Source organism: Undibacterium hunanense (assembly GCF_014284335.1).
GTDB classification, from domain to species: domain Bacteria; phylum Pseudomonadota; class Gammaproteobacteria; order Burkholderiales; family Burkholderiaceae_D; genus Undibacterium; species Undibacterium hunanense.
In genome coordinates this window covers 1-57,671 of the sequence record NZ_JACOGF010000018.1, presented here as the reverse complement: position 1 = coordinate 57,671, position 57,671 = coordinate 1, and the positions used below count along the sequence as shown (strand labels likewise).

Annotated in this window: 51 protein-coding genes and 1 riboswitch (1 of these 52 running past the window's edge); of the genes, 28 read left to right on the top strand and 23 right to left on the bottom strand. The window is 52.2% G+C overall.

Going from position 1 to position 57,671, the window contains the following annotated elements:
* From pilQ to H8L32_RS24695, 9 genes are all read left to right on the top strand, one after another.
* Positions 1–499 carry the 3' end of a type IV pilus secretin PilQ gene (gene pilQ / locus H8L32_RS24735; protein WP_186950452.1) on the top strand. The gene continues 1,613 nt to the left of window position 1, outside the view, so the window shows 499 of its 2,112 coding nt (coding positions 1,614–2,112); the start codon falls outside the window, past its left edge; its stop codon occupies positions 497–499.
* A 60-nt stretch (positions 500–559) separates the two neighbouring features.
* Positions 560–2,935 (top strand): beta strand repeat-containing protein, encoded by a 2,376-nt coding sequence (locus H8L32_RS24730; RefSeq protein WP_186950450.1) that lies wholly within the window; start codon positions 560–562, stop codon positions 2,933–2,935.
* A gap of 53 nt (positions 2,936–2,988) precedes the next feature.
* Positions 2,989–4,641: a bifunctional shikimate kinase/3-dehydroquinate synthase AroKB gene (gene aroKB / locus H8L32_RS24725; RefSeq protein ID WP_329605226.1), complete on the top strand. Its 1,653-nt coding sequence runs from the start codon at positions 2,989–2,991 to the stop codon at positions 4,639–4,641.
* Positions 4,642–4,646: 5 nt separating this feature from the next.
* On the top strand, positions 4,647–5,798 hold the full coding sequence (locus H8L32_RS24720; RefSeq protein ID WP_186950448.1) for a deoxyguanosinetriphosphate triphosphohydrolase: 1,152 nt from the start codon (positions 4,647–4,649) through the stop codon (positions 5,796–5,798).
* Positions 5,799–5,844: 46 nt separating this feature from the next.
* Positions 5,845–6,546: a DUF4197 domain-containing protein gene (locus H8L32_RS24715; protein WP_186950446.1), complete on the top strand. Its 702-nt coding sequence runs from the start codon at positions 5,845–5,847 to the stop codon at positions 6,544–6,546.
* 366 nt (positions 6,547–6,912) lie between these two features.
* Positions 6,913–8,070, top strand: coding sequence for an ABC transporter substrate-binding protein (locus H8L32_RS24710; RefSeq protein ID WP_186950445.1), 1,158 nt, complete (start codon positions 6,913–6,915; stop codon positions 8,068–8,070).
* A gap of 133 nt (positions 8,071–8,203) precedes the next feature.
* Positions 8,204–9,094 (top strand): branched-chain amino acid ABC transporter permease, encoded by an 891-nt coding sequence (locus tag H8L32_RS24705; protein ID WP_186950443.1) that lies wholly within the window; start codon positions 8,204–8,206, stop codon positions 9,092–9,094.
* A gap of 9 nt (positions 9,095–9,103) precedes the next feature.
* Positions 9,104–11,053, top strand: a complete 1,950-nt coding sequence (locus H8L32_RS24700; protein WP_186950441.1) for a branched-chain amino acid ABC transporter ATP-binding protein/permease — start codon at positions 9,104–9,106, stop codon at positions 11,051–11,053.
* Positions 11,054–11,063: 10 nt separating this feature from the next.
* Positions 11,064–11,792, top strand: coding sequence for an ABC transporter ATP-binding protein (locus tag H8L32_RS24695; RefSeq protein ID WP_186950439.1), 729 nt, complete (start codon positions 11,064–11,066; stop codon positions 11,790–11,792).
* A gap of 583 nt (positions 11,793–12,375) precedes the next feature.
* On the opposite strand, the gene H8L32_RS24690 is transcribed toward H8L32_RS24695, so the two are convergent.
* The 8 genes from H8L32_RS24690 to H8L32_RS24655 form a co-directional block, all read right to left on the bottom strand.
* Complete coding sequence (locus tag H8L32_RS24690) at positions 12,376–13,470, bottom strand: enoyl-CoA hydratase/isomerase family protein (protein ID WP_186950437.1); 1,095 nt, start codon at positions 13,468–13,470, stop codon at positions 12,376–12,378.
* 835 nt (positions 13,471–14,305) lie between these two features.
* Entirely contained in the window at positions 14,306–14,653 is a 348-nt protein-coding gene (hpf, locus tag H8L32_RS24685) for a ribosome hibernation-promoting factor, HPF/YfiA family (protein WP_186950434.1), read from the bottom strand.
* 109 nt (positions 14,654–14,762) lie between these two features.
* Positions 14,763–16,250 (bottom strand): RNA polymerase factor sigma-54, encoded by a 1,488-nt coding sequence (locus H8L32_RS24680; RefSeq protein ID WP_186950432.1) that lies wholly within the window; start codon positions 16,248–16,250, stop codon positions 14,763–14,765.
* Between the two features lie 11 nt (positions 16,251–16,261).
* Positions 16,262–17,014: an LPS export ABC transporter ATP-binding protein gene (gene lptB / locus H8L32_RS24675; RefSeq protein WP_186950430.1), complete on the bottom strand. Its 753-nt coding sequence runs from the start codon at positions 17,012–17,014 to the stop codon at positions 16,262–16,264.
* Positions 17,015–17,566, bottom strand: coding sequence for a lipopolysaccharide transport periplasmic protein LptA (lptA, locus tag H8L32_RS24670; protein WP_186950428.1), 552 nt, complete (start codon positions 17,564–17,566; stop codon positions 17,015–17,017).
* 27 nt (positions 17,567–17,593) lie between these two features.
* A complete protein-coding gene (gene lptC / locus H8L32_RS24665) occupies positions 17,594–18,244 on the bottom strand; it encodes an LPS export ABC transporter periplasmic protein LptC (RefSeq protein WP_186950426.1) in 651 nt (216 codons plus the stop codon).
* Positions 18,241–18,777 (bottom strand): KdsC family phosphatase, encoded by a 537-nt coding sequence (locus H8L32_RS24660; protein ID WP_186950424.1) that lies wholly within the window; start codon positions 18,775–18,777, stop codon positions 18,241–18,243. Before H8L32_RS24660 ends, lptC begins: the two co-directional genes overlap by 4 nt.
* Positions 18,777–19,817 carry a KpsF/GutQ family sugar-phosphate isomerase gene (locus H8L32_RS24655; RefSeq protein ID WP_186950422.1) on the bottom strand — a complete coding sequence of 347 codons (1,041 nt, stop codon included), beginning with the start codon at positions 19,815–19,817 and terminating at the stop codon, positions 18,777–18,779. The genes H8L32_RS24660 and H8L32_RS24655 overlap by 1 nt, the downstream gene beginning before the upstream one ends.
* Before the next feature lie 113 nt (positions 19,818–19,930).
* Here H8L32_RS24655 and H8L32_RS24650 point away from each other — a divergent pair, with 113 nt between their 5' ends.
* The 6 genes from H8L32_RS24650 (at position 19,931) to metF (ending at position 25,879) form a co-directional block, all read left to right on the top strand.
* A complete protein-coding gene (locus H8L32_RS24650) occupies positions 19,931–21,913 on the top strand; it encodes a monovalent cation:proton antiporter family protein (protein ID WP_186950420.1) in 1,983 nt (660 codons plus the stop codon).
* A gap of 32 nt (positions 21,914–21,945) precedes the next feature.
* A complete protein-coding gene (locus H8L32_RS24645; RefSeq protein WP_186950417.1) occupies positions 21,946–22,488 on the top strand; it encodes an adenine phosphoribosyltransferase in 543 nt (180 codons plus the stop codon).
* Positions 22,489–22,527: 39 nt separating this feature from the next.
* Positions 22,528–22,989 carry a GNAT family N-acetyltransferase gene (locus tag H8L32_RS24640; protein WP_186950415.1) on the top strand — a complete coding sequence of 154 codons (462 nt, stop codon included), beginning with the start codon at positions 22,528–22,530 and terminating at the stop codon, positions 22,987–22,989.
* A gap of 87 nt (positions 22,990–23,076) precedes the next feature.
* Positions 23,077–23,151: riboswitch (S-adenosyl-L-homocysteine riboswitch) on the top strand.
* 25 nt (positions 23,152–23,176) lie between these two features.
* Complete coding sequence (gene ahcY / locus H8L32_RS24635) at positions 23,177–24,604, top strand: adenosylhomocysteinase (protein ID WP_186950413.1); 1,428 nt, start codon at positions 23,177–23,179, stop codon at positions 24,602–24,604.
* 104 nt (positions 24,605–24,708) lie between these two features.
* Positions 24,709–25,065 carry a phage holin family protein gene (locus tag H8L32_RS24630; RefSeq protein ID WP_186950410.1) on the top strand — a complete coding sequence of 119 codons (357 nt, stop codon included), beginning with the start codon at positions 24,709–24,711 and terminating at the stop codon, positions 25,063–25,065.
* Positions 25,052–25,879, top strand: coding sequence for a methylenetetrahydrofolate reductase [NAD(P)H] (gene metF / locus H8L32_RS24625; protein WP_186950408.1), 828 nt, complete (start codon positions 25,052–25,054; stop codon positions 25,877–25,879). Before H8L32_RS24630 ends, metF begins: the two co-directional genes overlap by 14 nt.
* Positions 25,880–25,988: 109 nt before the next feature.
* Here the strand turns inward: metF and H8L32_RS24620 are convergent, their stop codons facing one another.
* Positions 25,989–26,897 (bottom strand): AEC family transporter, encoded by a 909-nt coding sequence (locus H8L32_RS24620; protein ID WP_186950527.1) that lies wholly within the window; start codon positions 26,895–26,897, stop codon positions 25,989–25,991.
* A gap of 242 nt (positions 26,898–27,139) precedes the next feature.
* Between H8L32_RS24620 and H8L32_RS24615 the strand changes: the two genes are divergently transcribed.
* Complete coding sequence (locus H8L32_RS24615; protein ID WP_230412405.1) at positions 27,140–27,922, top strand: oxygen-binding di-iron domain-containing protein; 783 nt, start codon at positions 27,140–27,142, stop codon at positions 27,920–27,922.
* A gap of 5 nt (positions 27,923–27,927) precedes the next feature.
* On the opposite strand, the gene H8L32_RS24610 is transcribed toward H8L32_RS24615, so the two are convergent.
* Positions 27,928–28,407: an Lrp/AsnC family transcriptional regulator gene (locus H8L32_RS24610; RefSeq protein ID WP_186950406.1), complete on the bottom strand. Its 480-nt coding sequence runs from the start codon at positions 28,405–28,407 to the stop codon at positions 27,928–27,930.
* 232 nt (positions 28,408–28,639) lie between these two features.
* Here H8L32_RS24610 and metC point away from each other — a divergent pair, with 232 nt between their 5' ends.
* Positions 28,640–29,866, top strand: coding sequence for a cystathionine beta-lyase (gene metC / locus H8L32_RS24605; protein WP_186950404.1), 1,227 nt, complete (start codon positions 28,640–28,642; stop codon positions 29,864–29,866).
* A 53-nt stretch (positions 29,867–29,919) separates the two neighbouring features.
* On the opposite strand, the gene H8L32_RS24600 is transcribed toward metC, so the two are convergent.
* The 4 genes from H8L32_RS24600 to H8L32_RS24585 all read right to left on the bottom strand — a co-directional run bounded on the left by H8L32_RS24600 (position 29,920) and on the right by H8L32_RS24585 (position 36,598).
* Positions 29,920–30,426 (bottom strand): GIY-YIG nuclease family protein, encoded by a 507-nt coding sequence (locus H8L32_RS24600; protein ID WP_186950402.1) that lies wholly within the window; start codon positions 30,424–30,426, stop codon positions 29,920–29,922.
* Positions 30,427–30,814: 388 nt separating this feature from the next.
* Positions 30,815–33,082 carry a penicillin-binding protein 1A gene (locus tag H8L32_RS24595; RefSeq protein WP_186950400.1) on the bottom strand — a complete coding sequence of 756 codons (2,268 nt, stop codon included), beginning with the start codon at positions 33,080–33,082 and terminating at the stop codon, positions 30,815–30,817.
* An 8-nt stretch (positions 33,083–33,090) separates the two neighbouring features.
* Positions 33,091–34,899 carry an ABC transporter ATP-binding protein gene (locus H8L32_RS24590; protein ID WP_408058963.1) on the bottom strand — a complete coding sequence of 603 codons (1,809 nt, stop codon included), beginning with the start codon at positions 34,897–34,899 and terminating at the stop codon, positions 33,091–33,093.
* Positions 34,847–36,598, bottom strand: coding sequence for an ABC transporter ATP-binding protein (locus tag H8L32_RS24585; RefSeq protein WP_186950399.1), 1,752 nt, complete (start codon positions 36,596–36,598; stop codon positions 34,847–34,849). The genes H8L32_RS24590 and H8L32_RS24585 overlap by 53 nt, the downstream gene beginning before the upstream one ends.
* Before the next feature lie 356 nt (positions 36,599–36,954).
* Between H8L32_RS24585 and H8L32_RS24580 the strand changes: the two genes are divergently transcribed.
* Positions 36,955–37,845 carry an amino acid ABC transporter substrate-binding protein gene (locus H8L32_RS24580; protein ID WP_186950398.1) on the top strand — a complete coding sequence of 297 codons (891 nt, stop codon included), beginning with the start codon at positions 36,955–36,957 and terminating at the stop codon, positions 37,843–37,845.
* Positions 37,846–38,067: 222 nt separating this feature from the next.
* Here the strand turns inward: H8L32_RS24580 and H8L32_RS24575 are convergent, their stop codons facing one another.
* The 3 genes from H8L32_RS24575 to H8L32_RS24565 form a co-directional block, all read right to left on the bottom strand.
* Complete coding sequence (locus H8L32_RS24575) at positions 38,068–40,179, bottom strand: prolyl oligopeptidase family serine peptidase (protein ID WP_230412404.1); 2,112 nt, start codon at positions 40,177–40,179, stop codon at positions 38,068–38,070.
* A gap of 228 nt (positions 40,180–40,407) precedes the next feature.
* A complete protein-coding gene (locus H8L32_RS24570; RefSeq protein WP_186950397.1) occupies positions 40,408–41,181 on the bottom strand; it encodes an anti-sigma factor family protein in 774 nt (257 codons plus the stop codon).
* Positions 41,171–41,746 (bottom strand): sigma-70 family RNA polymerase sigma factor, encoded by a 576-nt coding sequence (locus H8L32_RS24565; RefSeq protein ID WP_186950395.1) that lies wholly within the window; start codon positions 41,744–41,746, stop codon positions 41,171–41,173. Before H8L32_RS24565 ends, H8L32_RS24570 begins: the two co-directional genes overlap by 11 nt.
* 160 nt (positions 41,747–41,906) lie before the next feature.
* Between H8L32_RS24565 and H8L32_RS24560 the strand changes: the two genes are divergently transcribed.
* From H8L32_RS24560 to H8L32_RS24550, 3 genes are all read left to right on the top strand, one after another.
* Positions 41,907–42,290, top strand: a complete 384-nt coding sequence (locus H8L32_RS24560; RefSeq protein ID WP_186950393.1) for a c-type cytochrome — start codon at positions 41,907–41,909, stop codon at positions 42,288–42,290.
* 75 nt (positions 42,291–42,365) lie between these two features.
* On the top strand, positions 42,366–43,238 hold the full coding sequence (locus H8L32_RS24555) for a metallophosphoesterase family protein (protein ID WP_186950391.1): 873 nt from the start codon (positions 42,366–42,368) through the stop codon (positions 43,236–43,238).
* Positions 43,239–43,240: 2 nt separating this feature from the next.
* A complete protein-coding gene (locus H8L32_RS24550; RefSeq protein ID WP_186950389.1) occupies positions 43,241–43,624 on the top strand; it encodes a cupredoxin domain-containing protein in 384 nt (127 codons plus the stop codon).
* 85 nt (positions 43,625–43,709) lie between these two features.
* Here H8L32_RS24550 and H8L32_RS24545 read toward each other — a convergent pair whose 3' ends face one another.
* A complete protein-coding gene (locus tag H8L32_RS24545) occupies positions 43,710–45,779 on the bottom strand; it encodes a sensor histidine kinase (protein WP_186950387.1) in 2,070 nt (689 codons plus the stop codon).
* Position 45,780: 1 nt separating this feature from the next.
* A complete protein-coding gene (locus H8L32_RS24540) occupies positions 45,781–46,515 on the bottom strand; it encodes a response regulator transcription factor (RefSeq protein ID WP_186950385.1) in 735 nt (244 codons plus the stop codon).
* Between the two features lie 256 nt (positions 46,516–46,771).
* On the opposite strand from H8L32_RS24540, the gene H8L32_RS24535 reads away from it, so the two are divergent.
* The 3 genes from H8L32_RS24535 to H8L32_RS24525 all read left to right on the top strand — a co-directional run bounded on the left by H8L32_RS24535 (position 46,772) and on the right by H8L32_RS24525 (position 50,123).
* Positions 46,772–48,070 (top strand): SPFH domain-containing protein, encoded by a 1,299-nt coding sequence (locus H8L32_RS24535; RefSeq protein WP_186950383.1) that lies wholly within the window; start codon positions 46,772–46,774, stop codon positions 48,068–48,070.
* Complete coding sequence (locus tag H8L32_RS24530; protein WP_186950519.1) at positions 48,067–49,485, top strand: hypothetical protein; 1,419 nt, start codon at positions 48,067–48,069, stop codon at positions 49,483–49,485. The genes H8L32_RS24535 and H8L32_RS24530 overlap by 4 nt, the downstream gene beginning before the upstream one ends.
* A 125-nt stretch (positions 49,486–49,610) precedes the next feature.
* Positions 49,611–50,123 (top strand): hypothetical protein, encoded by a 513-nt coding sequence (locus tag H8L32_RS24525; RefSeq protein ID WP_186950381.1) that lies wholly within the window; start codon positions 49,611–49,613, stop codon positions 50,121–50,123.
* 146 nt (positions 50,124–50,269) lie between these two features.
* On the opposite strand, the gene H8L32_RS24520 is transcribed toward H8L32_RS24525, so the two are convergent.
* Entirely contained in the window at positions 50,270–51,184 is a 915-nt protein-coding gene (locus H8L32_RS24520) for a M14 family zinc carboxypeptidase (RefSeq protein WP_230412403.1), read from the bottom strand.
* Positions 51,185–51,240: 56 nt separating this feature from the next.
* Complete coding sequence (gene metK / locus H8L32_RS24515) at positions 51,241–52,422, bottom strand: methionine adenosyltransferase (RefSeq protein WP_186950379.1); 1,182 nt, start codon at positions 52,420–52,422, stop codon at positions 51,241–51,243.
* 251 nt (positions 52,423–52,673) lie between these two features.
* Here metK and H8L32_RS24510 point away from each other — a divergent pair, with 251 nt between their 5' ends.
* Together H8L32_RS24510 and H8L32_RS24505 are read left to right on the top strand one after the other, a co-directional pair.
* On the top strand, positions 52,674–53,534 hold the full coding sequence (locus H8L32_RS24510; RefSeq protein ID WP_186950377.1) for a lysophospholipid acyltransferase family protein: 861 nt from the start codon (positions 52,674–52,676) through the stop codon (positions 53,532–53,534).
* Complete coding sequence (locus H8L32_RS24505) at positions 53,531–54,394, top strand: LpxL/LpxP family acyltransferase (protein WP_186950375.1); 864 nt, start codon at positions 53,531–53,533, stop codon at positions 54,392–54,394. Before H8L32_RS24510 ends, H8L32_RS24505 begins: the two co-directional genes overlap by 4 nt.
* Here the strand turns inward: H8L32_RS24505 and H8L32_RS24500 are convergent.
* The gene (locus tag H8L32_RS24500; RefSeq protein ID WP_186950373.1) at positions 54,388–55,284 is read right to left on the bottom strand and encodes a LysR substrate-binding domain-containing protein; all 897 of its coding nucleotides are present in this window, start codon (positions 55,282–55,284) and stop codon (positions 54,388–54,390) included. The genes H8L32_RS24505 and H8L32_RS24500 overlap by 7 nt on opposite strands.
* A 123-nt stretch (positions 55,285–55,407) precedes the next feature.
* On the opposite strand from H8L32_RS24500, the gene H8L32_RS24495 reads away from it, so the two are divergent.
* Positions 55,408–56,028 carry a LysE family translocator gene (locus H8L32_RS24495; protein WP_186950371.1) on the top strand — a complete coding sequence of 207 codons (621 nt, stop codon included), beginning with the start codon at positions 55,408–55,410 and terminating at the stop codon, positions 56,026–56,028.
* 365 nt (positions 56,029–56,393) lie between these two features.
* Positions 56,394–57,215: a DUF2087 domain-containing protein gene (locus tag H8L32_RS24490; RefSeq protein ID WP_186950369.1), complete on the top strand. Its 822-nt coding sequence runs from the start codon at positions 56,394–56,396 to the stop codon at positions 57,213–57,215.
* A gap of 216 nt (positions 57,216–57,431) precedes the next feature.
* On the opposite strand, the gene H8L32_RS27610 is transcribed toward H8L32_RS24490, so the two are convergent.
* A partial coding sequence (locus tag H8L32_RS27610) for a hypothetical protein (RefSeq protein ID WP_222619480.1) occupies positions 57,432–57,671 on the bottom strand: 240 nt, incomplete at its 5' end.

Below are 57,671 nucleotides of genomic sequence, written 5' to 3'. Positions count from 1 at the left end.
ATTGTCGGCGCTGGAAGCAGATGGCAAAGGCAAGATCATCTCCAGCCCAAGGGTAGTGACAGCTGATCAACTCAAGGCATCGATAGAGCAAGGTACAGAATTGCCTTATCAGATCGCCACATCCAGCGGTGCAACCGCGATTGTGTTCCGTACCGCCAGCCTGAGGCTGGAAGTGACGCCACAAATCACGCCGGACGGCAACGTGATTCTGGATGTCAACGTGCATAAAGATAGCGTCGGTATTGAAACCAGAGCTGGTTTCGCTATCGACAAGAAAGAAGTAAAAACGATGGTTTTGGTGGAAAACGGAGGCACTGTTGTACTTGGTGGTATATTCCAGCAGAACGAACGTGATAGTGTTACAAAAGTACCATTCTTTGGCGATCTCCCTTTGTTCGGGAATTTGTTCAAAACAACCGGGCGTACTAACGATAAAACAGAATTGCTGATATTCATTACGCCAAAAATTATTGCTGAAAAATTTAATAACAAGCAATAATTGCTAATGTGTACAGTTGCTAGTACCAATTTTACGAATTTGTTTAACTATAGGTGTTTCATGATGAAGTTTATTCGCGAAGTGTTCGCATTATTACTGCTGGTCGGCCTGACGGCTTGTGGTGGTGGCGGTGGCTCACCAGGTAATACAAACGGAGTCGCCTTGTTTACGACTGCGCCTGGTGCCTTGACGATCGCGCCGGGTGAAACGCGTACCTATAGCATAGGCGGTGGCGTTCCTTCTTACACGGCAACAAGTAATTCTGCAGCAGCCATTGTGACGGTCAACGGTAGCACCCTGACCATCAAAGGTGGTAATGGTGGCAAGGCCACGATCGCCGTCAAAGATGGTGCCGGCATTTCGGTCAGCATTGACGTGACGATAGGTAGCGGTGTGGATCTGTTCACTTCAGCACCTAGCACAGGCATTGTTGTCGGTGTTGGTGAAAATTCCACCACCTATACTATTGGTGGTGGCAGTCTGGTGTACACCGTTACCAGTAACAACCTGTCGATTGCGACTGTTACAGCAAACAATAATACTTTTGTCGTGACAGGTGTATCAGGCGGCCGGACTACGGTGTCCGTCAAGGATAGTGTTGGTGGCGTTGTTGAACTTCCTGTCGTAGTCGGCTCTTCCGATCCGTTGTTCACTACTGCAGCAAGTGCTATTAACGTAGGTGTTGGTGCCGCAGCGACCTATAAGGTTGGTGGTGGTAATGGACCTTACTCTGTGGGTAGTAGCAATAATGCGGTGGGTACGGCTTCTATCTCCGGAACAACCTTGACTATTACAGGCGCTTCGGTTGGTACGACTACGGTGGTGGTAAGGGATGCATCTACAGGAACGGTCAGCATTACGGTTACTGTAGGTTCGACAGCTGCTCTGTTCACTTCTGCTCCGACAAATCTGACCGTTGGCATCGGTACCACGAGCCCGACTTTCTCTATCGGTGGTGGTAGTCAGATTTACTCTGCCACGAGTGGTAACACGCAGATTGCAACGGTCGGTATCAATGGCAATAAATTTGTTGTCACTGGCGTAAGTCCAGGCAGTACTGTTGTTACAGTCAAGGATAGCCTGGGTATAACAGTGAATATCAATGTGACCATTGGCTCCGGTGCAACTTTTTATTCGACCGCACCAAGTGCAGTGAACATCGCAGTGGGTGGCAGTAACACCTATGTACTTGGCGGGGGAAGCGTGCCGTACACCGCAACGAGTAGCAATACAAGCGTGGTTACTACATCTGTCTCAGGTTCGAATTTGGTGATTAACGGCATTATTCCTGGCAATGCGAATGTTATTTTGCGCGAAGCAGGTGGTAGCAACCCGATCACCATTGCCGTTACAGTTGGTAGTGGCACAGTCAATAGTTTGTTCACAACAGCGCCTGCAGCCGTGACTATTGCAGTGGCTGCTTCTCCGACTTATCAAATTGGTGGTGGTACTGGGCCGTACTCTGCAACCAGCAGTAACGCAGCGATAGTTACAACATCGGTAAGCGGGACCACATTGACAATCACTGGTGTGGCATCAGGTAATGCGACTGTCCAAGTCAAGGATGCAGCGGGAACACCCGTGGCAATCGTTGTCAGTGTCGGCTCCGGTACTGCAGTTGCGCTTTATACCTCTGCTGCTGCCAACCTTAATTTGTCAATCGGTGCAGCGCCCGTCTACACAATTGGTGGTGGTACAGGCCCTTATACGGCGACAACAAGCGACGCACGCATTGTTACTGCAGTTGTTAGTGGCGCTGGATTGACTTTGACTGGTGTCACAGCAGGTACTGCACTCGTCTCTGTTGTGGACAGCGTTGGTGCACGAGTGCCAATCAATGTCACCGTGATTGGTACAACCAGTGCAACACTGGCAGTTACACCAACGGTAAGTACAGGATATGTTGGCGACGTGCTGACGTTCCGTGTTGATGGTGGCTCAGCTCCATACAATATTACGTCGAACAACCAATCCATCGCGACGGTTAACAATGGAACGGTGTCAGCTAGTGGTGGCGTATTCAATGTAACGCTGGCGAAAGTTGGTACGGCAGTGATTGTGGTTGCAGATGCGTCCGGAAATACCAGTTCTGTCACTGTGACAGCAACAATACCAGCTACATCGTTGTTCATTAGTCCTTCGGTATTCACGATTAATGAAACAAATGTGTCGACTATTTTGTTGAATCTGACCGGTGGTAATGCGCCGTTCCAAGTATTTACAAACAATACATTGTTGTCCACTGTATCTGGTACTAACCCAGACCCATTGAATCCTCTGAGCTTTACTGGAAGATCAATCAATGTTTCACTGGGTACGCAGGGTACACGCTGCGTGGCTGCGGATACGGCTGTGACGATCACCGTCAAGGATGCTCAGAACATTACTGCGACCAGCACCATGACGATCCAGAATCTGGCAGTTGGTGGTTGCTGATGATGAAATATTAGTCTGGCAAGTTTATTGTTATGTGTATGAAATAAGAAATAGTGTCGACTAATATTTTTCTAGTAGGCCTGATGGGCTCCGGCAAAACTACGGTTGGCCGGGCCCTGGCAAAAAAACTTAATAAGCGATTCATTGATTCTGATCACGAAGTGGAGGCGCGTACCGGCGTCTCTATTCCCGTGATATTCGAGATCGAGGGTGAGGCAAGCTTTCGCCAGCGTGAAGCGGATGCCATCCGTGATTTGACGGCTCAGGAAAATATCGTTTTGGCTACAGGTGGCGGTGCCGTGTTAAATGCAGAAAGCAGGAAGTTTTTGCATGAGCGCGGCACCGTTATTTATTTGCGCGCCGGAATACAAAGCATATTGCAGCGTACCCGGCACGACAAAAACCGGCCTTTATTGCGTACCGGTGATCCCCGCAAAAAGCTGGAAGAGTTAGAATCCCAGCGTGACCCCCTATATCAGGAAGTTGCCCATCTGGTTGTTGAAACCGGGCGGCCGAATGTCCAATTTTTAGTGCAGTCCATCCTGGATAAATTGCCGCAGCAATTCGGCAGTGAGTCCGATGACAGTACAAAGCAAACTATGTCTCCCGAAAATAATTCCTCAAGCAAGGTCTTGAACGTCGATTTAGGTGAGCGCAGCTACCCCATTTCCATCGGTTCCTCCCTGTTGTCTGACAGCCAGTTCCTGCAATCCCAGATCAAGGGCAAGCGTATCGTCATCGTGACCAATACCGTTGTGGCCCCGATTTATCTGGCCGGACTGGAAGCAGGCCTGCGAGCTGCCGGCAAGGATGTGGTATCCGTTGTGTTGCCTGATGGTGAAGAGCAGAAAAACTGGACCAGCCTGATGCTGATTTTTGATGCATTGCTGGAACAGAAATGTGACAGAAAAACCACCCTGCTGGCCTTAGGTGGCGGTGTGATTGGTGACATGACAGGTTTTGCGGCGTCCGCCTACATGCGCGGCGTACCATTTGTCCAGGTACCGACTACCCTGTTGTCACAGGTAGATTCGTCGGTAGGTGGCAAGACCGGCATCAACCATCCGCTGGGCAAGAATATGATAGGCGCGTTTTACCAGCCGCAGGCAGTGATTGCCGATATCGGTACGCTGCAAAGCCTGCCGGACAAGGAATTGTCTGCCGGACTGGCAGAAGTGATCAAGCACGGTGCCATTATCGATGCTGCATTCTTTGACTGGATAGAAGCCAATATGGCCGCCCTGCGCGCCAAGGATGCCGCCGCCCTGACGCATGCAATTTTGCGTTCGTGTGAAATCAAGGCCGATATTGTCCGCCAGGATGAACGCGAAGGTGGCTTGCGCGCGATTTTAAATTTTGGCCATACCTTTGGCCACGCCATAGAATCTGGTCTGGGCTATGGTAAGTGGCTACATGGTGAAGCCGTAGGCTGTGGCATGGTGATGGCCGCAGACCTGTCCTGCCGCCTTGGATATATGGATTACGTCAGCAAGACCCGCATCAAGCAACTGGTGGAAGCCGCAGGCTTGCCTACCGTTGCGCCAGATCTGGGTGAAGAACGCTGGCTGGAATTGATGGAAGTCGACAAGAAGAATGAAGGCGGCAAGATCAAGTTCATCCTGTTGAAACCGCTGGGCCAGGCTGTCATTACCAGCGTGCCCCAGGATATTCTGCTGCAAACCCTGCGTAGCTGTATTTCTCACTGACGATCATGTTCTCTGACGCTCACCTCGCTCCCTATGCAGCACAATCTGCCAGCACACGAGGTCGGCGTCACGCCGAAGAGGCGTCGTCGTCACGCAGTGAATATCAGCGTGACCGTGACCGTATCATTCATTGCACCGCCTTTCGCCGGCTTGAATACAAGACCCAGGTTTTCGTCAATCATGAAGGCGATTTATTCCGCAACCGTCTGACCCACAGCCTGGAAGTCGCCCAGATAGGGCGCTCCATCGCCCGCAATCTGCGTCTGAATGAAGATCTGGTCGAAGCCATTTCGCTGGCGCATGATCTGGGCCATACCCCTTTTGGGCATGCCGGTCAGGATGCCCTGAATACCTGCATGAAGGCCTTTGGTGGCTTTGAACATAATCTGCAAAGCCTGCGTGTAGTCGATCAGCTGGAAGAGCGCTATGGCGCATTTGACGGCTTGAATCTGACTTTCGAAACCCGTGAAGGCATACTCAAGCACTGCTCCATCACCAATGCCCGCCTGCTGGGCGATGTCGGCCTGCGCTTTATTGAAAAGAAAAGGCCCACGCTGGAGGCACAGGTGACCAACCTTGCTGATGCCATCGCCTATAATAATCATGATATTGATGATGGCTTGCGCTCCGGCCTGCTACAGGAAACGCAGTTGATGGATCTGGACATTTATGCCCGCCATCGCGCCATCGTGGATGCCAGTTATCCAGGTATCAATGGACGGCGGGCAATCGCTGAAACCATACGACGCATGATCAATACCCTCATCGTCGATCTGATACAGACTTCTGCGCAAAAAATCCGCGAATGCGCACCGGCCAATGTTGATGACGTGCGCGACATGGAAAGAATGATTGCTTTTTCCGAACCCATGTATCAGGAAGCGCAGGCACTCAAGCAATTTCTGTTTGAAAACCTGTACCGGCATTATCAGGTTAACCGCATGACCTACAAAGCCAGGCGGACCATCACTGAATTGTTCGGAGCCATGTTCCAGGAGCCGAATCTGTTGCCGCCAGACTATCAGGTAAAACGGGAATTGCCGGAAGAAGAGCATCTGCGCTTGCAGGTGAGAAAAATTGCAGATTATATTGCCGGCATGACCGATCGTTATGCGATGCGTGAGCACCGCCGTTTGTTCATGGTCGATGAAATTTGAATCTGAAACCGGGCTATCATGGCCTCTCTTTTATTTTGGAAAAAACATGTCCTCCATCTCCTCCCTGTGCACCCGCCTGCTGTTAACTGTTGCCATTGCTGGCAGTACCAACGCTGCCCTGGCCCAGTCATTTGCCGATTTAAGTAACCAGGATGCCAGTACCGGCCTGAAAGCAGCCCTGGACAAGGGCTCTGCCGCCGCAGTCAGCAAGCTGGGAGTGGAAAACGGTTTCCTGAACAACGACAAGGTCAAGATCCAGTTGCCGTCGATATTGGAAAAAGCCCGCCCGATTCTGCAAATGACAGGCAAGGGCCAGCAACTCGATGAGCTGGTGGTTTCCATGAACCGCGCTGCCGAAGCCGCTGTACCTATGGCCAAGCCTTTGCTGGTGAATGCAGTCAAGTCCATGTCGCTGACCGACGCAAAAAATATCCTGACCGGTGGCGACACGTCCGTGACCGATTTTTTCAAGGAAAAAACCGCAACGCCACTCAGCGCCAAGTTCTTGCCCATGGTCAAGGGTGTGACGGACAAAGCGGGCTTGTCAGCCAAATACAATAGCATCATGGGACAGGCGCAGAAGTTCGGTGCCGTTTCCCAGCAAGAGGCAACGGTAGAAGGCTATGTCACCCAGAAAGCCATGGATGGTCTGTTTGTGATGATCGCGGAAGAAGAAAAAGCCATACGCAAGGACCCGATTGGTGCTGGCAGCAAGGCGATCAGCAAAGTGTTCAGCCTGCTCAAGTAATCCCGGCCTTGTGTTTGCTTGCATTTACTTGTGCATGCCTGTGTATGTTGCATAAACAATAGCCTTGCATTGAATGGATGAAAAAAATTCACTGAATGCATGAAAAAAATTCTTGGTAAGGATTTTTTTCATCGAAAAACCCCGTTAAAAAAATGCCACAGAATCCGTCAGGCCTTGCTACATAAGGCTTGGCGGCTGGTGCTGAATTTTATTCAGTCATGGTTTGCGGCTTGTTGTCCTGACGGTGCGTAGTATTACTTAAGTAGCGTAATTTTCAACATGTTGATCACTTCCTGCTAACTTGGCACGGTAATTCATTAATTCCATTTTTGAACTACCAACCAAAAAATAATTCAGGAGACCAGCATGTCCTATAAAATCCAATCCCTAGTTGCGTCCGCTTTGTTGAGCTGGGTGGCTGTTGCCCACGCAGCTGATCCGATCAAAATCGGTGTTGCCGGCCCTTTTACTGGTGGCTCTGCCCCGATGGGCGTATCGATGCGTGACGGCGTCAGGTTGGCTGTCAGTGAAATCAATGCCAAGGGTGGCGTCCTGGGCCGCCAGTTGCAACTGGTTGAGCGCGACGACGAAGCCAAAAATGAGCGCGGCGTGCAAGTAGCACAAGAACTCATCAACAAAGAAAAAGTATCTGCAACCGTCGGTTATATCAACACTGGCGTGGCACTGGCTTCCCAGCGTTTTTACCAGGAAGCAAAAATCCCGGTATTGAACAATGTGGCGACAGGTAGTGTGATCACCAAGCAGTTTGTTGCGCCGGAACACAAGGATAACTATGTTTTCCGTACCGCAGCCAGTGACACCATACAGTCTGCAATGATTGTTGATGAAGCTGTCACAAAAAACAAATTCACCAAAGTCGCCATCCTTGCAGACTCTACCAATTACGGCCAGCTTGGCCGTGAAGATCTGGAAAAAGTATTGAGTGCGAAAGGCATCAAGCCAGTCGCGGTAGAGAAGTTCAATATCAAGGATGTGGACATGACGGCCCAGTTGCTGAAGGCCAAACAAGGTGGCGCACAAGTTATCCTGACCTATGGTATTGGCCCTGAACTGGCACAGATTGCCAACGGCATGGAAAAACTAGGCTGGAAAGTACCGATGATAGGTAGCTGGACACTGTCCATGGGTAACTTCCTTGATAATGCCGGCAAAAATGGCGACGGTGCCATGATGCCGCAAACCTTTATCCAGGACCCGAATACGGCTAAACGCAAAGCCTTCATCGAAGCTTATCAAAAAGCTTATAAACTGGAGCGCATGCCGTCTGCCGTCTCTGCAGCCCAAGGCTATGATTCCATTTATCTGCTGGCAGCAGCATTCAAGCAGGCTGGTAGCACCGATGGTGTCAAAGTCCGTGAAGCGCTGGAAAATCTGAATGAAAAAGTGGAAGGCGTGGTTACCACGTACAACAAACCTTTCACACATGATGATCATGAAGCCATCAAGCCTGGTACCCCTGTCATGGGTGAAGCCAAGGGTGGCCATATCGTTCTTGCCAAATAAGGCGTAGACGCACTCTGTAGCCAAACGGTCAGCTCCAATCCGGGGCTGGCCTTTTTTTCAGTCAGTCAGCTTGTTCACTGTCCCGGGTTCATTCCGGGCCGGCTGGTGAGCTGCACTCCATTGGATGGAAAAAATGGAAATCTTACTTCAGCTTGTTTTCAGCGGTATCGCCCTCGGCATGATCTATGCGGTCATCGCCTTTGGCTACCAGCTGACATTTGCCACTTCGGGCACGCTCAATTTCGGTCAGGGTGAAGCACTGATGCTGGGGGCCCTGGTTGGTCTCAGCGTGGTCGGTAATATTCACGGTGGCCCGTATATGAATTATTGGCTGATGATACCCATCGTCATCGTCTTTGGTGCCTTGCAGGGCATGTTTGTGGAATGGATAGGCGTACGCCCGGCCATCAAGATCAAATCCGAATTCGGCTGGATCATGTCCACCATCGCACTTGCCATCATTTTTAAAAATGTCGCAGAAAATATCTGGGGCAAGGATGACCTGACCTTTCCTTCACCGCTGTCGGCAGCGCCATTCCAGATACTCGGTGCCAATGTACAGCCCATGCAAGTAGTGGTCGTGCTGGGCGCGCTGGCAATGATGCTGGCAGTAGAATTTTTCAACCGCAAATCCATCTACGGCAAGGCGGTAGTCGCTACTTCGAATGACAGGGATGCGGCTGGCCTGATGGGCATCAATACCAGTATGGTCATTACCTTTTCCTATGCATTGTCATCGGCTACTGCGGCGTTTGCCGGTGTGCTGGTTGCACCGCTGACGCTGACTGGTGCCACCATGGGTTCTGCCCTGGGCCTGAAGGCGTTTGCCGTGGCAATTATCGGTGGTTTGACATCCGGTGTCGGCGCTATCGTTGGCGGCCTGATATTGGGCATTGCTGAAACCACGACCGGCTTTTATATCTCCACCGGTTACAAGGAAGTGCCTGGCCTGGTATTGCTGTTGCTGGTATTGGCGATCAAACCCGCAGGTCTGTTCGGCAAAACTGCCATCAAGAAAGTATGAGGCCGTATCATGAATAAAAAGACCCTGCTTGTTTCTATTGTCGGGATTGCTGCACTGAGCCTGTTTCCGATTGTCATGCACAATCCTTATTACCTGCACCTGGTTGAAACCATACTTATCTATGCCATCCTGCTGTTTGGTCTCGACATCGTGGTTGGCTATACCGGCCAGGTATCTCTCGGCCATGCCGGCCTGTTTGGTGTAGGTTCGTATACAACCGGTGTGCTGGTGTTTAAACTGGGCATGCCATTCCTGGCTGCCGTGCCGTGCAGTATCGCCGTGACAGCGCTGTTTGGTGCCTTGCTGGCCTTGCCTGCGTTGCGCGTGACCGGTCCCTACCTGGCCATGGTGACACTGGCATTCGGTACCATCATCACTATCCTGATCAACGAGATGACCTTCCTGACCGAAGGCCCCATGGGTATCAAACTGACCAAGCCCGTCATGTTCGGTTACAAGCTCAACGAAGTCGAGTATTACTACGTCGTAGCGGCGATGATGGTGCTGGCGCTGATCGTGGTCCATCGCATCTTGCGTTCACATCTTGGCCGGGCGTTCCAGGCTTTGCGTGACAGCCCGATTGCGTCGGACTGCATGGGCGTGTCGGTGTATCGTTACAAAGTGATTGCCTTTGTCATCAGCGCGGCCCTGGCCGGTCTGGCGGGCAGTTTGTATGCCTACTCGGAAGAATATATTTCACCGAATACCTACAACTTTGAACTGACCATCATGTTCTTGCTGGCCGTCATCATGGGGGGGCGTAAAACCCGTAGTGGTGCCTTGCTGGGTGCATTGATCGTGGTCATGCTGCCATCGCTGCTGGCGGATATAGAACTGTTCCGCAAAATCGCCAGTGTGGCAGCCGTGATTGCCGTGATTGCAGGTGGCGCAGCCATTTTCAAGCAGCGCAAGACGGTCCGTGAAATGCTGGTGCCAGTAGGGGCTACGGTGGCCATGGCCCTGTTTTCCTACAAGCTGGAAAACATTACAGACTGGCGTCTGACCATCTTTGGTTTGATGACCCTGTTCGTCGTGTATTACCTGCAGGATGGCATCGTTGGTTTTGTCAATAACCTGCTTGGCAAAGGGGCACGTCATGTGGAACTGGATGCTGCCAGCGCACAAGCCAGTCACGATCTCGCCATCGTGAAGGCAAGTGAAGCCAGGGTAGGTGTGTTGCTGACCGCCAGAAAAGTACTGATGCAGTTTGGTGGCCTGAAGGCATTGAACCAGGTGGATTTGCAAATCACCAAAGGTACGGTGCATGGCCTGATCGGTCCGAATGGTTCAGGCAAGAGCACCATGATGAATGTGCTGACCGGTATCTATCAACCTACCGATGGGGTGGTGGAATTTGGTGGCAACGTGATATCCGGTAATACTCCTTCGGCTATTGCGCTGGGTGGTGTGGCCCGTACTTTCCAGAACGTGCAGTTGTTTGGTGAAATGACGGCTACTGAAAATATCCTGGTGGGCCTGCACAATACCTTCCGCAGCAATGTGCTGGATGTCATGCTGAATACACCGCGTTATCAGCGTGAAGAACGTCTGGCGCGTGAGCGGGCTGCCAGCCTGTTGTATTTTGTTGGCCTGGCTGACCTGGCAAATGAAGAAGCGCGCAATCTGCCTTATGGCAAACAGCGTCTGCTGGAAATAGGACGTGCCCTTGGTCTGAATCCACAATTGCTGCTGCTGGACGAACCTGCTGCTGGCCTCACTGCGCCGGACATCAAGGAATTGATCGCCATCATCCACAAGATACGTGAACACGGCATTACCATCATCCTGATTGAACATCATATGGATGTAGTCATGTCGATCTGCGATATTGTCACTGTGCTTGATTTCGGCCAAAAGATCGCCGAAGGCAAACCGGCTGCCGTGCAGGCTGACCCCAAAGTGATAGAAGCTTATCTTGGTGGCAGTGTGGCAGATACAGCCGACATCGTCGCTGCATAAGGAGAACATCATGTTGAGCATTTCAAATTTACATGCAGCGTATGGCAAGGTGGAAGTCTTGCACGGTATTTCTCTTGAAGTACCAAAGGGTAAGGTGGTGACCCTGATAGGATCAAATGGTGCCGGAAAAACCACGACCATGCGTGCCATTTCCGGCATGTTGAAACCGAAAGAAGGTTCGGTCGTGCTGGCGGGTAAAGATGTGACGGGAATGGATTCACACAAGATCGCGCGCGCCGGTCTGGCCCATTCCCCCGAAGGGCGGCGCGTGTTTGCCACCATGTCAGTGACAGACAATCTCTTGCTGGGTGCCTTCCCGCGTTTTACCCGCAGCCGTCCACGCGGCGATATAGAAACTGACCTGCAAAAAGCCATGGATCTGTTCCCACGTCTGAAAGAACGTCGCAATCAGCTGGCTGGCACTTTATCTGGTGGTGAACAGCAGATGCTGGCCATGGCCAGAGCTGTGATGCTTAATCCCGATGTCATTCTGCTGGACGAACCTTCGATGGGGCTGGCACCGATACTGGTGGATGAAGTCTTCCGCATCATTGTACGCCTGAAAGAGGAGGGTACTACCATGCTGCTGGTGGAGCAATTTGCGGCGGCTGCCCTGGCCGTGGCAGATTATGGCTATGTGTTGGAAAATGGTCGTATCTCGGTGCATGGACCAGCAGCGAATTTGCAAAATGATCCGGCTGTGAAAGCGGCTTATCTGGGTGGCGGTGCGCATCATTGATTGATGTTGTTTGCACTGAAAAAATGGAGAGCTTGCTCTCCATTTTTTTATAGGTAATTTTATTAACGTCGTTCCTGCGTGGTTTTGGTAGTAGTCTAGCGGCGTTTTTGACAGACTACTGCGTGAGTTAATTTCAGATTATTAGTGTTTTGAATAATCTGGTTTTTAATGTCAACAGACGTTCATTTTGGATTGCAGGCCGGTGGTAGACCGGCGGCTACCCACCTTTTTGCTTCGCCAAAAAGGTGGGCCAAAAAGGCGACCCAGGCGTCGTCGCCCCTGCGGGGTTCCCGTTTGTGCGATACAAAAAATGGGAAAGCTTCGAAACTCGCTTCGCTCAAACACGAAGCTTTCTTGGTCCATTTTCTGTACCGCACAAACGGCGTCGGTGTAGCAGGGAATTTGGATTGCATGCAATCCGCCTGCGTAACGATCTCGCCTTGCAAGGCGAGATTCCTTCCCTATAGGGACACAGGGCACATGGGAAGTGCAAAATTCAAAAGCAACCCCAAAGTCAAAAGCAACCCCATAGTCAAAAGCAACGTCAATGCGGCCTTTAGTTAAATTGCTTTTGCGGGGTAATTTATCCCTGCAAAAAACGCAAAGGATGTGCGTGGGTAGGCCATACCTCGGTGAAGAAATTTGCCACCTGTTCTGTCGTCACTTCCGCCAGCGTGGCGGGTGACCAGCGTGGGGTATTGTCTTTGTCTACCACTAGCGCACGCACACCTTCCAATACTTCACCGTGTTTGAAACAGTGGCGTACCATGTTTCTTTCCATACGCAGGCAATCGGATACGGTCATGCTGGCGCTGCGCCGTAATTGTTCCAGCGTGACAGACATCAATAGTGGAGAACGTTTTTGCATGATGGCAAATGCTTGTTGTGCAAATTCAGATGTGTCTTGCTGCAAGTGGTTGGTGATCTCGATCGCGCTATTTCCACTGAACAGTGCATCAATGCCTGATCTGTTTGCAGCCAGCTTACTGTTGCCGGGGAGTGCCTGATCAGCAAAAGGAACCGCAAATTCGCGTATTGCGGCTCGCACATCGGTGGCGGTATTTTGCTCCAGAAGATGCATCAAGGCAGGCAATTCTGAGGTCGGTATAAATACATCGGCCAGCCCTGCATACAGCGCATCGGCTGCATTGATGATTTCACCGGTCAGACCCATGTAAGTACCAATTTGTCCCGGTGCACGTGACAGGAAGTAACCACCACCCACGTCCGGGAACAGGCCGATATTCACTTCCGGCATCGCCATTTTTGTACGTTCCGTGACGATGCGAAGGCGGCAGTCATTGCCTGCCTGGGCGATACCCATACCACCTCCCATGACGACCCCATTCATCAGCGCGATATAAGGTTTGGGGTAGAAATGAATTAAATGATTTAGTGCATATTCTTCGGTAAAAAAATCTTCCAGCAAGGCAGAATCACCTTTAGGTGTTGCGGTGCCTACATCATAAAAGAAGCGGATATCACCCCCTGCACAAAATGCCTTTTCACTGCTGCCATGGATAAATACTGCCCGCACGCTTTGATCATCCTGCCAGGCCAGCAAGGTCGTTGTCAGCGCTCTAACCATATCGAGAGATAGCGAGTTCAGTGCTTTGGGTCTATCCAGAGTGATGTAGCCGATGTTGTTCTTGACGGAAGTGTGTACAAATTCGCTCATGGTGGTTGACTATGCAGGGTAGGGGATGAAGCTGCTATTTTAGCTTTGTCAGAGATGTGCGTCACGGAACGTATTAGATACACGAACAATGAATTCGTAACTATTGCTTTGTTGTTGGTTTTGAAGTTGTTTTTGCTTTTGACCTTGTTTTTGATTTTAATCCGCTTGGGCCCTGTGTCCCAGAAGGGAGATACATCGCCTTGCAAGGCGATGTCGTTACACAGGCGGAATGCATGCATTCCGAATTCCCTGCTACACCGAAGCCATTTGTGTAGTGTAGAAAATGGAAAAAGAAGGTCCGATGTTTGAGGTGTAGCAGGGGTTTCGTGGTGCATGCACAACGCCTGCGTAACGGCATGCGCATGCAAGCGCATGTTCCTAAAGCAAGGCCGCAGGCGAGTTGCGGACCTTCCCATTTTTTGCGCTACATAAATGGGCACTCCCGCAGGGAGCGAGTCTGCGGTCGCCTTTTCTTTGGATACTTGCTTTTGGCGACGCAAAAGAAAGTATCTCGGCTGCCGGGCCGAGACCCGGCTTGTATCCACGGAGGGCGATCGTCTTAATCAAAGTGTGGCATATAACGGGCGACACGGCATACATAGAACGCCGCTGGATTCCAGCCAAACCCACGCTGGAATGACGCCAATAAAAATGCCGTGAATCAACTAACTCGCAGCTTGTTGAGCAACGCATGCAACAAACAGCAATAAAAGTGAATTATTTATTTGAAATGTCAGAAACGATATCTACAAAAAACCTATCATCCAGCAAAAAGGACGCCTTTAGCGTCCTTGTTTTGGAGGTCCATAACCCTGTTAGGGTAAGGACTGGGGCCTTATGAAGCCGATGCCGGATCAGGTATGTGCTTGATGGCGTCGTGCTGATGGTTTTGTATCTTGTCTTTATGCTTGATGACCTGACGATCAAGTTTATCTATCAGTGTATCGATAGCTGCATACAGATCATGCGCCAGACTTTCTACATGGATATCTTTGCCACTGATATGCAAATTAATGTCCGCTTTGTGTCGTTTTTCCTTTTCCCGGAGCTTGTCCACCGTCAGGATGACGGCGATATCAATGACCTGGTCGAAGTGTCGCCTGATACGTTCTAGTTTGGTATGTACATATTCACGAATTGCAGGAGTTACTTCGACGTGATGTCCACTGATGGTGAGATTCATACTGTGCTCCTATAGTGATGTTGCTTGCTGTAACGATAAGCTCATTGCTGTCTTATTGCCTTGAGCTAAATCATATATAGCAATTCAAACCGTGATTACAAGGACTTGCTTACAAAGATTTACGCAAACTCACTGGGGGGATTTTGAGGGCTTCACGGTATTTGGCAACTGTCCGTCGGGCAATTACCATGCCCTGTTCACCCAGCATGTCTGCAATTTTGCTATCAGAGAGTGGGCTTTTCTGGTCTTCTGCTCCTATCAACTGCTTGATGAGTGCGCGTATCGCGGTGGAAGATGCTTCCCCCCCTGTTTCCGTCGCGACATGGCTGCCGAAAAAGTATTTCAACTCAAACATGCCGTGGGGGGTCAGCATGTATTTTTGGGTTGTTACACGCGAGATAGTGCTCTCGTGTAATCCTAGTGTATCAGCAATTTCGCGCAAAACAAGGGGGCGCATGGCAACAGCACCGTGCGTGAAAAAATTGCGTTGTCTTTCAACTATGGCTTGTGCAACGCGCAAAATGGTATCGAAACGCTGCCGCATATTCTTGATCAGCCAGCGCGCTTCTTGCAGTTGTGAGCCGAGTCCGCCTTCACCACGATTTTGTTTCATGATGTTGGCGTACATGCTGCTGACACGCAATTTGGGCATGACATCCTGATTCAGCGTAACTTGCCAGCCATTGGCTGATTTTTTGACGATGACATCTGGCACTACATAGTCCGATTCATCGACAGCAAAATCGATGCCTGGGCGGGGTTTGCATAGCCGGATGACGGTTTGTGCGTCGCGCAAATCTTCGTCATCGCAGTCGAGGATTTTCTTGAGTTTGGTGAAATCTCTTTGTGCAAATAAAGTCAGTTGCGTTTCAACAATTTGCAAAGCCAGTCTGCGTGTCACGAAAGCAATTTTAGGCAAGCGTTTGATTTGCAGGGCCAGGCATTCGGATGGTGTGCGAGCGCCCACACCTGCCGGATCAAAGCTTTGCAGCATGTTCAGGGCAAATGCCAGTTCTTCTGGCTCGACGCATAATTCCAGTGGCAGGCTGGCATGGATTTCATCCAGGGTTTCTGTCAGGTAGCCATTGTTGTCGATGGCATCAATCATCAATTCGACCAGGGCGCGGTCACGTGGCTCGCGCAGGTTCAGGCGCATTTGTTCCTGCAGGTGTTCACGCAGGGTAATGTGAGCGGCCCCTAGTTGTGGCCGGCCATCTTCATCGTCACTGCTTTTGCTGCCATGATGCACGTCATCAAAACCCCAGTCTTCTTCGCTGGAGCTGCTTGTGTCATTGCTGACGGCGATATCTGCATCAGCCTGGGTTTCCGTCGTGGTGCTGTTTTCTTCACGCGAGGCGGGTGCTTCCATGCCGGCGTCTGCTGCTGTGCTGCTGGTATTGATGGCACCATCTGCCAGCAGGCGTACTGCGTGGTCCAGCGGGTCATCCACACGCTCCAGCATGGGATTTTCTATGAGCAGGGTTTCCAGCTCCTGGTGCAATTCCAATGTGGACAATTGCAGCAACCGTATGGATTGCTGCAATTGAGGCGTTAATGCCAGATGCTGGGACGTGCGTAGTTGCAGGCTTTGTTTCATGATGATTCCCGTCACATCCGGAAATGTTCTCCCAGATAGACGCGCCGCACGGATTCATTTTGTATGATGTCATCCGGCTTGCCGCTGGCCAATACGGCCCCCTGATTGATGATGTAGGCATGATCACAGATGCCCAGAGTTTCACGTACGTTGTGGTCGGTAATCAATACGCCGATGCCACGTTCCTTGAGGAAACGCACAATGCGCTGGATTTCAATCACGGCGATCGGGTCAACACCGGCAAAGGGTTCATCCAGCAAGACGAAGCGCGGGTTGGTGGCCAGTGCACGGGCAATCTCTACACGTCGGCGTTCGCCGCCTGACAGTGACAGTGCCTGGCTTTCCCGGATTTTTTCAATCTGCAAATCGGCCAGCAGGGCATTAAGTCTTTTGACGATGGATTTCTCGGAAAGAAATTTTCCATTGGCATCTTTTTGTAACTCCAGCACGGCACGGATATTCTCTTCTACCGTCAGCTTGCGAAACACCGAAGCTTCCTGGGGCAGGTAAGACAAACCCAGTACGGCCCGCTGGTGTATGGGCAATTGTGAGATATTGACAGCATCAATCGTGATATCGCCAGCGTCGGATGGCACCAGGCCAACGATCATGTAGAAGGAGGTGGTTTTGCCGGCACCATTCGGGCCCAGCAAACCAACCACTTCACCGCTTTTCACTTCCAGCGAGACGTCGCGCACCACCTGGCGCGCGCCATAGCGTTTTTGCAATCCCTTGACGAGCAAGGTACTAGGCGTGGCTGTCATTTAATTGGTCTGTTTGGGTTGCAGGGTGATTTTGACGCGACCAGCTCCGTCTACATGCTGGCCAGTGGTTGAATTGGTACCGATGGCGATATCATTTTTACTGTCATAGGACAGGTATTCGCCCTCTTGTTCCTGGGTGATTTTCTTGCCTTCCAGGTAGCGCACTTTGGCTTTGGAAATGAACTTGACGATTTCTGTCGTCTGATTGTATTCGGCTCGGTCAGCTTCACCTTCTACCCACAGGTCAGGGCCGCCATCGCGTTTTTGCCGGAAGCTGACTTTTTTGCTGACGCCACCAGTCAGTACGACAAACTGGTCACCGTTCGGGGCTTCGGTAACTACGGCTTTTTCTGAATTGACAACCAGGGTGCCGCGCACCAGTTGTACGCCTTTGGACAAGACGCGCACGCTGGTTTTGCCGTCGCTTTCAGAATAACCGGCTTCTATCGTGGTTTCCTTGAAACTGTCGGCTTTTTCTGCGCTGACCGGGGTGTAGATAAAAGCAAAACAGGCCAGCCCCAGGCATTGGCCAAGGGAACGTGTCAATTTCATATTTTTCATTGGCAAATATCGCTTTCTCTATTTGGATGGTGTGGAGGGAGCCGGTTCGCGTTCACGTTTCTTCAGGTGAATACGTACCTTGCTCAGCAGGGCCAGGTGCTGGGTGGAATTGTTGGCCACCATACCTACGGCGGTGGTGTCCACTTTTCCTGTTTTGACGGTGATAGGCTTGTCGGTTTTGACAATATCTTCGTCGGGTAACAGCAACAAATAATTGGTTTCCAGGCGCATGAACTGTGAGCTCAGGCCTTCGGGTCTTTCCATGCTGACGTTGTCATACAGACGGACTTCATCATGTTCACGCTTGGGCGTAGTCATCGTGGATTTTTGCGACACCACGGCCAGATCAGCCAGCAGATGCAAAGGCGGGCGATCAACATCAAAGCTGTTGATTTGCGGGCGTTGAATTTCTATATTGTCATTGCGCGGCAGATGGATCAGGCGTTCACCGGTGATGTGGTAATTTGCCTTGCCATTATTCGACAGCCGGATGAAATTGAATTTTTCTACATAGTAATCCGGCGCCGAACGGGCAGATGAACGGTTCTGTTCATCATTCGCATTCCGGCGTATGACTTCCATCACCCAGATGGTACCAAGGGTCATCACGCCCAGCAGTATGACTGCCAGCCAGATGCGAAAACGGTCTATGGTCATATGATGTTTCATGACAGGTAAGCCTCGATGGCCTGTTCATATTTGCCCTGGGCGTGCAGGATGAAGTCGCAGACTTCCCGTGCCGCACCTTTGCCACCACTGGCCGTGGTGACGTAGTGCACTCTTTGCCTGACTTCTGCATGGGCATTCGGTACGCTGGCAGAAAAACCGCAACGTGTCAGTATCGGCAAGTCGATGATGTCATCACCGATAAAGCCGCAGACATCGGCAGACAGGTTCAGTTCAGCAAGCAATTGCAGGAAGGCCGATTTCTTGTCGTGTATGCCCTGGCGCACATGGGTGATACCGAGGTCGCTGGCGCGCTTGCTGACAATCGCGGATTGTCTGGCACTGATGATGGCCGTCGCAATGCCAGCCTGCTGCAACAGTTTGATGCCCTGGCCGTCCAGCACATTAAAGGTTTTCATCATTTCACCGTCCGGGCCGAAATGCAGGCTGCCGTCAGTGAGTATGCCGTCGACGTCAAATATCATGAGTTTGATCGTGGCGGCAGTATGGGCTGCAACTTGGTTTGCCTTGTCCATCAGATTACCTTGGCCCGTGTCAGGTCATGAATATGCAGGGCACCGACCAGTTTTCCCTGGTCATCGGCTACCAGCAACTGGTTGATGCGATAGGTTTCCATAATTTCTACCGCTTCTACCGCCAGTTGTTCTGGTCGTATGCGGCGTGGCTTGTCATGCATGACTTCGGCAATCTGTAACTGGGTAAAGTCGCGTGTGCCATCCATCAGGCGGCGCAAGTCACCGTCGGTGAAGATGCCGACGATATGCTGGTCCTTATCCACTACGGCGGTCATCGCCATGCCTTTTTTGGTGATCTCCAGCAATGCGGTTTTCAGGCCGGTATCTGGTGTCACTTGCGGGATATCATCGCCGGTGCGCATGACATCGCGGACGTGGGTCAGCAGGCGGCGACCCAGTGAACCGCCAGGGTGGGAGCGGGCAAAGTCTTCTTCGCGAAAACCGCGTGCATCCAGTACGGCGACTGCCAGCGCATCACCCAGCGCCAGTGTGACGGTGGTGCTGGCAGTCGGTGCCAGGTTCAGCGGGCAGGCTTCTTTCGCCACATGCAGGTTCAGGTGTACATCGGCCAGCTTGCCCAGACTGGATTCCGGGTTGCCGGTCATGGCAATCAGTTTGACACCCAGGCGCTTGATGATGGGCAGGATGGACATCAGTTCAGATGCTTCACCAGAATAAGAAATGGCAATAAATACATCTTGCGGTGTCACCATGCCAAGATCACCATGCGCAGCTTCTGCTGGATGAACGAAAAAGGACGGCGTGCCGGTAGAGGCGAAAGTCGCTGCGATCTTGCGGGCGATATGACCAGACTTGCCTATGCCCGAGACGACCACACGACCGTGGCAGGCTAACAACATATACACGGCTTCGGTGAAGCCGGCTGCATCACCGTTACCCAGGCGCTTTTGCAATGCAAGCAGGGCATCGGCTTCGATTTGCAGGGTTTCGCAAGCCAGTTTCAGGGCGCGCTGTGCGGCTTCAGCCGTGCGCACAGGTGCAACATGGTCGCGAGAAGATAGGGCATTGAATTCATTCATGCCCGAAGTATAAACGAAATCCGCAAAGCAAGAACTCTGCCAGTTGTAACGTAGTGAATATTGTTTGCCCTAAGGCAGGTTTCAAACGCGATAAATCGGCAATAATAGGAGACATGACAGGTCTAGACACTACATTATTATTGCTGGCAGCCGCTGTGATGGGCGTGGTCGGCTTCCGCATGTTGCAACTGCCGCCCATGCTGGGTTATCTGGTAGTTGGTATTTTAATTGGCCCATATGGCCTGGGTGTGGCAGAAGAAAGTGCTGTCACCCATGAGCTGGCCGAATTCGGCGTGGTGTTTCTGATGTTTTCGATAGGGTTGGAATTTTCCCTGTCCAAACTCATGGCCATGCGCAAGGCAGTATTTGGTCTGGGCATGGCGCAGGTGCTGGTGACCATATTGACAAGCATGTTGTTTGGCTGGCTGGCCAGTCGCTTGCTGCCCCCCATGTTCAGAATCAGTTGGGAAGCCTCATTTGCGCTGGGTGGTGCGCTGGCCATGTCTTCCACCGCGATTGTGTCCAAAATGCTCACAGAACGGCTGGAGCTGGAAAGCCTGCACGGGCGGCAAATCATCAGCGTGCTGTTATTCCAGGATCTGGCCGTGGTGCCCTTGTTGATCCTGGTACCGGCGCTGGCATCGAAGTCACCTGACCTGGTAAAAACCCTGGCGCTGGCCAGCGGTAAGGCTGTTGTGGTACTGGTGTTGCTGCTGGTGGTCGGGCAAAAAATCATGCGTACCTGGTTCAGCATCGTGGTCAAGCGGCGCTCGCAAGAGTTGTTCATGCTGAATCTTTTGCTGATTACCCTGGGTGCTGCCTGGCTGACCGAAAAGGCTGGCCTCTCCATGGCGCTGGGTGCGTTCGTGGCGGGTATGCTGATTTCCGAGACCGAATACCGGCATCAGGTGGAAGAAGATATCAAACCCTTCCGCGATGTCTTGCTGGGGCTGTTTTTCATCACCGTCGGTATGTTGTTGAATGTGCGCCTGGTGATTGAACATTTCTGGCTGGTCATGTTGTTATTGTCTGGCCCGGTATTGTTAAAGCTGATACTCATCGCTGCATTGGCCAGGGTATTTGGCAATTCAACTAGCGTGGCCCTGCGCACGGGCCTGGGTCTGGCGCAGGCCGGTGAATTCGGCTTTGTCTTGCTGAATCAGGCCGGGGGCCTGCAACTGGTGGATCCCTTGCTGGTGCAGTTGATACTGGCATCGATGGTGATTTCCATGCTGATATCCCCATTCATTCTGGCCAAGTCGGATGTCATCGTCATGAAATTCTCGGCCAATGAATGGATGATGCAATCCCTGGCCCTGACCCAGATTGCTGCCCGCACCATGACTACCAAAAAACACGTGATCATTGCCGGCTTTGGTCGTAGCGGCCAGAGCCTGGCGCGTATTCTGGCAGAGGAAAATATTGATTATCATGCACTTGATCTGGACCCGGACCGGGTGCGCGAAGCGCAGGCTGCGGGTGTCAATGTGTCCTATGGTGATGCGGCCAGACGAGAAAGCCTGCTGGCCGCCGGTATCAACCGGGCTGCGGCATTGGTGGTGACGTATACCAGCACGGCATCAGCGCTGAAGATCTTGCATTTTGTGAATGAAATGAATCCCAGCCTGCCCGTCATTGTGCGTAGCCACGATGATGTCGATCTGGAAAAACTCAGGTCTGCCGGTGCCACCGAAGTCGTGCCGGAATTGATGGAAGGCAGCCTGATGCTGGCTTCCCATGCGCTGGTCATGCTGGGCGTACCATTGCGCCGCGTGGTGCACAGGGTGCAGGCCGCCCGTGAGGCGCGTTATGAATCCCTGCGTGGTTTCTTCCATGGTGCCAGCGATGCAGCGGACAGCCCGGAAAACATGCAGATACGTCTGCATACGGTATTGTTGACCGAACGTGCCAAGGCGCTGGGGCAGAATCTGGCAGACTTGAAGCTGGGTGAGCTGGAGGTGGATATCCATGCCATACGGCGCGGCAAAGCCAGACTGGATCAACAAAATGATATCGTTTTGCAGAATGGCGACGTGGTCGTGGTCAGAGGAACTTCCGAAGCAGTCGCTAGAGCAGAGCAGCGGCTGTTAAAATAGCGGGTTATTTTTCAATTTGAAGGACATGCTTGATGTTTAATCCATCAGAGTACATTAAAGAACATATCCGTACGGTGGAAAACTGGCCACAGGAAGGCGTGATGTTCCGCGACATTACCCCCTTGTTGCAGAATCCTAAGGTATTCCGTGTACTGATTGATATGTTTGTGCATCGCTACATGGATGAAAAGCTTGACGTCGTGGCTGGCCTGGATGCGCGCGGTTTCATCATCGGTTCTGTGCTGGCCTATGAACTGAACCTGGGTTTTGTGCCTATCCGCAAGAAGGGCAAGCTGCCTTTTCATACCGTTTCTGAGCAATATGAGCTGGAATATGGCAGCGCAACGGTGGAATTGCATGCCGATGCCTGCAAAAAAGGCGACCGCGTAGTCCTGATTGATGACCTGATCGCCACAGGCGGTACCATGATGGCCGGCAAGAAATTGCTGGAGCGCCTGGGTGCGACCGTGGTGGAGGGCGCAGTCATCGTTGATCTGCCCGAACTGGGTGGTTCAAAAATTATCCGTGACAGTGGTTTGCCTTTGTACACGGTTTGTAATTTTGATGGTCATTAGGCAATACCTATTCAAAATTTGTGATGAGCGTTTGTCAGCATGAGTCTGTTGCATATAGAAGCCGTTGACCCGGCCTTGCCCGAGGCCGAGGTCTTGCTGGAAGAATTATCTGCCAGCCTGGCTGTGATCACCGGTAGCAGTGGCCGTGCTTCCTTTGATGTACAGGATGTACGTGTGCCGGGTGCCTTGTTTGTGCTGGCACGCGATGCCAGTGGCGTGGCGCTGGCTTGCGGTGCTATTCGTCCGATGGAAGAAGGCGTGGCCGAAGTCAAACGCATGTATGCGCGGACAAACACGCTGGGTCTGGGTTCAGCGGTACTCGCCCATCTGGAAACTGCTGCCAGGCAATATGGCTATCGTCATTTACGCTTGGAAACACGCCTGGTCAACCAGCGGGCCGTTGCCTTTTATGAAAAACACGGCTATTGCCGTATTCCCAATTTTGGCAAATATGCAGGCAATTCCGCAGCAGTCTGCTTTGAGAAAAACTTGCTGCGCTGAGGGAGCCAGTGGAAAACAGCGTGTTTTCCTATTTTCCAGACAACGCAAGAAATCAGCAAAAATGCCTGAGCTGCGCTATACTTGAATTCTTCCAAGGAGCGTTGCGACGAAAACTACGAGTTTTTGCCAGGCTTGGGATATCCATAACCGCGCTCACGTTACTTTTTTCATCAGAAAGGAGGGCGTGATGAACGCCGTCGTAGCAAACACATCCAATACCGCTTCCCAAGATTTTTTCGTTGCTGACCTGAGTCTGGCTGACTGGGGTCGCAAGGAAATCCGCATTGCCGAAACAGAAATGCCAGGCCTGATGGCGATCCGTGAAGAATTCGCTGCTACCCAGCCACTGAAGGGTGCACGTATCACCGGCTCCCTGCACATGACTATCCAGACAGCCGTGCTGATCGAAACATTGCTGGCACTGGGCGCAGAAGTACGCTGGGCATCTTGCAATATTTACTCCACACAGGATCATGCAGCCGCAGCCATTGCTGCCGGTGGCACACCTGTGTTCGCTTTTAAAGGCGAAAACCTGGATGAATACTGGGATTTCACCCACCGTATTTTCGAATGGAAAGACGGCGGCTATTCCAACATGATTCTTGACGATGGCGGCGATGCGACCTTGTTGCTGCATCTGGGTACACGTGCAGAAACAGATATTTCTGTATTGGCCAGCCCAGGTTCAGAAGAAGAAATCTGCCTGTTCAATGCGATCAAGAAACACCTGGCTATCGATGCTACCTGGTACTCCAAACGCCTGGCAGAAATCAAGGGCGTGACAGAAGAAACAACGACAGGCGTACATCGCCTGTACCAGATGCACAAAGATGGCAAACTGGCTTTCCCTGCTATCAACGTCAATGATTCCGTCACCAAATCCAAGTTCGACAACCTGTATGGCTGCCGTGAATCTTTGGTGGATGGTATCAAGCGTGCAACCGATGTCATGATCGCCGGCAAGGTTGCCGTTATCGCCGGTTACGGTGATGTAGGCAAGGGCTCTGCGCAAGCCATGCGTGCACTGTCTGCACAGGTATGGGTAACTGAAATCGATCCTATCTGCGCATTGCAGGCAGCGATGGAAGGCTACCGCGTCGTGACCATGGAATATGCTGCTGAACATGGCGACATTTTCGTGACGACAACAGGTAACTACCACGTCATCAGCCATGCACACATGCTGAAGATGAAAGACCAGGCCATCGTTTGCAACATCGGTCACTTCGATAATGAAATCGACGTCGCTGCATTGAAGCAATACACCTGGGAAAACATCAAGCCACAGGTTGACCACGTGATTTTCCCTGACGGCAAGCGCATCATCCTGCTGGCAGAAGGTCGTCTGGTGAACCTGGGTTGCGGTACAGGTCACCCATCGTATGTCATGAGTTCTTCTTTCGCCAACCAGACCATTGCGCAAATCGAATTGTTTGCCAATACAGCGAAATATCCAGTAGGCGTTTACACCTTGCCTAAACATCTGGATGAAAAAGTCGCCCGTCTGCAATTGAAAAAACTCAATGCACAACTGAGCGTGCTGACAGATGAACAGGCAGCCTATATCGGCGTGAATCAAAATGGCCCTTACAAGCCAGATCACTACCGTTATTAATCATCTTGAGAACCTATCCGGGTTTGCCAAAGGCAAGTCCGGATAAGTGCAATGAAGCTGTATCCTGTGGCTGCAGCTTCATCCATCTACATACAGGAGCATGTATGCGTTTACTGGCAACCTGGTTGGTCAATGCGCTGGCTTTGCTGGCGATCCCTTATCTGATGTCGTCGGTGCAGATCGACAACTTTGTAACTGCATTGGTAGTGGCCGTGGTACTTGGTCTGGTGAACACCATTATCCGTCCGGTGGTACTGATACTCACCCTGCCGGCCACGGTATTGAGCCTGGGTCTGTTTATTTTTGTCATCAACGGCCTGATGTTCTGGGGTGTGGCAAATGTGATAGATGGTTTCCATGTCACCGGCTTTTGGGCTGCAGTGGGTGGTGCCCTGTTGTACAGCGTGATTTCCTGGACACTCTCGACCTTATTGTTGCAACAAAAAAATGAAGACGCCTAATTTCAGCATAGAATTTTTTCCACCCAAGACGGCGGAAGGCACGGAAAAGCTGCGTGCAACACGGGCCAAACTGGCCGAGCTTAAACCCAAATATTTTTCCGTCACGTTCGGTGCCGGTGGTACCACGCAACAAGGCACGCTTGATACCGTGACTGAAATCCGTCGTGAAGGCCATGATGCCGCACCGCATCTGTCTTGCGTAGGCGGCACCCGCGAATCGATACGCGCCATCCTTGATGAATTCAAGGCCAATGACATTCGCCGCCTGGTCGCCTTGCGTGGCGATTTGCCTAGCGGTTATGGCATGGGCGGTGAATTTCGTTATGCCAATGAGCTGGTCGAATTTATTCGTGCCGAGACTGGCGACTGGTTCCATATTGAAGTGGCTGCGTATCCCGAAATGCATCCGCAGGCGCGTTCACCGCAAGATGATCTGAACAGCTTTGTGCGCAAGATGAACGCCGGTGCGAATGCCGCAATCACCCAGTATTTTTATAATGCCGATGCCTATTTCCGTTTTGTGGATGAGACCCGCAAGGCTGGTGTCTCAGCACCGATCGTGGCTGGTATCATGCCCATCACCAACAGCACACAGTTGCAGCGTTTTTCTGAAATGTGCGGTGCAGAAGTCCCGCGCTGGATACGTCTGAAACTGGCCAGCTATGGCGATGACACGGCCTCCATCAAAGCCTTTGGTCTGGACGTGGTGACTGCCATGTGTGAACGCCTGCTGGCAGGTGGTGCACCGGGGCTGCATTTTTATTCTTTGAATCAGGCGGCGTCAACTACAGCGATCTGGCAAAGGCTGCTTTAGGATTGATTCAGGGTTGATGCAGGATGGTCGAAAAAGAGATCACAAAATTGTCGCTGATAAAAAATCCCCGGAAGACATCATCTTCCGGGGATTTTTTATGAGCTGGAAATTAACGCAGGCCCAGCCATAAACCCAGGGGTACAAACAGCAGGGCCGCCGCGTTGCCAAGCAGGACAATAGAGGCAACCTTGTCCGGTTCCTGGTTGTATTGTTCGGCCACCATGAAACAGAATACCGCCGGTGGCAAGGAAGCAAACAGATACATCTGGCCACGCTGGATTGCCGTCAGCGGCAAAATTAATTCCAGTAACCCCGCTATCAGCAAGCCTGCCAGCGGACACACAATAGCTCCGGCCATGCCGATACGCCAGCTGGCGAAATTGATATCCAGCATGCGTACACCCAGCGCAAACAACATGATGGGAATGCAGGCATCGCCCGTCATTTTCAGCGCCAGGAACAGAGTGGCCTGAATGGGAATATGTAGAATCGCAAACACCATACCGGCAGCCATTGCCAGCATCATGGGGCTGAGCAGGAAACGCCAGGGCTTGGCCTGATGATCGGGGTGGCCATGCTGGATGATACGTATGCCTGCACTGAAATACACCAGATTGCACGCCATGAACAGGGCAACGGCGGCAGACAGGCCACTGGTACCAAAGGCCAGTGCCGCCAGCGGCAAGCCCATATTGCCGCAATTGTTGTACATCATCGGTGGCACAAAACTGCGTACGTCGTAACCCAGCAGGCGCGCCACCGGCCAGGCCAGCAAGCCTGAACCAAGAGCGATCAGGGTACCGGCAATGATCAGCCACAGATTGTGGCCCACATCAAAATCCTTGCCGGCCAGTGCGGTAAAAATCAGCAGAGGGCACAACACATCCATACTGATGCGGTTGACCGACACCATATCGGTCGCTGCTGCCGCACCCTTGCGCCGTGCATACAGATAGCCCAGGCCGATGACGATGAAGACAGGAAGAATGATGGAAAGTATGCGTTCTATCATGCGTATTGTGTGAGATAGCGAGAAAATGAATGCGCTGAAAAATGAATGCACAGAAATACCATGCGGCTGATCAGAGTGTAATTGTTTTGCCAGGCTTGCACCGTGGCTGGCTGGACACATGACAAGATTTCATCTGACCTGGCCGCGCAGTTTTTGCGGCGGTCTGCGTTGATCTTGATCCAGCGCAATAGGCCGATAGCCAGTCTTACTACAATAGTCGCTTAAACTATGGTATTTGCGGGGAACAATTGGCGATAGAACTTTTTAATGACGGCAAACACATCTGCGTGATGTTTAATGATCTGCTGGATGACACGGCTGATCATGCTGTCCAGGCCAATCAATTCCTTGTCGTATCCGAAGGGGAGGGTGCGTTGATAGACCCTTCCGGCAACCTGACGTATAACGCGCTGTTGCTGGCCATACACAAGTATGTGCCAAAGAAAAATCTCAAATACCTGTTTGCCTCGCATCAGGATCCGGACATCATTGGCGCACTCGACAAGTGGCTGATGGGCACCGATTGCGATCTGTATGTATCGAAACTGTGGTCACGCTTTGTGCCGCATTTCTGCAACCTGAACCGGGCTGAAGGACGTATTGTCGGTATCCCGGATGAAGGTATGCCGGTGCGCCTGCGCGACACGATTATCCATGCCGTGCCTGCCCATTTTTTGCATGCAGAAGGCAATTTCCAGTTCTACGACAGCAAGTCAAAAATCCTGTTTTCCGGCGACGTCGGTGCTTCCATGGTGGATGCGCACGACATCGAAGCGCCGATCACCACCAAAGCACAATTTCTGGAACATGTGCATACCATGGCCGGTTTTCATAAGCGCTACATGGTGTCCAACAAAGTGTGCCGGCTGTGGGCCAATATGGTCAGACAAATGGACATCAGCTTGCTGGTGCCGCAACATGGCAGGTATTTCAAGGGGCGGGAAGCAATCGAAGCTTTTCTTGCCTGGATAGAAAACCTGCAATGCGGCATTGATTTGTTCACACAAGAACATTACCGCTTCCGAGGCTAGGTTGTTCAGGAACGGGCGGTTTTCAGTACGGCATAATTAAGCGGTAGTGCTGTCGTATTCTTGATGACTTCCATGACGAAGCTGGAGCTGACATCCTGCAAGTCCGCCACCTTCACCAGTTTTTTATAGACCAGATCAAAGCCTGCCATGTCAGGCACGTGCACTTTCAGTAAATAGTCGATCTCTCCGCTCATGCGGAAGATTTCAACGATCTCGGAAATGGCACCGGCCCCTGCAATAAAACGCTGCATCCATTTTTCATTATGCTGGGCAGCCTTTAAGGCCACCATCACCGTCAGGCCCAGGTTCAGCTTGACCGGATCGCACAGGGTCACCTGTTGCCTTATGACACCGTCTTCCTGCAATTTTTGCACACGCCGCCAGCATGGGGTGACTGACAGGTGCACGGCCTGTGCCAGGTCGGCCAGTGCAATAGATGCATCTTTTTGCAAAATATTCAAAATTTCTAGATCTATTTTATCCATATGCCGTAAATATTAGAAAATATTCCTAAAAATAACATGAATTGCCTGAATGTTTGGTAAAAAATTTCTACCTGCGCTTGCTAGGATGTAGCCAGTGCATGTAGATCGGTCTTTTACGCTTCCCCCTTGTTTAAAAGACAGATCTGCAAGCCCGGGCAGTCAGCCGGTTTGCCTTGTTGTTGCATGTGCAATCAAGCCGCGTAGGAATCAAACATCAGTAAATGGAACATATATGAATATCGTAGAGTCAGAATTGCAAACCGCGACCCGTCTTACCCATGCCGGACGCAAAGGCAAGGCGCATCATGGTCCGGTGAATCCGGCTTTGGTAAGGGCATCGACCATACTGTTTCCCGATGTTGCAGCTTTGAAAAATGCCTGCGGTACCCGGCGTGCCTACGGCCGTCACGGCAATGAGACCACGCAGGCGCTGGAACAGGCACTGTGTGCTGCCGAAGGCGCAGCTGCCTGCATGTTGACCTCTTCTGGCCTGTCGGCTGTCACGACCACGCTGCTGGCCTTGCTGCAGCCGGGCGACCATCTGCTGATGGTCGATACCGTGTATGACCCGACACGTGATTTCTGTGATGGCCTGCTACAGCGCATGAATATCAGTACGACCTACTACGACCCCCTGATAGGTCGTGACATCACCGCGCTGATACAGCCAAATACCAGGGTCGTGTTTGTTGAGTCACCCGGCTCGCTGACGTTTGAAGTCCAGGATATTCCGGCGATTGCTGCCCAGGCCCATGCACGTGGGGCCGTGGTGGTGTCTGACAGCACCTGGGCAACGCCGATAGGCTGGAATTCTTTCGAGCTGGGGATTGATGTGTCTATCCATGCGGCCACCAAATACATCGTCGGTCATTCAGATGCGCTGATGGGTGCCATCCTGACCACGGCAGCCCTGCATGACCGCATACGCAGTACTTACCGCCAGCTTGGCATGTCTATCGGGGCGGATGATGCAGCACTGGCCCTGCGCGGTTTGCGCACCATGGCGGCACGCCTGGCTGTACATCGTGAAAGTGCCAAAGTGGTCGCACTATGGTTGCAGCAACAACCGGAAGTGGCTGAAGTGCTGTACCCGCCGTTGCCCGGCTGTGCCGGTCATGATTTATGGAAACGTGATTTCAAGCCTGATTATGCATGCGGCCTGATGGGGGCAGTGTTTCATGCCGATATCAGTGAACAGCAGGTGGCGGCACTGATCGACAAAACCCGCCTGTTTGGCATAGGTTTTAGCTGGGGTGGTTTCGAGAGCCTGATGTTGCCTACCAGCCCGGCGGCTTACCGTACGGTGAATGCAGATAAATGGACTGCACCGATGCTGCGCCTGCATGTGGGTCTGGAAGACGTGGATGATTTGCTGGCTGATCTTGCCCACGGCTTTGATGCCTTGCGCAAGACAGTGCAAGTGCAGCACGAACCTTGCCTGTTGAAAGCTGTGGTCTAAGGCTGTGATCTGATTGTGTATGAAACCGGGAAATCAGCAATCCCGGTTTTATCTTATCCGGCTACCCATTCATAGGCTTTTCTGAACAGGCTGGCAGGTGGTGGGCTGAATGCCTCGGCATTGCTGACGCTGCTGGGTTCATCCGGTTCCAGATGGCGCATCATGCTCAGGGTTTGCTGTTGACGGATCAGGCCCTGGCGATTGATCAGGGCAATGGTGTTGGCAATTTTTTCTGCTGCTGCATCCAGGTCCAGATCATAGAAGTCCTGGCCCCGTTTGCCACAGCGATGATGCTGGAATTGCTTCAGGATTTCATCGAGTGCGTGTCCGCAGTCTTTGGTATGCAGTTCGAAAACGCATTCATAGGAACCGGGTATCAATTGCTGCAGGTCGCGATTCAGTTCCATGGCCTTGGAAACACCGGAGCGACGGGTAGCACCAATTTTGTACAGGCCTTTGCGCAGGCCGTCGTTTTGCAAAATGTAGATGGTACCAGGGGTGCCATGCATGAATTGTGGCTCACGCGGCAGCGTCCTTTGTGTACGGTAAGAAGTAGTCATCCTGAGACCTGACATTCTGTAAAGGGATGTAGAAGAGTCTACAAAATGTCCTTGTAGTTCAAGACCCGGAATAAGAGGGTGCTTTGCGCTCTGTTCGTGGATTCGCCTTAAACCGGTTTTGAACTTGTCTTGATTTGTTTTGAATTAGCGATGAATCTGTATTGAACCTGTAACAGTTCTACCCCTATCCTGAACCCTTCATCAGATCAGGATTTCAGCCCGTATGCTCCCGTACGGGCTTTTTTTTGTGGGCAATGGACGGCCAGGTATGGCCCTGGTCCTTTGTCATAACAATGTCATCTTCCAGCGCTACCATGCGGCAATCCTGAAAGTTTTTCCTCCAAAGGTCGGGATCTTTGCCCGCAGAATATAATCTGCGGGCTTTTTTCTATTGCGCTGGTGCCTGAGTTGCCTGCGCTGGTGTCGCAGGTGGTTGGCTTTCTGTTATGTCCAGTGTCCGCACGCTGGATCCGTTCAGGAATTCATTGAACATCCAGTCACCTTCGGTATTGCTGATGCCTTCAGGCACGGCACGTTGCCCTTCGGGTTTGCCGGCCAGCGCTACCCGCATGGTATCTATCCAGATAGGCAGGGCCAGGGTGGAACCAAATTCACGGCCACCCAGAGATTTGGGATCGTCATATCCCATCCAGGCGACTGCCACGATATTCCCTGCATAACCGGCAAACCAGCCATCGACGGCATCACTGGTGGTACCTGTTTTACCTGCCAGATCACGCCTGCCGAGTTTGACAGAAGCGCTGGCACCCGTACCGCTGAGTACCACTTCCCGCAGCATGTTGTCGGTGATGTAGGCATTGCGGGCATCAATGACCCGTGCTTCTTCCTGGGCGATGGCGGGTGGTTTGTTTTCAAACAAGACTTTGCCCTTGCCATCGACCACCTTGCTGATCAGCCAGGGATTGACCGAGTAACCGCCGTTGGCAAATACCGCATAGGCCGAAGCCAGTTGCAGAGGTGTCACCGAGCCTGTACCCAGTGCCATGGTCAGATTGGCCTGGTGCTTGTCCTTGTCAAAGCCAAAGCGGGGCAACCAGTTTCTGGCAGTATCCACGCCTATGGATTTCAATATCCTGACGGATACTACGTTCTTGGACTGGGCCAGGGCACTACGCATGCTGATGGGGCCATCATATTTGCCATCATCATTACGCGGGTCCCAGCGCAGACTGCTGTCGGATGTTTCCGAGAGTTGCACGTCATTGATCAGGGTGCCAGGGTAAAAACCTTTTTCCAGCGCAGCAGAATAAATGAAGGGCTTGATGCTGGAACCTGGCTGGCGCCAGGCACTGGTCACATGATTGAATTTCTTGCGGTTGAAATCGAAACCACCCACCATCGCGCGGAAGGAACCGTCGTCTGCATTCAGCGCGACATAGGAACCTTCGACCTCAGGTATCTGCGTGATCGCCCAGCGCTTCTTGCTATCCTGTATCACGCGTATCACTGAGCCAGCGCGTATCTTGATACCTGCCTTGGCCTTGTCGCTCAGTGCTGCTGCGGCAAAGCGCAAACCCTCTCCTGTAATTTCTATACTGTCGCCAGATTGCAGCTCTGCCTTGACGATTTTGCCGGATACCTGGGTCACTACCGCAGCCAGTAATTTGTCGTTGTCAGGATGCTTGCGCAAGATCTGGTCTATTGCATCATCGCGTTCATCCTCATCCGCAGGCAATTCTATATGAGCTTCAGGGCCGTCATAGCCATGACGCTGGTCATAGGCAATGATATTGCGGCGTACTGCTTCATAAGCGGCGTCCTGCTCAGCCTTGTTGATGGTGGTGTAGACCTTGATACCCTTGGTGTAGGTATCTTCCTTGTATTGCGCAAAGATACTCTGGCGTACCATCTCGGCAACGTAGTCGGCATGGGCATCGAATTGCTGGCCTTTGACGACCTTGATTTCTTCCTTTGCCGCAGCTTCCATTTGCGCTTGCGTGATAAAGCCGTTTCTGACCATGTTTTGCAGGACCAGCAACTGTCTTTGCTTGGTCTTTTCAAAATTGACGGCAGGATTATGTCTGACCGGATTTTGCGGCACACCGGCCAGCATGGCGGCTTCTGCCAGCGTCAACTGATCCAGCGATTTTCCAAAGTAGGTTTTCGCGGCACTGGAAAAACCGTGACTGCGCTGGCCCAGGAAAATCTGGTTCATATACAGTTCCAGGATCTGATCCTTGGAGAGTGCATCTTCAATACGATAAGTCAGCAGGATTTCTTTCAGCTTACGTGGCAACGACTTTTCATTGCTCAGGAAAAAATTGCGTGCCACCTGCATGGTGATGGTCGATCCACCCTGATGAAAACCACCACGCAGGTCAGCTACGACGGCACGGGCTGCGCTGCGGAAAGAGATGCCGCCATGTTCATAAAAACGCTCGTCTTCAATCGACAGGATGGCATTCTTCATGACGGCAGGAATTTGCTTGATGGGTACAAAATCCCGGTGTTCTTCACCAAATTCACCGATTAGTGCATTGTCTGCGGTATAGATGCGCAGTGGAATTTTGGGCTGGTAATCGGTAACGGCTTCCAGTGTCGGCAAGCCGGGCGCCACTACCAGATACACATAGGCTATGGTTGACAGCAGGACAGTGACGCCAGCACTGATGGTAATCGTGATCCACTTCTTCATGGCTTTCCTTATTCTTCCAGGGTTTGCAACAGGTACAGGCGTTGATAGATGCCTTGTTCCACTTGCATTAATTCTTGGTGATTGCCTTGTTCTGCCAGCTTGCCGTGGTTCAGCACGATGATGCGGTCAGCATCACGGATGGTGGACAGGCGATGGGCGATGGCCACGATGCTGACCTTGCCGCGCAACTCTGTCAGTGCAGTCTGTACTACCTGCTCAGTTTCGCTATCGATATGTGACGTGGCTTCATCCAGGAACAGCACGCGTGGCTTGCCAGCCAGGGCACGCGCGATGGCCAGCAATTGTTTTTGCCCCGTGGACAGGCGAGCGCCGCCTTCACCCAGCGGGGTGTCATAGCCGTTTTCCAGTTGCAGAATAAAGTCATGCACATGGGCGGCTTTGGCGGCAGCGATGATATCGGCTTCGCTGATGTCGCGGCCCATGGAAATGTTTTCGCGTGCATTCGCAGCCAGCAAAAAGGGTTCTTGCGGCACCAGTCCGACCCTGTCACGGAAATGTGCATCGCTGATACTGGCCAATGGCTGTCCGTCTATACTGATGTGGCCAGACTGTGCCGTGTAAAAACGCAGCAAGAGGCTCAGCAGTGTGGATTTGCCGCTACCGGTATGACCAACGATGCCGTAAAAACTGCCAGCCGGTATCTCAAGACTGAAATCATGCAGGACCGGGCGAGTCGGGTCGTAACCAAAGCTGACCTGTTCCAGCTTCAGATTGCCGTCGACAATGCGGGCGTCGCTGCTGGCGACTGGTGCCTGATGTTCATTCAACAGGGTATTGACCCGCGCTGCCGAAACGACGGCCTGCTGTATCTGGCCGAATTGCAGGGTGATCTGTATCAGCGGTTCCACCACCCGTGCGATATAGCTGACAAACGCATACAGTATGCCGATCTCAACGCCAGAAAAACTGCGCTGACTGAAACTGAAAATCACCACCACCAGCAAGATAGAATTCATCAGATCCAGCGCCGGGCGCAAGAGCCAGGCATTGGCACGCAATTCATCCAGCCTTGCTGCATAGTGTAATTGGTTGGTGGTTGCAAAGCGCTCACCAAAGCGACGTTCGGCATTGCTGGCTTGCAGCGTACTCATGCCATTGATGCTTTCTGCAACCTGGGCATTGATTTCACTGCGCAACTGGCGTGCACGGCTGACGGCTGGCGCACTCCAGCGCTGATAAAACCAGACGATGATGATGACTGCCGGTATCAGCATGATGACGATCAGCATCAGACGCCATTCCAGAAACGCCATGGCGGTCAGTGCGCCGATGACGACGATGGAACTGTCAAGCATCACGAACAGTACCTGCACATACAGGCTCTTGACTGATTCGGTGTCGTTCGTTACGCGGCTGACCAGTTGCCCAGTAATCGCCTTGTCAAAAAATGCCATGGGCAAGCGCAGTACATGTTCATACACCTGTTCACGCAGACGACGTACCGAGCGCATGGCAACACCGGCCAGCCGTGTCAGTTGCAGATAACGCAGCCAGGTCGCACCCCAGCCGGTCAGCACATAGGCAGCCAGCAGGGCGGTGACCATGCCCATATCCATTTTATGTGGCAACAGATAACGATCTATGAATGCCTTGCCCAGCAAGGGGCCAACGGCTTCCAGACCAGCGGCCACGAACAAAAAGAAGATGCCCAGCCAGACATGGCGTTTTTCAGTGCTGGCGGCCTGCAGCAGCAGGCGCACGGCTTGCTTCTTTTCTGACAGGGCGCTTGTTTTCTTGTTGGTATCAGGCTGCATCCAGGCTTGCTTCCAGTTGTTGATAACGCCATTGCGTTGCATACCAGCCATCCAGATCCAGCAAGGACTGGTGATTGCCTTGTTCGACGATTTTTCCTTCACGTAAAACCAGGATGTGACTGGCTTCCAGCACCGCACTCAGGCGATGGCTGACGATGACGGCACTGCGTTCGGGATGTTCTTTCCTTAGTTCTGCCAGGTGTTGCAGGATATGGGTTTCAGTCTGTGTATCCACCGCTGACAGGGCATCGTCCAGCAACAACAGCGGGCTGGCTGTCAGCAGGGCACGGGCGATGGCAACACGCTGTCTTTGACCACCTGACAGGGTGACGCCGCGCTCGCCCACCAGCGTGTCATAGCCATGCGGGAAGCGTTGTATATCGTCGTCGACCGATGCCAGTCTGGCGGCCTGCATGATGTCTGCACGGCTGGCAGCAGGGTTGCTGAGACCTATATTGTCGGCAATCGATGCCGAGAACAAAAAGGGCTCCTGAGCTACCCAGTTGATGGACTGGCGCAAGGCTTGCAGGCGGTACTCCGCCAACGCATGCCCGCCCCAGGTGACGTGGCCCTGTTCTGCTTCTACCTGGCGCAGCAATAAACGGATGATGCTGGATTTGCCTGAACCCGTGGGGCCGACTATGCCCACTGTCTGGCCGGGTGCAATCGTCAGGCTGATGTCTTGCAAGGCTGGGCTGGATTGACCCGGATAGGCAAAACTGACATGTTCTACACGCAGATCGCCTGCCGGTGGCGTGGTGATGGCACCTTCATCATTGACGCTCAATTCTTGTGTCAGCACCGGTTCCAGTCTGGCCCATGCCGCTTTTCCGCGTTCCAGCAGGGACAAAACCCAGCCGGCAGCAAACATGGGCCAGATCAACTGGCCCAGATACATGGAAAAACTGGTCAGTGCACCAATGCTCATCTCGCCATGCCAGACCAGGTAGCCACCCACACCCAGGGTCAACGCCCCGGCTGCTGTCAGGCTGATGCCGACTGCCGGTTCATAGGCAGCTTCCCAGCGCTGGGCTGACAGGCTGGCGGCAGCGGCCTGTTCGGCCATCTCGGCAAACTGAGCTGCGCTGCGCTGTTCCAGACCCAGGGCGCGCAGGGTACGCACACCGGCCAGGGTTTCCTGCACATGGTCATTGAGTTTGCTGAAACGTTCCAGCGAATCACGCGAAGCATCGTGGATATGATGGGTAATGCGCTTGAAGGCCCAGGCCATGAAAGGGAAGGGCAGCAAGGCCGCCAGCGCCAGTCGCCAGTCCACACCCAGTAACATCATGCCTATCACCAGGGCAAAGGTCAGGCTGCCGTCAAAACCGGCCAGTGCGGCTTCACCTGCCGCCAGTTCAATGGCATCGGCATCATTGGTGCCCAGGGCCATCAGGTCACCGGTTCTTTGTTGCTGGAAAAAACGCGAACCCTGTACGCTCAGCCTCTGGTAAAGCCGGGTGCGTAATTGCATGCCTAACTGATAGGAAGCAGTAAACAACTGGGTACGCCAGCCCACCCGCAAGAAATAGATGGCCAGGCCCATGCCGATAAGCCAGGACAATTCCCACATCAGGCCAGTGTTGTCAAAACGACCTGCCACCATGCCATCAATGATCATGCCAACACGGCGCGGTATCAGGACCGTCATCACGGCAACGGCGAACAGCATCGCACCCGCACCAAGATAATGGCGCCAGTGCTGGCGGATAAACTGAGCAATAAGCTGGTACAAACTCATAGATGGTTCAGACCCGAAATCAGGGAAATGGTTGCATATGCCACGCCAATGCATGCACGGCAAAGCGGGAAATGATACAGCATCCGCAAAAATCATCGCCCTTTCACTGGAACATATCCCTGTTTATGAAATGTGCGCGTCAGCTCCGGATGGCGAGAATGTCGCCTGGCGTATCAAATGCTGCCGGGTATTTCCCGGGATAACTGATGTTATGCAAAGGCAAGCACTCTTGCGCTGGCTCAATAAATCATCAATATGATGGCGGCAAGAATGTGAAATTTGGACAATTCATGGTTGCGTCACGGAAAGATTCTATAATGCCGCCTTTGCATTGAGGCTGAAGATAAGGAAGTTGTATGAAATTTGGTTTTATTATTAAAGCAGGTATTGTTTTCCTGACTGGTTTGTTCAGTCAGATTTCCATGGCGGCAGATACGCTGGACCGTATTAAAAAGACACAGACCATCAATATCGCTTTCCGTGAAGCGGCGTTGCCATTTTCTTATCTGTCAGAAAGCAAGGCGCCCATAGGTTATTCGATTGATATCTGTGCAAAATTTGTAGAAGCGGTCAAGAAGGAATTGAAGCTGCCGCAACTGAAGGTCAACTATATTCCCGTGACTTCTGATACGCGCATGGCGGCAATGACTTCCGGTCAGGCAGATATTGAATGTGGTTCCACCAGCAATAATGCCGAGCGCCGTGAAAAGGTCAATTACACATTGCCCCATTTCTTCGCCACTATCCGCATGATCGTGTTTGCTGATTCCGGCATCAATAACTGGCAGGATTTGAAGAATAAAAAAGTGGTCATTACCAAAGGTACTTCTACAGATAAATATTTGCAGGAAAGAGATAAAGTCCGTTCCCTGAATATGAAGCTGGTTGAAGCCAAAGACCATACAGAATCTTTTGGCATGTTGCTCAATAAACAGGTCGATGCGTTTGCCCAGCATGATGCGATACTGGTGGGTGTCAAGGCCAGGTCAAAAACACAAGAGAAGCTGGTGGTCGTCGGTGATCCGCTTTCTTCTGAAGCCTATGCCATGATGCTGCCCAAGGGTGATGCCGCATTCAAGAAAGTCATTGACGCTGAAATGGTACGCATGATGCTGGATGGCGAACTGACCAGGTTATATGAAAAATGGTTTACCAAACCGATACAACCGAATGGCGTCCCCCTGGGTTTGCCTATGGGTGTGTTACTGCGCGAAACCATACGCTATCCATCTGATAAAGTTGATTGAGGCTGTTTCGTTAATGATCTGATTCACATGATCTGATTCGCATGATTTGATTCGCATGATTTGATTCGCATGATTTGATTAACATGATTTGATTAACATGATTTGATTAACATTAATCACCTGATTCATATAAATAAAAAAAGGCAGCCAGAAAACTGGCTGCCTTTTCAATTCCAGAGTGCTGTTTTTTTTACAGCCCCCTGCCTTGCCTGGTGAAGTTAATTAGTGAACCTGATTGGCTTCATTGTCACGTTTGAGCATATTCCACAAGAAGGTATAGGTGATCGCACTCATGTCGGCACGTTGTGCATTATTTGCCGCACCGCCGTGACCGCCTTCGGTGTTTTCGTAATACCAGACATTCTTGTGACCCTGATCCATCATTTTGGCAGCCATCTTGCGCGCATGACCAGGATGTACGCGGTCATCACGGGTCGATGTGATGAACAGAACATTCGGGTAAGTCACGCCTGCCTTGACATTCTGGTAAGGCGAATATTTGGAGATGTAATCCCATTCCGCCGGTACATCCGGATTGCCATATTCACCCATCCATGAAGCACCTGCCAGCAACTGGTTGAAACGACGCATGTCCAGCAAAGGCACCTGGCTGACAACCGCATTAAACAGATCCGGACGCTGGGTCAGTGCAACACCGGCCAGCAGGCCGCCATTGCTGCCACCCATGGCACCCAGATGTTTGTTGCTGGTGATTTTGCTGGCGATCAGGTCTTCTGCTACCGCTGCAAAGTCATCATAGGCACGCTGACGATTTTCCTTCAATGCCAGTTGATGCCAGCGCGGGCCAAATTCACCACCACCACGGATATTTGCCACTACATAGACACCACCTTTATCCAGCCAGCTTTTGCCCAGACCACCAGAATATGACGGTGTCATGGAAATCTGGAAACCGCCATAGCCATACAGCAGGGTAGGATTATTACTGTCGTACTTCATGTCCTTGCGGCGCACGATAAAGTAAGGCACCTTGGTACCATCTTTGGATGTAGTGAATTTTTGCACGGTTTCATAGGCGCCAGCATCAAAGAAGGCCGGTGCAGATTTCAGCAACTCACGTTTGTCATTACCGGCATGCGCCATCATGTAGACACTGGGTGTCAGGTAATCAGAATAGCTGAGCAGGTAATCGTCAGAATTTTCTGCATCCACGCCACTCACGCCGACTGCGCCCAGCGTTGGTAATGTGACCTGGCGGGCAGACCATTTACCGCTATCAAATTTCCATTCCTTCAGATTGCTCTTGACGTTGTCCAGGGTTTGCAACAACAGGTAATTGCGGGTGATGGTGGCACCTGTATAAGAGGTGGTGTCGCTGGGTTCAAACAAGACCGTAAATTCGCGATTGCCTTTCATGAAGGCATCAAAGTCGATCGCCAGTACGCTGCCGGATGCATAGGTCTTGCCACCCACAGTCCATGTTTCACGCGGGGTGATCACAGCCTGTTTATCAAAGAAATACAGATTGCTCTTGGCCGGTATATCCAGCTTGATCAGCTTGTCACCGTCTTTCAAATACTGTTCTGACGTATAGAAGGTGATTTGACGGCTGACCATTTCCCGGTGTACGCCTTTATGATCGCTGGAATTGGCTCCTACAGCCATATCATTTTTCTGACCTTCGAACAGGGTCTTGGCAGCCGATAATTCGGTACCGCGCTTCCATTCCTTGACTACGCGTGCATAGCCGGAATCAGTCAGCGTGCCTGCACCAAAATCAGTGGCGACAAACAGGGTGTCTTTATCAACCCAGTCCAGATTCATTTTTGCTTCTGGCAAGCTGAAGCCGCCTTTGACGAAGGACTTGCTGGCTAGGTCAAATTCCCGCGTGACAACGGCGTCTGCACCACCGCGTGACAACTCGATCAGGCAACGGTCATACACGGGTTCGCGACATACGCTGGCCTTGTATACCCAGTTTTCATTTTCTGCTTTGGCCAGGGCATCAACATCCAGCACCACTTCCCATTTAGGCTGGGATTTTTTGTATTCTTCCAGCGTGGTTTTACGCCAGACACCACGCGGGTGTTCTGCATCCATCCAGAAATTGTAGACGGCGTCTCCCATTTTGCGTATGCCCGGGATACGGTCCTTCGAATCCAGCACGACCTGCAAATCGGCCTTCAGCTTGTTAAAACCGGCATCATTGTCGAGCTTGCCACGTGTGACCTTGTTTTGGTCCTTGACCCAGTTCAGGGCTTTTTCACCGGTGACATCTTCCAGCCACTGGAATTTATCTTCAGCCTGGGCCAGTGCCAGACTGCTTGCGCCTATCATGCACAGTGCAGCGATCAGTTTCATTTGTGGTTTCATTGTCTTCCTTATTGTGGGCCAGGCACGAGCTTTTGCCTGGACGGATCAGGCACCTCTTTCGTGTTTCTTTGTCATACCTTGGTCAGGCATTTTAATTCGGGATATTCCGATAGTGCGATGTGATTTTTATCGCAATACAAAACTAAGTTTTGCTTTTAATGAAAAAACGGCTGCACACATCAGATTGATATTATTTTGACTATTTTTTGATGAGTAGCCGTTGCATCGCTAATCGACGGATGCCTTGATTTGATGGGCGAACTGAGCCATTTCTGCGCCATTCATGTCAGACACCGCAACATAATGCACGCCAGCCGCACTCCATTGCATGAGCTGGTAACCACGGCTGGAACCTGTTGTGAAGCTCACTGCTGCTTTGCCGGTATTGGACGCATTGGTGGTATCGGGATAGAGGTACAGGTTCACAATATGCTTGCCGTGCTGGTAAGCGAGGGCTGCGACCTGTCTGCCTGCCAGATAATCCAGCCGGCCTCCCAGCAAGGGATAGCCCTGAGCTGTCAGGTCGACCACGGGAGGTGAAAAATCAAGCTTGCCCGCATACCAGGGCTTGACCGTATGATGGTCAGAGGAGACGACATCAACCAGATGCCCCGGCGCCAGTGAACGGAAATGGCTGGCAAGCACTTCATCATTAAAAATTTGCGTGGCCGATGGCTGGTTCAAATACAGTGTGAGAGTGACGGCAAATGCTGCTGTGCTCAAGCCACTTAAACCAAGGTTAATCCAGGCCCAGGGCCAGCTACTGAAGCGGGAAGGACGCTCTTGCACCAGATCAGCCACGATGCGTGCGCGCAGCTTTGCAGGGGCGAGATGGTAGGTGGCATGCTGCCTGACACTTGCTGTCAGTTCTTCTGCCTGCATCAGTGCGGTGCGACATGCTTCACAGTGCGCCAGATGTTCGCCCATGCGAAGCGCCTGTCCGGTGTCCAGTTCCTGATCGATATAAGCAGACATCAACTGCCTGACCTGATTACATTCCATGTCCGTCTCCCTGCTGTTCAGTTCTTAACAATCCCAGCAATAACTTCCTGGCCCTTGCCAGCCTTGACATGACTGTTCCTATGGGGATGCCAGTGACATCGGCGATTTCTTTATAGGAAAAATCATCCATCTCTTTCAATACCAGCACTTCCTTGAATACTTGCGGCAGTTTTTCCAAGGCACGGTTGACCATATTGCGCTGGTCGCGATCTTCCAATGCATGCGCAGGGTCTTTGTTGAAGGCATAGGCCGAATCATCATTGGCGGCTTCAGCATCGCCATGCAGGTCTTCATCAAAACCAATGTCTGCGCTCATCGCTTTGCCGTCGCGCAAACTGGTGTAATAGGTATTGCGGACGATGGTCATGAGCCAGACCCGGATATCGCCCCCGCGATAACTGTCGCGGAAACGGAAAGCCCGCAGATAGGCATTCTGCACCAGATCCTCCGCATCATGGTCATTGCGCGTCAGCCAGCGCGCCAGATTGTATGCCGTGTCCAGATGGGCCAGGACCAGGGTTTCAAATTCTTTGGCGGCACGGTCTTCTCTCAAAAAAACACCCATTTTATTGATCCTTGCTATGAAGACTCAATATCAGTCAGATTTATTCCCGCTCAAAAAAATAAAATTCCGGAAAAAAGATTTTAAATTCCGGGAATAAATCACTGCTCTTGCGAGTATTTGCCTCTGTGAAAATTGTCACAACAAGCATAAGGCTTATGAGATGAATAGTCGAACATATTTACTGATGCTGGCAGTCAGTTTTACCGGGATGCAGGAAGCACGCGCGGCACAGGCAGCAGGTGATGCTGCCGTCGGGCAGGTGCTCTACCAGGCAAAATGCGCGGCTTGCCATGCTATGCAATTTAACGGCGTTGGCCCGGCGCACCTTGGTGTGGTCGGGCGCAAAGCGGGCAGCGTTGACGGCTATATCTATTCGGTAGCACTGAGCAAATCAGACCTGGTCTGGAATGAGAAGCTGCTTGATGCATGGCTGCGCAATCCCGAAAAACTGGTGCCAGGTCAAAAAATGGGTATTTCCATTCCTTCTGCCCGCGAGCGTGCACACCTGATTGCGTATCTGAAGACCCTGAAAGTTGATCGTTAATTTCTCCACTCCGGCATTGCTGTTCTGTCTTCATCCTGAGCAAGACGCACTGTCATTTTCAGTAAAGGAAATATCATGATAGACCGTAGAAGTTTCTTGAAACTTGCTGCCCTTGGCGGTGGTGCAGTATTCATGTCTGGCCTGCATGCTTCCGTGCAGGCGAACACAGAGGCCGACTTTTATTTTGTGCAATTATCGGACACACATTGGGGTTACAGCGGTGATGCCAACCCGGAAGCGAAAAATACCTTGCATAAGGCCATAGAAAGCGTAAACGCCTTGCAGCATCAACCTGACTTCATCATTTTTACCGGTGATTTGACGCATACGACAGATGACCCGGTTGAGCGCCGCAGGCGCATGGCAGAATTTAAAGAAATCATTGGTGGCCTGAAGGTCAGGAATATCCGTTTCATCCCTGGTGAACACGACGCCTCACTTGATTCCGGCGCTGCCTTCAATGAATATTTTGGTGCAAGCAGCTATTCCTTCGATCACAAAGGCGTGCATTTTATTGCCCTTGACAATGTGTCTGATGCGGGAGCCCGCATAGGTGAAAAACAATTGGCCTGGCTACAGGCCGATCTGGCCAGACAGGCAAAAGATGCTCCCATTGTGCTATTCACCCACAGACCCCTGTTTGACCTGGTACCCAAATGGGATTGGGCTACGCGTGACGGTGCACAGGCAGTCAGCCTGTTGATGCCCTATACCAATGTCACCGTGTTTTATGGCCACATTCATCAGGAGCACCATCACATGACTGGCCATATTCCGCATCACGCAGCCAAATCCCTGATATTCCCGCTTCCTGCCCCCGGTTCACAAGACAAGCGTACACCTTTGCCATGGAAGCCGGACGCACCTTTTCAGGGACTGGGGTTCCGGGAAGTTGATGTGGACGGCAAGATCGCCAGCGTGACTGAATTTCCAGTGATAAAGGCATGACGATGAATACATCAAGACGTCTTTTTTGTACCGGCATGTCGCTAACACTATTGAGTGCGACTGCCGCCATGACCTGGAGTCAACTAGCCGTGGCGCAGGGAAATACTAAAAAACACGTGATTCCGGTCAAGGCGCAAAAATTTTCATTTACCCCCAATCGTATCGAAGTCAGAGTGGGGGAAACCATCGTATTGGCCTTGAGTGCGCTGGATTTTCCGCACGGTTTCAACTTGCCTGATTTTAATCTTCGTAGGGATTTGGTACCAGGCAAAGTCATCAATGTGGAACTGAAAGCAGACAAGCCCGGAGAGTATGATTTTTTATGCGACAATTTTTGCGGTGACGGGCATGAGGGAATGAGCGGGAAGCTCATCATCAAAACCTAGGGGCTGCTGAAAAAATCAATCTTGCTGTAGCGTGACATGCCCTGTCGGGCATAGGCAAGAAAGCTGATTTTATTTCTCGCAACCGTCAGCAATTACCTCTTTGCAGACTGAGTATGAAACTCACGCCATCAGCGACATTTTGCACGCTGATGGTGCCGCCCATTTTTGCCATATAGGTCTTGGCGACAAACAGGCCCTGGCCACGATTGCCGTTGGCAGCGGAATCCTGTTGGTCTGATACGCCATATTCAAAAATTTTATCGATCAGATCGTCGGCAATGTGTGGACCGTCATTGTCTATGGCGATCGTCACGGCGGTTTCACTGGTTTGCAATTTGATGCTGATGACGCTGCCAGTCTTGCGATAACGTTCTGCATTGCGCAAGACGTGGGTGACGACATCTTCCAGTGAATATTCATCTGCCTTGACCATGACGACTTCATCCGTGCCCTGATAGGCTACGTCCGGTATGCCCACCAGTGGCGCATTGTCGGCCACGTTTTTCAGGAATAACGTGATATCAATTTCACTGACCTGCAAGACGGTGGATTGAAATGCTTCGCTGGGCGAGGCACTGCCATACAGCACACGTATGGCTTGCTGCATGCGGCTGATGTAGCGGTTGCTTTGATCATCCGGGCTGCCATGCAAGACCATCAGGGACTGCAGGGGCGACATGATTTCATGGCCGACTGCGTGCCACATTTCTTTTTCCTGTTCGGTGCGTATGGTTTCGCGTTCCACATCTTCTTTCACCCGCCGCAGCAAATCATGCAGGCAACTGGCGAGTACGCCCAGTTCATCCGGGCTGCGCAAATCACTGATATCGAATTGTTCCAGTTCGCCCGCACCCTTCATGGTCCTGGACAGTGACACGGCACGTTTGGTCAGCAGGGTGATACGCCGTATGATGCTGATTTCGATCAGCAGCCAGGCCAGCGTCAGCGCCAGCAACATGGCGCCGACAAACCAGGACACGCGGCTGGCGACCACGCTCAGGCTTTTGCTGACGCTGCGCACATCGCCTTTCAGCAAGACTTCATAATTTGCCAGTGGGGTGTTGATGGTTTCGCGGCTTTCCAGCGGGATATCGTATTCATCCACCGGCAGGCGGCGTATCAGACGGGTGATGATATTCCATGATTCGTCGCTTTGTTCGAATGCACCGGTCAGGTTGATCAGGTCATACTTGCTTTCCTGGCCGTCGCGCTTGCGTATGCGCAGGGTTTCGCCAGGCAAGAGATTGCCCTGCAAATCCTTGAGCGAAAACGGGGTGGCTGTTGGCGCATTCTTGCTGTCGAGCAGCGCTGTTTCAGAGTCAGGTGGCAATACGGACAGGCTGACTTCCATCTGGTCCAGGTCTTGTGGCGGCCAGACGGGGCGTTTCTTTTCAAACAGGGCTTCCTGCAAGACCGGGATAGGCAGACGCAATGAGAAGAAGGTGTTTTTCTGGCAGTTGACATCCTTGTCATCCTGATCGGCCTGATTGCAGATCGCCTGTTGCCAGGCCCAGCCACGGAAATCCCTGACCGGACGTGCATTCGGTTTATTTGCTTCGCTTTCGTTGAAGCCCGTCCAGCGTCCACGCACGCCCTGGTTTTGTCTGGCCGGTGCGGCTTCTTCTTCAAATGGCGCTATCCAGCGATAGGTCTGGCCGCGCAGGCTGACACTGACTTTCAGCCTGTGCGCCTGTGTCAGGCTTTCATTACCGCGCTTATGCGAGACCAGTTGCGTGCTATTAAAATTGCCTGCAACATAGATGAAACCACCAGCCCAGGGGTTGTTGCCTATACCGCTGCACAGCGCGCCATCATTGCCGTATTGCACCAGGCAACCTGACATGGCGATAGCCTGTTGTACCTTGTTCTGGTCATCAAAATCAATGGCAGAATACGGCAGCAGCAAGGGCCGCAATGCGGCACGCTGTTTTTCTGCAGGCGGGTTCAACAACGCCAGTTGTCCTGCTGGATGGCGCAGGGTTGCTGAAATCTGCAAACGGGTTTTGTTGAAGTTGCTCTGGTAGTTGTTATAGCTGAGTTGTTTTTCCTGCTGTAGTACAGACAGCGCCAGACCCACCGTCGCCAATGCCAGCAACAGGAAAACGCCACGAAATAATATCCGCAACCGGTAAGTCGCCAGCAAGAACTTGGTCATGTCAGTGCCTGCCTGCGTCGTCATCCACCCATCTGAAACCGCGCATGGGGACGTTTTCTATGCATTCAAAATCTGCATCAATTTCGCGGAAGGCATCGCGTATGGTCGAGACATGTTTGCGGATGTTGTCGCGGTTGCGTCCGCTCTTGACGACTTCATACAAATCTTCATACGACACCACCTGGCCACGGCGGGCGAACAGAGCCGCGAGTATGCGCTGCGCCGTCAGCGGCAGGTTGATGCGCTGGCCGCGCCAGATGGGTGTGCGCTGGCGCAATGGGTCCATGCTGAGCTGGTCGGCAACCGGCGTTTTTGCTGCTTCCTTGTAGGCAGCATTCTGACTAAGGTGCTGCTTGCGATCTTTGACCGAGCGCAGGATTTCCAGAAAGGTTTCTATGAAATCGGCTTCTTCAAAGGTGGCCTTTTGCAGATAATCCCAGGCGTCCAGCGCCTTCATGATGCTGCGGTAGATGGTGGCCGGCATGGCTGACACAACCAGCACAGGCGTTGCATGCTGCTTGTTGATGGCATTGATGATGGCAACGCCGGCATGGCGCTCGCGCCCCAGTTCTATGTCCAGCACCACCAGGTCATAATTCTCGCGTGCAATCGCTGCTTCGGCATCGTCGCGGCTGAACCACTGATCTATGTGGATGCCGGGTTTGGCTGCCTCTATCCAGCTTTTTAACTGGTTGCTGGTGGGCAGATCGTCTTCGATGACAGCTACTTTTACCACGGTATACCCCTGCAATTAATACGATATCAGCAGTATCCACGGTTTTCCGGCAAAAGTCATAATGCGGCTGTGAGTTTTTCTTCACACGCGGCAAGGCTTATTCCAGGCTGGGAATAAATAGCTTGCAACAGTGATATTTCTGCCCCTGCCACAGCATTGTATGCTCCGGGGTTTGCGGAGCATGATGTGTATCAGGGAAGCAGGGCAAACGCCACTGCAAGGAACCCTGAAAAAACACCATCATTGGAGAGTTATCATGTCTGACCGTATCAAATCCCTGGTACAAGCCGTACGATCCACTCTGTCTTCTGTCTTTAGCAAAAGCGCTTCGGGACTCAAAGCCGGGGCCAGGGTAACGGCAGGGTCTGGCGTTTTCAGCAAAACCACTTTCAACCGCCTGGTTGTATTGAGTCTGGTTGGTGGTGCCGTGTATGCCATCAGTACTCACCCACCTATGCAGCGCATACCGCGTGGTGAAGTCGGCGTGCGTATCAATCAGTTGACCGGTAGTGCAGAACAGGTACGTGACGGCGCAGTGATCGTTGTGCCTGGCCTGCATGAACTGCGTCTGTTCAATCTGCAAGATCAGTTGTATCGTCCCACACGTAGCAGCCGCGCCGATGGCGAAGCACCTTTCCAGTCGGTAGAAGGCCTTTCACTGGGTGTGGACCTGAGCATACGATATGCGTTTGACCCCAGCAAACTGGCGGCCATGTCCAAAAGCCTGCCCGAAAACATCAATGCAGAAATCGTCGAGCCGGCAGTGCAGGGTGTCATTTACAAGGCATTTACCCGTTATACGGTAAGGGAAATTTTTTCCAGCAAACGGGCAGAAATCCAACAAATGATAGAAACCGAATTGAAGCCCAAGCTGGCCGCGGACGGTATCCTTTTGCGCAGCGTCATGATGGGCAAGGTGGATTTGCCAGTCGACTATAAACGCGGCATGGAAAAACTGCTGGCAGAAGAACTGGAAAGCGAAAAAATGCGCTACACCCTGGAACTGAAAGACAAGCAGGTCAAGCAAACTGCGCTGGAAGCAGATGCCGACAAGATCAAGCGCGAAAAAGCCGCCGAAGCCGCCGGTAATGAACAGATCATCGCTGCCAGAGCACAGGAAGAAGCCATGAAACACGTATTGCCGTTCAAGCAGAAACAGATAGAGCAACGCCAGTTTGAAGCTGAGGCTGAAAAGGTCTCACGCATCAAAACTTCGGAAGGTACAGCCCAGGCACGCGTCATCGAAGCCCAGGGTGAAGCCGATTCGCGCCGCAAGCTGGCCGATGCCGAAGCCTACCGGCAAGACTTGGTCGGCAAGGTCGCCAGTTCACAACTGGAGCGCGATGGTGCCTTGCTGACCAAGCACCCCTTGCTGATACAAAAAACCATGGCTGACAAATTGTCGGACAAGATCTCGGTCATCATCGCGCCACCACCGGCTGATGGCGGTTTCATCGGTTCGGCCTTGCTGGGCGCTGGTAAAAATGCTCAGGCTACGCAACAAAAAGTGTCGGCTGAAGCTGAAGCAATCAACGACAACAAGGAAAGCCAATAATCATGTTTGCTACTTTAGCTGCTGTCGCCGTACTTGCTGTTGTTACCCAGGACCAGGCACAGTTGCGCGCTGCCCCCAAAGACGGTGCGCAACAACAGGCCATCCTGTGGCAGGGCGACAGCCTGGAAATTCGCGGTGAAAAACTCGACTACCTGCAAGTGTATGACCACCGGCGTGAACGCGCCGGTTACATCAAGACGTCGCAGGTGCGCCTGGTGTCCATGCAGCCGGATGATGCCCCCGATGCCTTTGCCGTCATTCGTTTTCTGCGCGATACACCGGGGGCGGAAGCCCTGGGTATCAGCTATACCGCCGCCTACCTGAAAGCTGCACCGGCAACTGCCATTGGTGCCGAAGCCTTTGATGCGCTTGGCACCATGGCAGAACGTTTGGCAAAGCGTGCATCCAGCAAACAGCCCAAACAAAATGAAGCGACCATAGCGGCACATCTGGAAGTGGTGGCCAATTATGGCATCAACATCAAAGGCTATGAACGCGAAGGTCGCATGCAGCTTTGCTATGACGGCGAAGCCTTCCGTCGGGTACTGGCGATGAATGCCACGCCAGATCAAAAGGCCCGCGCCGCCCTGGCATTGACACGCCAGGATTGCATAGACCCGGCCATGCGCCCGACCGAGCGCTTTGCTCTGGACCAATGGCGCGCCGACGTGCTGGACCGCGTCAACACCACCAGCCTGCCCGAATATCTGAAAAACCGCATGCGCATGCGCAAGGCCAGCGTCTGGTCCAGCATCGCCTTCCAGCGTGCCCGTAAGGGCGAACAGGTGGCAGAATCCGCCAATCGTGCACTGACCGAACTGGCTGCCGTCAACAAGGAAGAATTTGCCGATGAAGACGTGTATACCTACGCTGATGCCGGCGTGCGTGTCGGCACGACACGCTGGGCTGCTGAACCGGTGGTTGTACCCAAACCCGGCCTGAACATCGTCACCGCCGCTGGCCAGCCAGGCGAAACCTGCGTCATGCTGACGGATGCAAAGCATGATGTCAAAACGCCGCTGGCGAAGCGCTGTACTTATAGTGTGGTGTGGGCCGCATCTGCTCGCGCCAATGCTCAAAGTACGGCGCTGACACTGGCTGTGCAACCGATGGAAAACTGGCGTGAACTCTGGTTATTCCACCAGACCAGCCAGGGCTGGATTATCGACATCCTGCCGCCGGCCAATAGTGACCCCGATCTGGGTTATGCTGAATTTGCCGGCTGGGTACCGGGCACCAACAAGATGCTGGTGGCACGCGAAGCCAAAGTCGAAGGCCGTTTCAAAAAGAGTTTTGAAGTCGTCAGCATGGACAGCCTGCAAGTTGAAAACGGTGCTGACAAACCCGGCTCTTTGAACGTGTTCTACAAGTGGCAGGATCCGGCGTGGAAGAGGCAGACCATCAGTTTAAGGTGAGGTATTTGTAGTGAGCGCGGTGGCGGTAATCAGTAGCAGCAATCAGTAGCAATGATCAGTTGAAGCAAAGTAGGCTTTCATCCAATCGATACTTATACATTTACATCATTACCAGGAGTTTTGCCATGAATTTCAAATTAGCGTCCGTCGTCCTGTTATTTGCCAACAGCATCGCTTTTGCACAGGACGTGTCACCCAGGATGCAATTGCCTGACTGGGCAAACAAGCAGCTTGATGGTCTGTCTCAACAAGAATCAATAGAGGTCAACAGCCGTATCAACCCCTTTGTCTGGCGCGGCAATTTCCTGGGCGCTGGCAAGGGAGACCTGGCGGTACTGGTCAAGGACAGCAAGACTAAAAAAGAGGGTATTGTCTTTTTATCTCATGGAAAAACCAGGCCGGTCATCGTGGGTGCAGGGCATGCAATTGAACATGTTGGCAATGGTGGCGATGGTGGCGATGATTTTTCCTGGCTGGAGCTTTGGTATGTTGAAGATAAGGGATCGCAGCCGCATAGCTATCATGCCAAGTCTGTCAAATTGCACAACGATGGCATCGTAGTCGCGAAAGAAGGCTCAGCCAGCGGCTTGATTTATTTGAAGTCGGGTAAAGCAGTCTGGCAGCAGCAAGGTGACTGATTTTTAAACATGCCATGGCGGGACTGGATTTTAAGAAACTTGATCAATGAACCTCCAGAGTGGCCCCAGGTCTTTTATAGCAAATGAAATGTGCAGGAAGGACCCGGGGTGAAGAATATGAGTAAGTATTCCTGGGTCCGCACGCGCTAATTGCTGCTTGTTTTCAATGGGGCCGCCACATTCTGTCTTATCCAGTTTTGCATGTCTTGCCAGATGCGCTGTACTTCGGCGTCTGGCGGCATCTGGGTGGCATTTGGCAATTCTATGGTGACTACCGGGATGTCTTTGTGCAGGCCACTGTAATTGCCGAGTGAGCCAGGATAAACGCCTACGCGGTTGTAGATCAGACGGCCAAAGCGATTCGGTGGCGTGGTGGGGCCATCAAAGTCGAGTACGCCAAAAGGTGCGTGGACCGAGATGATGACATCGGGTTTATATTTTTCTATGGTTTCATAGACCCAGCGGCTTTCCGGTTCTGAAATCGGTGCCTTGCCCGGATAGCGACGCGGGTCACTGCGGGTGACGCGTGCCCAGTAACTGGGCGCTTCCTTTTGCCAGTTAGGGGTAGGGAAGTTGCGGTTCAGGTCTATGCCACGGGCATTCACGCGGCGCGGCTTGGGGGCCAGCAAACCATCGGGGTTGACCACCGGCGCGATCTTCCAGTTGAATTCCAGCGGGCTTTTTTGCATGGTCTCCATCCATTTGAATACGATGGAAGACGCCGTCTGTTCATCACCATGGATGCCACCCAGCAGCAGTACGCGTATGGCTTGCGGATGCTTGGCATCGGCTTTGATATCCCGGAACAACACCGGGAAACCATTGAGTGAATTGGCATCGGTAGGATTGAGTTTGCTGTTCTTGCAGTCGTTCAGGCTGACCTTGGGCAAACGTGCTACCAGTGGCGTACACCAGTCGGTGACAGCTTTTGGTTTTGCGGGGGACGGGGCTGACAGGCTGTTTGCAGATGGCATGGACAACAGGCCAGCCATCGCAAACAAAGCACCGAGTTTTTTGCAGCGAAATGCAGTGAACTTGCTTCTGAAAAAACTTACCGGCATTCTTGCTTCTACTCCCAGTGCTGCAAATGACGCATTACGACAATACGGACGATAAATTACAAACCTGCTGCAGCACGCAAAATCGCTGACTTGTCAGTGCGTTCCCAGGTGAATTCTGGTTCTTCACGACCAAAGTGACCATAGGCCGCAGTCTTGGAATAGATAGGGCGCAGCAAATCCAGCATCTGGATGATGCCTTTTGGACGCAGATCAAAATGTTCATTCACCAGTGCGGCGATCTGCTCGTCAGGGATGACGCCTGTGCCTTCGGTGTAGACCGTGACATTCATCGGGCGTGCCACGCCAATTGCGTACGCAACCTGAATCTGGCATTGGCGGGCGATGCCGGCGGCCACGATGTTCTTGGCAACATAACGCGCTGCATAGGCTGCAGAACGGTCAACCTTGGTAGGATCTTTGCCGGAGAAAGCACCACCGCCGTGCGGGCAGGCACCGCCGTAGGTATCAACGATGATCTTGCGACCTGTGAGGCCACAATCACCTTGTGGGCCACCAATGACGAAACGACCGGTCGGGTTGATGAGGAACTTGGTATCTTTCAGCCATTCTTTCGGCAACACCGGCTTGATGATTTCTTCGATGACAGCATCAATGAAAGACTGCTTCATCTTCGTTGGTGTTTCGCTTTGGTCAGGGCTGTGCTGGGTCGACAGTACAACGGTGTCTATGCTGTGCGGTTTGCCATCGACATAGCGCATGGTGACCTGGCTTTTTGCATCCGGACGCAGGAAAGGCAGACGGCCATCCTTGCGCAACTGCGCCTGACGCTCTACCAGCCTGTGGGCATAGTAAATCGGCGCTGGCATCAGTTCAGGTGTTTCATCGCAGGCGTAACCAAACATCAGGCCCTGGTCACCGGCACCGGTGTTGAGGTGGTCGTCAGATGCCTGATCAACGCCCTGGGCGATGTCGTTGGATTGTTTGTCATAGGCAACCAGGACTGCGCAGCCCTTGTAATCGATACCATATTCGGTATTGTCATAGCCTATGCGTTTGATGGTGTCACGTGCTACCTGGATGTAATCCACGTGGGCGTTGGTGGTGATTTCACCGGCCAGTACGACCAGACCAGTGTTGGTCAGGGTTTCGGCGGCAACGCGGGAACGGGGGTCTTGCTCAAAAATTGCATCCAGAATTGCATCGGAAATCTGATCAGCGACTTTGTCCGGGTGTCCCTCGGAAACCGATTCAGAAGTAAAAAGAAAATCATTTGCCATCGCAGGCTCCTAGAAAAATTGACCGTAAAGATTTGCCGCAGTCGGAAAGAGATCCTGCGACGCTTTAGCGAATTTTATTAACCGCCTCGCAAGTTGTCTGTTAACTCGGCGGTGGCTTGCTTCTTGTACCTTGCCATGCGCTTAAGCAGGTCAAAGCTAGCCAATGTGTGATATTTTACGCTCGTTCTGCTTTATCTGTCGAATATCCCCTACTTTTTCAACTGTTACTTAACTGTTACTTGAGCGGCGTCATGCTTGTCACATTGTTTCGTCTTCTTTCTATTTTACCATTGTCAGTCTTGCATTTTGCCGGAGCTGTACTGGGCTGGGTAGTGTATTTGTTGTCAGGATCATATCGTCGACGCCTGAAGGCAAATATCGCCAGGGCCGGGTTTACCGTGCATTTGCATGAGGCTGTGCGCGAGGCTGGCAAGAATATTCTGGAGCTGCCTTTCATCTGGTGTGCCAGGCCGGAAAGAGTGTTGAAAACCGCCACCATAGAGAACTGGGAACTGGTGCAGGCGGCGCTGGACAGCAAAAAAGGAGTTATTTTCCTGACCCCGCATCTGGGCTGTTTTGAGATCGTGGCCCAAAGCATTGCCGTGCGTACCCGTCTGACGGTTTTGTACCGTCCACCGCGCAAGGACGCTCTTAAACCCCTGATCGAGGGTGCGCGTGCGCGTGATAATTTATTGCTGGCCCCGGCTAACCTGTCGGGCGTACGCATTATGGCCAAGGCTCTTAAAAAAGGCGAAGCCATAGGCTTGCTGCCGGATCAGGTGCCGCAAGAAGGTGAAGGCGTATGGGCCAAGTTTTTTGGACGGCGTGCCTACACCATGACGCTGTCTGCCAAACTGCATGGCATGACGGATTCGCCCATCATCCTGACATATGCAGAAAGGCTGCCATTCGGACGCGGTTATGTGATCCGTTTTGTGCCATTTGAAGAAGAACTCGGTAGCGACCCGGTAGACCAGGCCAGCGCAATCAACCGCGGCATGGAAAAATTGATAGCCCGTTCGCCTGCCCAATATTTCTGGAGTTACAACCGCTATAAAAAACCGGATGGTGTGGATGGTCCGGAATCGCGCTTTGCGCAGAGGCAGACATGAGGGCTGTGCTGGTCCTGATGTGGCTGTTGCACTGGTTACCTTTACCTGTGCTGGGACGTTTGGGAGAGGCCGTGGGCAGCATGCTGTTTGTGCTGATACGCAAGCGCCGCCACATTACCCTGACAAACCTGTCCCTGTGCCTGCCACACCTGAGTGAGGCTGAAAGAACCGCTATCGCCAAACGGCACTTCGAGGTTTATGCACGCAGTGTGCTGGAACGCGGCATACTCTGGTGGGCATCGGAAGCGCGCCTGAAACGATTAATCCAGGCCGACCCAGCCGTGCCCATGGCGGCAATAGCCGCTGGCCCGACGATACTGATGTGCCCGCATTTTGTCAGCCTGGATGTCGCTGGTGTGGCAGTGATGCTGGAGTCATCACTGTGTTCTATTTACACCCGTCAACGCAGCAAGGTGTTTGATGCCGCCCTGCGCAAGGGACGCTCGCGTTTTCGCCCAGTGAAACTGTTTTCGCGTGCCGAAGGTGTCAAGCCCATCATTCGTGCCATGCGTGAAAACTTGCCTTTCTTTATGCTGCCAGACATGGACTTTGGTGCCAGGGATGCTGAGTTCGTGCCTTTCTTTGGCGTGCCTGCTGCCACGTTGACGGCAGTGCCAAGAATAGCGGCGACGACAGGTGCCAAAGTCATTCCCGTCATCGCCACTATTTTGCCCAACTACAAGGGCTGGAAAGTGACTTTCCATGCGCCATGGCAAAACTATCCTGGTGACGATATCGTGGCGGCGACCCGTTATATGAATGCCTTCATTGAACAGGAAATCTTGAAAGCGCCCGTTGAATATTTTTGGGCACATAAGCGTTTCAAAACACGCCCTCCCGGTGAGCCCGGCGTTTATTGATGCAGCTTGGTGACGGCCTGTGCCGTCATTTCAAATTCCTGTTGCAACCATTCCAGAAATGCCAGACGACGCTTGTCTTCATCGAAGGACAGGGCTGACAGCAAGACATAGTCAGTACCGTCCGCCAGGAAAGCATGGGGCGCGATGAGTTGCCGGTTACGGATTTCATCTTCCACCATATAGGCCGATGCCATCGCCACACCCAGGCCGGCGCAGGCTGCTTGCAGGCTCAGGTAGAAATGTTCATACGTAGCCCGGCTCTTGCCGCGTGCAGTTTGGCCGCTGAGTTTTTGCCACTGGGGCCAGACATCAGGACGTGTTGCAGTGTGCAGCAGGCATTGCTGGTTCAGTTGCAATTTGCCCTGATTGAGCAGGCCTGGAATACAGACCGGGGCAATCAGCTCCCGAGCAACTTTAGCCACCTGGTAGTTTGCTTCCCACACAAAATCATTGCGCCGCAAAGCCAGGTCGATATGGCCATGGCGCAAATCTACAGGCCCGCCCGCTGCAAATAAATGAACGTCCAGTTCTGGATGTAGTTGCCTGAATTTACCCAGACGCGGGATCAGCCAGCGCATGGCTATCGTCGGTTCACAAGAGACGACCAGCGGTTGATCATCTGCCTGCCTCAGTTGACGCAATCCTGCTTCCAGTTGCCGCATGATGTCTGTGCAGGTAGTTTGCAGATTGAGTCCGGCGCGTGTCAAAAAGATGGCACGGTTGCGGCGTTCGAACAAGTCTATGCCCAAATTTTCTTCCAGTTGCTTGATCTGCCTGCTGACGGCACCGTGGGTGACGTGCAATTCTTCCGCAGCCTTGACCAGACTCAAATGACGAGCTGCGACTTCAAACACGCGTATGGCATTCAGGGATGGCAGGTGATAGCTCATATGTGAGATTTTCTCAATGATATGTCTGAGTATAAATCGATTTTAATAATCAATGTCTGGCTTGAGAATATATCTATGCGTGAAAGATAGTCACGAATATAAATTTTACTCCTGAGAAAAAACATGACAGAACTTATTACCGTTGCCATCATCACCATCCTGGCCGTCATCAGTCCTGGTGCTGACTTTGCCATGGTCACCAGAAACAGTTACCTGTATGGCCGACGTGCAGGTTTGCTGGCTGCCAGTGGCATAGCGCTGGGTGTACAAGTGCATGTCATGTACACCATGCTGGGTGTGGGCTTGCTGATAGCCAAATCCCCGAGCCTGTATTTCGCCATCAAGATCATCGGTGCGGTTTATCTGATTTATATCGGTTACCAGACTTTTTTTGCGCCTGCCGTCGTCAGTGCAGAAGTTGGTGCAGGGCAGTCATTGAATAATCTCGCTGCCTTGCGTGCAGGTTTCATGACCAATGCCTTTAACCCAAAAACCACTTTATTTGTCCTGAGCACTTACACCCAGGTCGTACAGCTTGACACCAGCCTGCTGGCGCAATTTGGCTATGGCTTGTTCATGTCCTTTGCACACTGGGTCTGGTTCAGTCTGGTTGCCCTGTTTTTTTCGGATCATCGCTTGCGTGCCGGTATGCTCAGGCAGCAGGTGATATTGAATCGCTTCATTGGTGCAGTATTAATCGTTTTGGGTGTGTCGTTGGCCAGTTTGCCTGCCTTACATTCGTAATGACTCATTTGCTATCAGTTGACGAAATTTGAAGGCGCGCCTACAATTGCGACACAGGTGCTAAGGGGCGCCTGCCCGCACAAGAGGCTCTCACCCTTAGAGGCTGTTTCAAAATTAACCTGGCGTTGTTGCATCGCCTTGCCGTACTAAAGTACTGTCTTCGGCGATGGCGCCTAGCCGGGGACGCCGAGTTATCTTAATTTTGAAACAGCCTCTAAATATTCACATCCAGATTAATGTGATAATTGCCATGTTTCGTTTGACGTCAGCGGGTCGTCGATAAGCGAACTGGAGTTCATCATGTTATCGTCGTATTACCCATCCTTGTTCATCGCGCAACAGCCCATAATGACTGGAGCCGCAGCATGAACGCACTTACTACAGAAATCAAAACCCGCGCCCGTTTATTGCAAAAACTGCTGGAAACACGTAATACAGCAGCCAGCAAACGTGCGCTGATTTTAAGCCGTCAGCGCAACTGGGAAATCCCCGACAGCTGGCAACTCAAACACTGCATGAATCTGGCGGCGGCAGATGCGGGTTTCCAGAATTGGGAACATGCCCGCCTCGTCCTTGGTGGCGAGGCTAAACCTGGTGACGATATGGGCGACTTCTGGCATGGCGCCGAAGTCACTTCTTTCTTCAATCACTGGTATGCCAGTTACGCTGAAGCGCAGGCGCAATTGCTTGCCAATGAGACGGATTATTTACTGCCTTACCGGCGTCAATACCTGATCGTCACCAGCGATTATTTGCAGGCGATGGGCGTCAGTGCGTCGCCTGAATTCTGGAGTGCTATCGGGCGTGATCTGGTTTTGGGATATGGCAGCGCAAGCTGGTTGAACCTGGCGCAGCAACGCCTGCAAGCCAGCCGCACCGAGCGTTTCAAGGCGAATTGGAATGCTTCCCAGATCATGCTGGATTTGCAGTCCACCGAAGTTGAGGCTGAGCGGGTGATGAAGTCCTTCGTCAGGGATGGGCGTCTGGTGAGTATTCCGGAGCAGCGCAAAAAACGCCTGGTGATCTTGCGCTGGCTGGTCGGACAATTACAGTTTGAGCGGCGGTATGTGGAGGCTGATATCAATAGCTTTTTGCTGCAGTTTCATTCTGACTTTGCGACCTTGCGACGGGAGTTTATTATGAATGGATTGATGGAGAGGGCGGAGGGGGAGTATTGGAGGGTGTGATCGGCATGTTGGTATTTTGATGTAGATGGGCTTGTGTTGTGTGTAAAGCGATTGCCCTTCGTAGATACAAGCCTGGTCTCGGCCAATTAACAGCAATCATCATATCGTCGCTCCAGCGAAGGCTGGAGGCTACCGGGCTGGCGCTCCAGTGGCGTTCGTTGTCTGCCGTACGTTAATTAAAACGCTTGCTCTTCGTAGACGCAAGCCGAGTCTCAATCAATCAAAAGCAATCATTATATCGTCGCTCCAGCGCAGGCTGGAGCCCAGCGGCGTTCGTTGCATTGCCGTACTTTGGTTAAAAGATTGCTCTTCGTGGATACAAGCCGGGACTCGGCCCGGCGGCCGAATTCCTTTCTTTGCTTCGCCGTAACTATTCAGCACCCAAGTAAGGCTGAGGCACGTTGCCAGAGAATGAGAGTACAAGGGAGTTGAACAAAGGCAGTTCTTGTTTGCGTA

Bases quoted from the DNA above. Each gene is read 5' to 3' on its own strand.
- H8L32_RS24590 (WP_408058963.1), bottom strand. From the start codon at position 34,899: ATGCAACGCAATGGCGTTATCAACAACTGGAAGCAAGCCTGGATGCAG.
- H8L32_RS24545 (WP_186950387.1), bottom strand. From the start codon at position 45,779: ATGACCAAGTTCTTGCTGGCGACTTACCGGTTGCGGATATTATTTCGT.
- H8L32_RS24600 (WP_186950402.1), bottom strand. From the start codon at position 30,426: ATGACTACTTCTTACCGTACACAAAGGACGCTGCCGCGTGAGCCACAA.
- H8L32_RS24690 (WP_186950437.1), bottom strand. From the start codon at position 13,470: ATGAGCGAATTTGTACACACTTCCGTCAAGAACAACATCGGCTACATC.
- H8L32_RS24705 (WP_186950443.1), top strand. From the start codon at position 8,204: ATGGAAATCTTACTTCAGCTTGTTTTCAGCGGTATCGCCCTCGGCATG.
- H8L32_RS24565 (WP_186950395.1), bottom strand. From the start codon at position 41,746: ATGGGTGTTTTTTTGAGAGAAGACCGTGCCGCCAAAGAATTTGAAACC.
- H8L32_RS24595 (WP_186950400.1), bottom strand. From the start codon at position 33,082: ATGAAGAAGTGGATCACGATTACCATCAGTGCTGGCGTCACTGTCCTG.
- H8L32_RS24500 (WP_186950373.1), bottom strand. From the start codon at position 55,284: ATGAGCTATCACCTGCCATCCCTGAATGCCATACGCGTGTTTGAAGTC.
- H8L32_RS24715 (WP_186950446.1), top strand. From the start codon at position 5,845: ATGTCCTCCATCTCCTCCCTGTGCACCCGCCTGCTGTTAACTGTTGCC.
- lptA (WP_186950428.1), bottom strand. From the start codon at position 17,566: ATGAAATTGACACGTTCCCTTGGCCAATGCCTGGGGCTGGCCTGTTTT.
- metF (WP_186950408.1), top strand. From the start codon at position 25,052: ATGAAGACGCCTAATTTCAGCATAGAATTTTTTCCACCCAAGACGGCG.
- H8L32_RS24560 (WP_186950393.1), top strand. From the start codon at position 41,907: ATGAATAGTCGAACATATTTACTGATGCTGGCAGTCAGTTTTACCGGG.
- H8L32_RS24520 (WP_230412403.1), bottom strand. From the start codon at position 51,184: ATGCCGGTAAGTTTTTTCAGAAGCAAGTTCACTGCATTTCGCTGCAAA.
- metK (WP_186950379.1), bottom strand. From the start codon at position 52,422: ATGGCAAATGATTTTCTTTTTACTTCTGAATCGGTTTCCGAGGGACAC.
- H8L32_RS24700 (WP_186950441.1), top strand. From the start codon at position 9,104: ATGAATAAAAAGACCCTGCTTGTTTCTATTGTCGGGATTGCTGCACTG.
- H8L32_RS24490 (WP_186950369.1), top strand. From the start codon at position 56,394: ATGAACGCACTTACTACAGAAATCAAAACCCGCGCCCGTTTATTGCAA.
- H8L32_RS24535 (WP_186950383.1), top strand. From the start codon at position 46,772: ATGTCTGACCGTATCAAATCCCTGGTACAAGCCGTACGATCCACTCTG.
- metC (WP_186950404.1), top strand. From the start codon at position 28,640: ATGAATATCGTAGAGTCAGAATTGCAAACCGCGACCCGTCTTACCCAT.
- H8L32_RS24630 (WP_186950410.1), top strand. From the start codon at position 24,709: ATGCGTTTACTGGCAACCTGGTTGGTCAATGCGCTGGCTTTGCTGGCG.
- H8L32_RS24655 (WP_186950422.1), bottom strand. From the start codon at position 19,817: ATGAATGAATTCAATGCCCTATCTTCTCGCGACCATGTTGCACCTGTG.
- H8L32_RS24650 (WP_186950420.1), top strand. From the start codon at position 19,931: ATGACAGGTCTAGACACTACATTATTATTGCTGGCAGCCGCTGTGATG.
- H8L32_RS24585 (WP_186950399.1), bottom strand. From the start codon at position 36,598: ATGAGTTTGTACCAGCTTATTGCTCAGTTTATCCGCCAGCACTGGCGC.
- ahcY (WP_186950413.1), top strand. From the start codon at position 23,177: ATGAACGCCGTCGTAGCAAACACATCCAATACCGCTTCCCAAGATTTT.
- H8L32_RS24645 (WP_186950417.1), top strand. From the start codon at position 21,946: ATGTTTAATCCATCAGAGTACATTAAAGAACATATCCGTACGGTGGAA.
- H8L32_RS24640 (WP_186950415.1), top strand. From the start codon at position 22,528: ATGAGTCTGTTGCATATAGAAGCCGTTGACCCGGCCTTGCCCGAGGCC.
- H8L32_RS24580 (WP_186950398.1), top strand. From the start codon at position 36,955: ATGAAATTTGGTTTTATTATTAAAGCAGGTATTGTTTTCCTGACTGGT.
- H8L32_RS24660 (WP_186950424.1), bottom strand. From the start codon at position 18,777: ATGGACAAGGCAAACCAAGTTGCAGCCCATACTGCCGCCACGATCAAA.
- H8L32_RS24720 (WP_186950448.1), top strand. From the start codon at position 4,647: ATGTTCTCTGACGCTCACCTCGCTCCCTATGCAGCACAATCTGCCAGC.
- H8L32_RS24505 (WP_186950375.1), top strand. From the start codon at position 53,531: ATGAGGGCTGTGCTGGTCCTGATGTGGCTGTTGCACTGGTTACCTTTA.
- H8L32_RS24570 (WP_186950397.1), bottom strand. From the start codon at position 41,181: ATGGAATGTAATCAGGTCAGGCAGTTGATGTCTGCTTATATCGATCAG.
- H8L32_RS24680 (WP_186950432.1), bottom strand. From the start codon at position 16,250: ATGAAACAAAGCCTGCAACTACGCACGTCCCAGCATCTGGCATTAACG.
- H8L32_RS24710 (WP_186950445.1), top strand. From the start codon at position 6,913: ATGTCCTATAAAATCCAATCCCTAGTTGCGTCCGCTTTGTTGAGCTGG.
- H8L32_RS24610 (WP_186950406.1), bottom strand. From the start codon at position 28,407: ATGGATAAAATAGATCTAGAAATTTTGAATATTTTGCAAAAAGATGCA.
- H8L32_RS24495 (WP_186950371.1), top strand. From the start codon at position 55,408: ATGACAGAACTTATTACCGTTGCCATCATCACCATCCTGGCCGTCATC.
- lptC (WP_186950426.1), bottom strand. From the start codon at position 18,244: ATGAAACATCATATGACCATAGACCGTTTTCGCATCTGGCTGGCAGTC.
- H8L32_RS24510 (WP_186950377.1), top strand. From the start codon at position 52,674: ATGCTTGTCACATTGTTTCGTCTTCTTTCTATTTTACCATTGTCAGTC.
- H8L32_RS24575 (WP_230412404.1), bottom strand. From the start codon at position 40,179: ATGAAACCACAAATGAAACTGATCGCTGCACTGTGCATGATAGGCGCA.
- hpf (WP_186950434.1), bottom strand. From the start codon at position 14,653: ATGAATCTCACCATCAGTGGACATCACGTCGAAGTAACTCCTGCAATT.
- lptB (WP_186950430.1), bottom strand. From the start codon at position 17,014: ATGACAGCCACGCCTAGTACCTTGCTCGTCAAGGGATTGCAAAAACGC.
- H8L32_RS24550 (WP_186950389.1), top strand. From the start codon at position 43,241: ATGAATACATCAAGACGTCTTTTTTGTACCGGCATGTCGCTAACACTA.
- H8L32_RS24695 (WP_186950439.1), top strand. From the start codon at position 11,064: ATGTTGAGCATTTCAAATTTACATGCAGCGTATGGCAAGGTGGAAGTC.
- H8L32_RS24525 (WP_186950381.1), top strand. From the start codon at position 49,611: ATGAATTTCAAATTAGCGTCCGTCGTCCTGTTATTTGCCAACAGCATC.
- H8L32_RS24730 (WP_186950450.1), top strand. From the start codon at position 560: ATGATGAAGTTTATTCGCGAAGTGTTCGCATTATTACTGCTGGTCGGC.
- H8L32_RS24555 (WP_186950391.1), top strand. From the start codon at position 42,366: ATGATAGACCGTAGAAGTTTCTTGAAACTTGCTGCCCTTGGCGGTGGT.